We start from the raw sequence: 57,671 nt of genomic DNA, 5'->3' as shown, positions 1-57,671 counted from the left end.
AAGGCAATCGGGCAGTGAACCGGTGAAGCGCCTTGAAACGCATCTGCATGCCGGGCGAAATGTTCCCTCCATGGTAGCGTGCTGCCGCATCGATAAACTCGTAGGTGATGCAGGTACCAGCATCCACCACCAATATGTCCCTGCCGGGATATTGCTCGTTGGCGCCCACCACGGCGGCTATGCGGTCGTAACCCAAGGTGTGGGGCGTATCGTAGAGGTTCTCCACCGGGAGTAAGGTTTTTTCATCAAGCCACAGCACCGGGAAGGACAGTTTGTCCAAGCGTTCGTGCACCTGTCTGTCCACGTCAATGACAGTAGCCACGACAGCCTTCTCAAACGGATATTTACTACAAAAAACGGGCAGGTGCTCCAATGTGCAATTGGAGTCATACACCACCTCGACAATCTCCTTACCGTTGAATGCCGCCATTTTAGCCACCGTATTTCCTATATCGATAATCAGATTCACAGCACAGCTCCTTATCTTCAGTGTACAAAGATATAATCAATATCACTACCCCTCATCATTCTGGAGGCTGTTTTTTTAATTCGAGGTGTATAAACAAGGGAAATCAGAGAACTCTTTGTTTTCTTCGACAATGCAGATATCCGAAAAAAGGTTTGCGATACCGGAATCTTTTGCACGGCAACAGATAGAGTAAGCAGGATGCTTGGCTTCCGGGATGTCTTCTCGCAGAATATCTTTTTGCGCCAGATTCTGAATGTCGTGGTTGGCCGTGCCCTTTAACAATAGAGAGTGTCAGAATTAACCATGACAAGTTAATCTGACACACTATAAGCAAACTACAGATTCTTACCTGAGTCGGGATAAGAAGCTGGTCGATAAACTCACACTGAGACTTGTATTTTAGAGTTAAAGCCCATTGTTTATCAGACGTTTACCCCTACCCTGTCAGACACAAGTGTCTGACGGCTCAAACACCTGTGTCTGTCACGTCAGGAACTTGTGTCTGTCGGCTTGAACATTTGCGTCTGTCATGACAAAGGCTTGCAGCTGTCAAACAGGGGGGAGGGCGCTCGGCGTAAAAGGCTCTCTTCTGCCTAACCACTGCAAACCGGTGCATTCAGGAAATATCCGACCGATAGGATGCAGTCCCTCATCTTTAGAAGAAGGAACTGCCTATCCCGAATTATTTCATATAGAAGGAATTAAACGAATGCGGTTTTAAAGTTACAATTAAAAATTTAGCTCCTAATTGTATTGTCAATTCCCGTGGTTCATCATTAAAGTTACCCGCTACTACCAAATATTTATTATCTGAAGTTAGAAAAACCATGGCGGGTAATTTATCATCACCTTTTTCTTTGTACTGCAACACCTTTGTGCCCGAAACTACTTTATCACTAAAATGCCTCACAGCATAATATTCCGGAGTATAAGTTACAGCACCGGTTTTAGAATTGACATGAATCAGTGCATTTTGTTTCCATCCCCATGCACTTGTACCCTCATCACACAATATCGCATTCCAAAAAGTATACTCTTCACAACCATTTCCCAAATAATGATTTATCAAATCAAACGTATGCTCCGCCGCTTTCCAGTCAAAAGTACCCGAACCGCATTCATTTTCTGTTTGCATATATTTATACTGAGGATATTTTTTACGAATGCCGGGCAAAATCTGTCCACCCCACCATTGAAATCCCAAACCGTCAACCGTTTCATGCATGCGAGGATCGGAGAGAATCTTATCAACAACTTCAAAACGATTGGTGTTAAGTGTTCCCAGGTAAAGAGAGACATCGGGATGCTGTTTTTTTAATTCCGGAGCTAAATATTCAACATTAAAACGAATGATGCCTTCCGGAGTCCATGCACAACCGGGGTATATGGTAAACGCCCATGGCTCATTTTGGAACATCACCCTTGTCACAGGAACATTTTCATCTCGATAAGCAGAAATGAATTTACAAAAATAATCTGCATAGGTTTTCAAGTAACGTGGATCTTGAATAAAGTAGTCATTTACGGCAAGTCTCCTCGGATAATAAGCATCATTCCTCTCTGTATTGTTTTCATGAAGAATAATATTAGATAAAGGAGACATCTTATTCACTTTATCGTTACTAAGAATCGAATAATAATGATTTACTTTCATCCAAGAAGGAGGTGACCATGGAGAAGCCCAGAAAGTCATATTCGGATTATAATGCAGCGCTCTTCTTATGAAAGGTATAATCGTTTTTTTATCACGATCAACATTAAAATATTTCAATTGAAAATCGCCATCGACCTCATCACAGCTATACCAATCACGAGCATAGTCATTAGCATTCATCGGTATACGTCCCATAGTGAAATGCAATTCCCCATCGGGTGAGAACAGCTTATTTAAAACGACATTCTGTTGTTCAAGAGATAACAGATTAAGGGCATCCCATCCCAATTCATTAAAACATGTCCCCCATTTTTTAAATATTTGTATACTTTCTGTTCCGAGAACCTTCAAAACGGGAGTCGTTTCACTCTTCGATTGCAGCTTTATTTTCGTCTCTTTCCATACATCGTTTTCCGTACTGCAAAACCATGTATAAGATTGAGCATACAAATCAGACATACTTATTGCCAAGCCGCTAACCAGCAATATCTTTTTCAAGAATCTTTTCATACTTCTTCTTTCCATTTTAAATTCAACTAAAATTGGATAATCTCTTATTTAATTAATAGTAGGATAGCCGGGATTCTGCTTCAGGTTAGGGTTCGTTTGAAGAACAGTACGTGAAAGAGGAATCCACATGGTGTGTTTATCCGCATCCGGTTTTTTATCCCACCAAGTCCCGGAATTATAAACTCCGAATCGGCATAAGACACGCCTTCGTTGTCCTTCACCAATAAATTCTCGTCCCCATTCATCCAATAACTCTTGTTTGGTAATTTGGCTACCATCTTCGTTATATAAACTGGGAGACCCTTCCGGATAATACCTCTTTCTTACGGTATTAAGCAATTTTGCGGCAGAAGCGCGATCTCCTTTATTAAATTTTATTTCCGCCAAGTAATAATAAATTTCTGCCAGACGAATCACGGTGTAATCAGATTCTATTTTTGCAGGATCATCCGACCTGTAAATAGGATACTTAATCAAACACCATCCCGAATTTTGGTCACCATAAGGCATAGCCGATTCAGGAGTCTCTTTACCGCTGGAAGGCGCAGGTGAGACACTTAGTGTATCCGTATCCTGAAAGATGCCTACTTGGTCTCGAATATACAACTGATAAGCATCATTATCCGAACGCACATATTTTGTTTTTCCATCCGCAGTAGAATAATCCAACGTTCCATACAAAAATAATCCTTCTCGTTTTCCGTTTTCCAAATTTCGATATTTTTTCAAACGCACATCATCCGGATAGTTCATAAATTTACGTACAGGTTTCCCATTATCAAACGTATATTCCTTTCCTTTCAAATCCAGTCCCGGTTGCAATGCATACTTAGGATTACATCTCCCCCAGTCTGTAAAACCAAAATACAGTGCTGACATGAAAGGAGCCACATACCAATGCATATTTCCCGTATATGCCCAATGGGCTCCTCCATAAGAGCTGGCAAATGCATAAATCACCTCATCGCATTTATCATTATCCCAATCAAAAGGAGCATCCCATCTGTCAGCTATTTTATAGTAACCATATTTGCCATTGATGATATCTTCACAAATTTTCTCACATTCAGCGCTTTTATCTTCATCGATCCACCAGCAGGCATTCATATAGAGCCGGGCTAACAATGCTGCCGCTCCGGCCTGATTCCATAATCCTTGATCCGGTCCATTTCCTCCACTTTCCGATTTGACGCTCAAAGTCGGAAGAGCTTCCAAAAGTTCTTTTTCAAGGAAAGCAAAAGTTTCTTCAGGAGTAGATTGAAAAGGCAACTCTTGACTTGGATATTGTGTTACAAGCGGAATATTATGCATTAAATCAAAAAGCGTCATATACATCCATGCCCGCAACACCCTTTGTTGTGATATAAAATCATTGAATTCTTGTTCTGAATACCCTAAACGAGCAGGATTCAATTTCAAGAAATCAGCTATCACCGAATTACACTGAATGATGCCCCGATAAGTATCTTTCCACATATTATTAACAAACCAGTCGTCAATGGTCCAAGTATGATAATGAAGGCGGAAATAAGCCCCTCCATCATACCAATGTTCTTCTCTCTGTACTATCATATATTGATCTGCAGAAAGTTCGCCGAACAAGTAAGAACTTCTGGAGCACAGCCAATACGCATGTCCGAAAGGCCGGACAAAACTTTGAAGCACATTCTCCCGCGTTCGATAAAATTCATCTTGAGGGATAATGCTATAAGTGGTTTCGGACAAATCGGTACAACCGGTTATCACAAAAATGCCTAAGCAAACCAATATTTGTTTTAAACTTTTTCTTTTCATAATGCAATAAATTAAAAGTCGATTTGAACACCCAATAAAAATTGCCGCGAAGAAGGATAGTAACTTATTTTGTTGGCAGACACTCCCGGCTCCATTCCGTTTACGGCAAATGCATCCATGTCCAATCCTTTATATCCGCTAATGGTGAATAAATTACGCGCCGTGAAATAAATACGTACTTTTTCCACCCACTTCGAATTTACGTTATAATTATATCCTAATGTGGCTACATCCAACTTTAAAAAGTTACCATTATGCACAAAATAATCACTATGCACATTTTTTCCTGTAGTAACGGCTATATTTTCTTTATATGCCGATTTTAAAACATTTGTGTTAGGTGCCGCCGATTGCAGACCATAATACAGATTATGGGTATCATAAATCTGAAAACCGAAATTACCACGAAAGAACAAACTCATATCAAAGTTCTTATATTTGAAAGCATGAGTCATCGACATCGTAAATTTGGGTAATCCGTTTCCTGCCACATGCTTATCCTCATCGGTACCTTTATCGATAGGAATGACATCGCCGGTTTTGGAACGAATCAACCATTGACCTTCATCATTGACGCCTGCATATTCAAACGTGTAGAAATTACCGATACGTTCTCCTTCCTCGATACGCTGCACCGGTCCCGGGTCGCCCGGATAAGTGGGAAATGAACTCATCCAATAAAAAGACTGTCCTTTATGCATCTGATTGGAAAAAGAGACAAAACGATTATTGGATGTAGCTCCGACAAATCCGACTGTATAATCAAATTTCCCGGTCTTGACCGCATGCCAATTTAAATCAATCTCCCAACCGGAATTCTTCATCGTACCTACATTCACAAAAGTGGTGGGAGAGCCATTGGGAGGAAGAGATACATTATAGCTGCCCAACAAGTCGGATTGCCTTCTCGAATAATAATTCATGCTTCCCGTCAAACGATGATTAAAAAAGACAAAATCAACGCCTACGTTCCAATTTTTACCTTTCTCCCATTTTATGTCAGGATTAGGATTAGAATTAAACGACCATCCTCGGATATATCGTCCTTTATAAAAATTCAAATCATAACTTCCCATTGTAGCCAAAGACTGGTAACTGTCGAAATCCTGATTACCCGTCACGCCATAATCTCCCCTGATTTTCAATTCATCAATCCATTTAAGATTCTTCATAAATTTTTCCTCACTAATTCTCCACCCCGCCGATGCAGCCGGAAAAGATCCCCACTTATTATTTATACCGAATTTAGAAGAACCTTCACGGCGCAATGAAAAAGTAGCGAAATATTTATCGGACCAATTATAACTGATACGCCCGAAGAATGCTATCAGTTTTGAATCATTCTTATACGACCCCATGCCCAAACGCCCGATTGCCGCACTATTATAAGAGCCTGCGCCAAGGTTGTTATATGACAACAGATCCGAAGCGAAATTCTTGTTTTCCGCATTAAAACCGGAGTTTACGAAATATTGATAAGAATATCCTCCCATCAACTTCAGGTGATGGTTGTTTTTATCGAACATATAGTTCACCAACCACTCTAAAGACTCCTGTTCGTGTTTATCATAACTTTTGCTGGCTTCTCCTTTAAAACCTTTCTGCTCCGCACGAGTAGAAGTCGAAGGACGGAAAAAGAATTTATCATAATCCATAATTTGCTGGGCCAAAGTTATCTGTGTGCTGAGATAATGAGATTTATTCCGACACAACAAAGGGAATAAATTCAATTTAAAGGTCCCGTCCCAGTTTAAGATCTTGCTCTTACCGCCATGATCTTCCAATTTCAGCGTCTCTACAGGATTGTAAGTATCCCACCCCGTCAGTTTATAATACTTATTGGGTTCTTTGGGATCCATCACGGGAATAGTGGGATTTACAGTCAAAGCAGTCCAGAAAACGCTATAATCCGCATGGTCATAATCTATTGTTCGCGGAGCCACATTCAATACTATATTATATAGTTCAGACTTAGCGGTATGGTTCAAACTGAGACGTGCGCCTATTTCTTTTTTAGAAGACCGTAAATCGATTCCTTCAGAGTTTTTTACATCCACCGTACCTTTATAATTATTCTTCGAGTTCCCCCCGGTCACCTGTAAAGTATGACTATGAGATATACCCACTTTTGTAATTTCGTCAAACCAATTGGTATCGGCTCCATAGTCATTTCCGCGACTATATTTTCTAAACTCATCCACATCCAGGACTTCCAGCTCTGTAATCGGAGTTGCAACATTCACAAATCCCGAATAGAACGTATGGATATTGCCATCGACAGAGCCTTTCTTTGTGGTAATGACAATTACACCGTTAGATCCGCGAGTTCCATAGATGGCCGAAGCCGCACCGTCTTTCAACACATCGATGGACTCAATATCGTTTTCATTCACATTGTCAAGACTTCCGCCGGGGATACCGTCGATGACAATTAGAGGGCCTAAACCGGCAGTACGTGAAGACACCCCGCGAATTTGTATGTTCGCTCTGCTATTAGGATCCGCCGAAGCCGTATTATCGATATTCACACCTGCAACCTTTCCTTGAATTTTCATGGCAGGGTTACCGTTAGCAATCTGTAACATATCCTTAGCCGATACGTGAGAGACGGCACTGGTCAGTTCCTTCTTCGAAACGGAACCGTAACCTATCACCACCACTTCATCCAGCAGTTCCACATCTTCCCTCATCGTGACGCGAAGCAATTTCATATCTTTCAGTCTTATCTCCTGCGAGACATATCCTATATAGCTCACCACAATCACGTCTCCCACCCCGGCAGGTAGCGAGAATCTTCCGTCCATATCCGTCACCGCACCTTGCGTGCCCCCTTTCAACCTCACAGTGACACCTATCAGCGGTTCGCCCGAGGCATCGATCACCACTCCCGTCACTCTCTGCTGTTGTGCCGCTAACGCAGCGTTACGAGTAAGGATTATATGATTCCCCTCCATTTTGTAGCCGATGGAAGAGCCGGCCAGCAACAGCGGCAACACCTCCGACACAGGCTTGCCGTTCACCTGTATGCTTTTACGTGTCTTCACGTTTACGTCTTCCTTGTATATGAAAAGATAATCCGTTTGAGTCTCTATCTCATTCAAAATGGATTCCAAACGGGTATTACTACTGTTTATGGTCACCCTTGCGTTTTGTGAACGACTGTTCCCGGCCGTCAGGCTGAACAGACAAAAGAACAATAAGAATATCGATATTCGCATGATTCTAAATAAATGTTTTGATTTCGGATTTTCAAGGCAATAAAAATCCGGCAAAAGAGTATTTTTCATATCTTTGCAAATGAGTTATTGATACGATTGATTAAAAAATTGTATTAGTCCCGGCCGACGGATGGGGCAAACATCCGCCGGCCTTTGTTTTTCAACAGTATTGTTCCATAGGCTATTCTCCGGTTTTAGGTGGTTAATAGATTCTTTACTTTATATAAATGATATCATTTTCTTTACCTCTTCGATAGCTGAAAGACACATCATTTTGCAGCACACGCAACGCATAGTCCGGACCGTCGGATATGCGGAACTTGCCTGTCAGCATCACTCCGGAAACAGCGGAGTTGTCCATCTGTATCCTCAAGTCATAATACCGTTCCAAATCTCTCATAATTTCGGCAAAAGACTTATTCTTGAAGCAATATAATCCTTCCTTCCATCGATACACATTATAGTCTTCTATCCGGCTCACAACCAGCTTGCCATCCTTCAACGTCGTCTTATAATGAGGTGAAAGGACGATGGAGGCTTTCTCGTTCAAAGGAGACTTCACCCTCACCTTCCCCTCCATCAGAGAAGTCTCGAACACCTTGCGTTTTGAATAAGCCTCCACATTGAATTTTGTGCCCAGCACTTCCACATCCATCACAGAGGTATGCACCACAAACGGACTTTTCTCATGGCGCGTTACTTCAAAGTAAGCCTCTCCGTCCAGCACCACTTCACGTTTTCCTTTCATAAAGGCGGTGGGATACTGCATGCGGGTACCGGCATTCAGCCATACGTTGGAACCGTCGGGCAAATCCAGGTTCACACGCTGGCCGGCCGGTACGGTGATGGTCTGCATGTTCATATTTACTTCATCGCTATCTTTTCCTATTGAAAACAAGGCAGCCGTCACACTCACCGTTATCGCAATCACAGAGGCTATTTTCAGAAATTCGCCGATAAAGCGGTGCAGCCTCTTATTCTTCGTTTTCCACACATCGTCCCGTTGCGGCCTGCCTGCCAGAATCATGACGTTAAACAACTTGCGTTCACGCAAGAACTGCTTGCGGTTCTCATCGGAAGCCTCGGCCCATTCCTCCACCTGCTTCATTTCTTCCACAGAGGCATAGCCTTCGAAAAAACGATATAATATATCCTTATCCATAAATACTTCTTATTTTGCGTATCTATGGTAATAGCGGATGGAAAAGAAACTCCCCTAGCGGAAAAACCGTTTTTTTAATGAAGATAGAAAAAAAGCAGCGCGGCGGGCAGATAGTCCTTCAAGGCAAGACGCAACACCTTGGTGGCTTTCGATATGTGAAATTCCACTCCTTTGGTGGTTATTCCCAGTGATTCGGCTATTTCTTTATGAGATTTGTTTTCATAACGGCTCATGACGAAGATACGCCGTGTCTGTTCGGACAGGGCAGACAGTGCCTTGTCCACTATTTCCTGTATCTCATGGGTGAAAATCTCATCGGGTTCCAGATCTTCCAATGACAGGATGCGGTTAGACAGGTCCCAGGCATACAGGCGGGATAACTCGTCCGAAATCTCTTGGTGAAGCCGCCGGCGACGCAGGTGATCGATGCACTTATGTTTAATGGCAGTCAGCACATAGGCCGGAATATTAGTGTCGGCAGCAAGGCGTCCCTTGTTTTCCCAATAATACATCATGGATTCGATGACAATGTCTTCGGCAACAGCTTCATCGTGCACATAAGTAACGACAAAGTGGACAAAGCGTTGTTGATATTCCCTGAAGAATTGATTGAAATCACTCAGATTAAAGGCCATCGTTCAATTAATAATAGTATTAAAACATAAGGAAAAGATGCTACAAATATACACTTTTACTTTAAAAAGAAACAGGATTAGGTGTAATAATTCAATCCTGTTAAAGAATAAAACTACTGTCATACGGTGCGACATGAATTAATAGGTCGGTTCGGGATAAGTTTTTCCGGAACAACTCCAAAAGAGGAGCGGAAGAAGAGGAGGCGATGACGGAAAGTATGAAGGTTGCCGAAGAAACAGGGCCGATGCCCGAAGAGACAGCGCCGGTTGTCGAAGAGGCAGGGTCGGCTGTCGAAGAAGCAAGCCCGCTTGTAGAAGAGGACGGGGATTTTCAGGCGGCAACTTCTCCTGCCGCTGCTGCGGAAGTGTCCGAAGCTTACGCGGCGACTTCGGACGAACTTGTAGCCGACTGCCTGCCGACTGCCTGCCGGCAAGCAGTCCGGAAAGCGGTAAAAAGCAGGATAACATGCAGCTTATTAGCGAGTTATCGCGCGGATCTCCCCTCTCGCGCGCGAGAGAAGAGAAGAATAGAGAAGAAGAGAATAGAAAATACCTCCTCCATATAATTCCTCCTCTTAAGGCGGAGGAGGTGGATTAAGGTGGAGGAGGTGGAGGAACACCACACCGCATGCGTCGTAACGTGAGGGCGCAACGGGTGCGAGGTGTGAGATTGCAGACGATGAAGTGCGGGCTTACGGAAGCTGAAGTGCGGGCTTACGGATGACGAAGTGCGGAGTTGCGGACGATGAAGTGCAGAGTTGCGAGCGATGTATCCGGTTTGTTCTCTAAATTGATTTATAACTATAAGATTACAAAAAATAAGCGAGATTACCATTTTCTTATTCCGAATACGTATTAATAACCAAAAAAAGGAGACTTCCCCACCCGCAAACGCCTAAAAAAGACTATCTTTGCGCCCATATTACCAAAGAATAGTTTTATTGAGATATTACGAGAACAGGTATGAAACATTTTTCCTCCATTCTCCTCCGCTTCGTCTTCGTCGCTCTTCTCCTGCCCGTTGCCACCCTGCAAGCAACAACGACCGAGAACAATGCCCCCGAAGATTCCACTCGCATCAGCCTGCTGACATGTGCCGCTGGCGGAGAGATATATTACCTCTTCGGTCATACTGCTATCCGCTATGAGAACTTCACACGGGGCGTGGACGTCGTGTTCAATTACGGGGTGTTTGATTTCAATACTCCCAATTTCACCTTTCGTTTTGCCTTGGGAGATACGTATTATCAATTAGGAGTGACGGAATATCGGTATTTTGCCAACGAGTACACCGCTTTAGGACGTGACGTATGGCAACAGACGCTGAACCTGACATACGGTGAAAAAGAGCACCTCTTCCGACGGCTTCAGGAGAATTACAAACCGGAAAACCGCATGTATCTCTACAATTTCTTTTACGACAACTGCGCCACCCGTCCACGCGACCAAATAGAGCATGCCATAGACGGCACTTTGCGGTATGCCGAAAACATGACCGACAGCAACACCGGAATCAGCTTCCGCGATTTGCTGCATAAATACAGCGAAGGACATCCGTGGGCACGTTTCGGCATGGACTTGTGCATGGGCAGCAAGGCCGATAAACCTATCAGCAGAAGAGAAATGATGTTCGTCCCTTTCTATCTGCAAGAGCACATCAGCAAAGCGCAGATCACGGACCGGCAAGGACGAGCACGACCGTTGGTGGCATCGGAAAAGAAAATCGTGCTGACAGGAAAAACTCCTGCCGACTTCCGCACCGGGGGCATCACACCCATGCAGGCGGCTCTGCTGTTGCTGACGGTGGTGGCAAGCGTCACCCTATGGGGAGTAAGCAGGCGGAAATCCTTGTGGGGGATAGACCTTATACTCTTCGCGGCAGCAGGTACGGCGGGCTGTATATTGGCTTTTCTGGCTCTCTTCTCGCAACATCCGGCAGTAAGCCCCAACTACCTGCTGTTCGTGTTTCATCCGCTGCACTTGCTCTGTCTTCCCTCTATGCTGATTCGGGTAAAAAGAAAGAAGGCAAGCCGCTATATGCGGGCTAATTTCATTGTTTTAACTCTTTTTATAGCCCTTTGGGTAATAATTCCTCAAGAATTCCCGCTGACAGTATTACCTTTGGCACTGTGTTTGCTAATACGCTCAGGAAGCAACCTCTTTTTGACATATAAAAAGAAATGAAAAAAGGACTGATAACCTCCATACTTGCGCTAACATTCGGTGGCCTGCAAGCCCAACCGCAGCCTGCCACCCCCAAACTGGTGGTGACGCTCACCGTTGACCAACTGCGCACGGACTATATGGAAGCTTTCTCGTCCTTATATGGGGAAAAAGGATTCAAACGCCTGCTACGCGAAGGCAAAGTGTTCCGTCAGGCAGAATTCGCTTTCAACGGAATCGATCGGGCATCGGCCATAGCCGCCATCTATACCGGTACAACGCCTTCCATGAACGGCATCATTGCCGAAAACTGGCTGGATGCCCATACGCTACGCCCCGTGAACTGCGTGGAAGATCCCGACTTCATGGGCAACTACACGGACGAAAGTACCTCCCCATCACGATTGCTGGCATCTACTATTGCCGACGAATTGAGAATAGCCACCCGGAACAAAGGACTGGTCTATGCCATAGCACCCTTCAGCGATGCCGCCATATTGGGAGCAGGCCATGCTGGAAACGGTGCTTTTTGGCTTAACAAAAACACGGGAAAATGGTGCAGTACGACCTATTACAGTGAGTTCCCGTGGTGGCTGAGCCTATACAACGAACGCAAATCGCCCGACTTCCGCATCAAGGACATGGTGTGGACGCCTGCACTTCCTTTTGCTTACTATACTTTCTTACCCGAATGGCGAGACGAGCCTTTTAAATATAAACCGGACAGCGAACGGAGCAATAAGTTCCGACGGCTGCTCACCACTCCCTTCATCAACGAGGAAGTGAACTTGCTGACCGAAGAACTGCTGAACAAAAGCACCGTGGGGCAAGACGAAGTACCCGACCTGCTTTCGCTGACCTACTACGCCGGAAACTACAATCGCCGAAGCGTGCAAGAGTGTGCCACGGAGATGCAGGATACCTACGTCCGGCTGGACAGAAGCATAGCTGCTCTGCTTGAGATCATCGACCGCAAGGTGGGATTGCACAACGTGCTTTTTTGTATCACCTCTACGGGCTATGCCGATGCCGAAGACGCCGACCCGGGCATCTATCGTACACCGGGCGGAGAGTTCCACTTGAACCGATGCGCCACGTTGCTGAACATGTTCCTTATGGCTACCTACGGCGAAGGCCGGTATGTGGAAGCTTATTACGACCGGCAAATCTACCTCAACCATAAACTGATAGAGAGTAAGCAACTGAGCCTGGCAGAGATTCAGGGAAAGGCTGCCGAGTTTTTAGTACAGTTCAGCGGTATAAACGAGGTGTATTCGGCTCACCGCCTGCTGTTAGGCTCTTGGTCGCCACAGATAGAGCGCATCCGCAACGGCTTCCATCGCAAGCGTTCCGGCGACTTGACCATTGATGTACTGCCGGGTTGGACCGTGATGCAGGAAAACAATACCGATAATCGTGTGGTGCGCAAAGCCAATATCCCTGCCCCCCTTATCCTGCTGGGCAGTGGCATAAAAGCGGAAACCATCCGCACACCTGTCAGCATAGAGCGCATTGCCCCCACCCTGGCCGGTGTAATGCGCATTCGCGCTCCGAATGCAAGCACTGCCTCTCCCCTCGATTTCTAAAGCTTGTCTCAATAAAGAATGAAGGTCTCAGAAGGAGAACTTTCCGGATGCAAACGGCACGGATGACACAGATTTTCAAGAAAACGAGACTGTCCATCACTTGTCTCATCAGTACTTGATAAAATCGAAACACAAAGCTTTCAGGACCAAGTGGAATTTCTTTAAGAATGATTTCGGGAGGATTAAAATAATCTGTGCAAATCTGGGTAAATCTGTATAGAAATCAGTAATTTTGCACACCTAATTAACTCAGCAATAATAATAAAAACAGATATATAATGGGATTCAATGAATTTTTAAGCTCGATTTTCGGCAATAAGTCCACACGCGACATGAAAGAAATACAGCCGTGGGTGGAGAAAATTAAAGCCGCTTATCCGGAAGTAGCCAAGCTCGACAACGATGGTTTGCGCGCCAAGACTGAGGAACTGAAGGTCTACATCCTCGAATCGGCTACCGAACAGCGCACCAAAGTAGAAGAATTGAAAGCAAGCGTGGAAGACACCGAACTGGAAAAACGCGAAGACATTTTCAATCAGATTGACAAAATAGAAAAAGAAATATTGGACATTTACGAAAAGGCATTGGACGAAGTGCTTCCCACCGCTTTTGCCATCGTAAAGGAAACTGCCCGGCGCTTCGCCGAGAATGAAGAAGTGACGGTGACGGCCACCGAATTTGACCGCCAACTGGCAGCCACCAAAGACTTCGTCCGCATAGAGGGCGACAAGGCCATCTACCAAAACCACTGGATAGCCGGTGGCAACGACACCGTATGGAACATGGTGCACTATGACGTGCAATTGTTTGGTGGTGTGGTATTGCACAAAGGAAAAATTGCCGAAATGGCAACGGGTGAAGGTAAAACACTGGTGGCCACCCTGCCGGTATTCCTCAATGCCCTGACAGGTAACGGTGTACACGTAGTGACCGTGAACGACTATCTGGCCAAACGTGACTCCGAGTGGATGGGACCGCTCTATATGTTCCACGGCTTGAGCGTGGACTGCATCGACAAGCACCAGCCCAACTCCGACGCCCGCCGAAAAGCTTATATGGCGGACATCACCTTCGGAACAAACAATGAATTCGGCTTCGATTACCTGCGTGACAACATGGCTATCAGCCCGAAAGACCTTGTACAACGTCAGCACAATTATGCCATCGTGGATGAGGTGGACTCGGTATTGATCGACGATGCCCGTACTCCGCTTATCATCTCCGGCCCCGTGCCCAAAGGCGACGACCAGCTCTTCGAGCAGCTCCGCCCGCAAGTGGAACGTCTGGTGGAAGCGCAAAAGAGAATAGCCACCCAATATCTGGCCGATGCCAAACGGCTCATTGCCTCGGACGACAAAAAAGACCAGGAAGAGGGATTCCTCGCCTTATATCGCAGCCACAAGTGCCTGCCCAAGAACAAACCTCTCATCAAGTTCTTGAGCGAACAGGGCATCAAGGCCGGCATGCTGAAGACCGAGGAAATCTACATGGAGCAGAACAACAAACGCATGCACGAGGTGACAGATCCGCTGTACTTCGTAATAGACGAGAAACTGAACAGCGTGGATCTGACGGACAAGGGCGTGGATCTTATCAGCGGAAATGCCGAAGACCCCACTTTCTTTGTACTGCCCGACATCACCGCCCAGCTCTCGGCCTTGGAAAACGAAACAGAACTGACGGACGAACAGCGTCTGGAAAAGAAGGATACCCTGATGACGAACTATGCCGTGAAGAGCGAACGCGTGCACACCATCAACCAGCTACTGAAGGCCTATACCATGTTCGAGAAAGACGACGAATACGTAGTCATCAACGGACAAGTGAAGATCGTGGACGAGCAGACCGGACGTATCATGGAAGGTCGCCGCTATTCCGACGGCTTGCATCAGGCCATCGAAGCCAAAGAGGGCGTGAAGGTGGAAGCAGCCACACAGACTTTCGCCACGATTACGTTGCAGAACTACTTCCGCATGTATCACAAACTATCCGGTATGACAGGTACCGCTGAAACAGAGGCCGGCGAGTTGTGGGACATCTATAAACTGGATGTGGTAGTTATCCCCACCAACCGTGCCATTGCCCGTAATGACATGAACGACCGCGTTTACAAGACGAAACGCGAGAAATACAAAGCCGTCATCGAGGAAATAGAAAAGATGGTAGCAGCCGGACGTCCGGTTCTGGTGGGTACTACATCAGTGGAGATTTCCGAAATGCTGAGCAAGATGCTTGCCATGCGTAAGATAGAACATAGCGTATTGAACGCCAAGTTGCACCAAAAGGAAGCGGACATTGTGGCGAAAGCCGGTTTGAAGTGTGCGGTGACCATCGCCACGAATATGGCCGGCCGTGGTACGGATATCAAGCTGAGTCCCGAGGTGAAAGCTGCCGGTGGTCTTGCCATCATCGGTACGGAACGCCATGAAAGCCGTCGTGTAGACCGCCAGTTGCGCGGTCGTGCAGGTCGTCAGGGTGACCCCGGTTCCTCTGTTTTCTTCGTGTCACTGGAAGACGACCTGATGCGCCTCTTCTCTTCCGACCGTATTGCCGGCGTGATGGATAAGCTTGGTTTCAAAGAGGGCGAAATGATTGAGCACAGCATGATTTCCAAATCCATAGAACGTGCGCAGAAGAAAGTGGAAGAAAACAACTTCGGCATCCGTAAGCGACTGCTGGAATACGATGACGTGATGAACAAACAGCGTACGGTGGTCTACACCAAACGCCGCCACGCGCTGATGGGCGAACGCATCGGCATGGATATCGTAAACATGATTTGGGATCGCTGCGCCAACGCCGTAGAAGCCCCCGATTATGAAAACTGCAAGATGGATGTGCTCCAGACCCTTGCCATGGAGGTGCCTTTCACCGAAGAGGAATTCCGCAACGAGAAGAAAGAAAGTCTTGCAGACAGAACTTTCGAAGCTGCCATGACACTCTTCAAGCGTAAAACCGAACGCATGGCACAGATTGCCCATCCGGTCATCAAGCAGGTGTACGAAGCACAAGGTCACATGTACGAAAACATCTTGATACCTATCACCGACGGCAAACGGATGTACAACATCTCCTGCAACTTGAAGAAAGCTTACGAAACCGAATGCAAGGAGGTAGTGAAGTCGTTCGAGAAATCAATCCTGTTGCACGTTATCGACGAAGCATGGAAAGAAAACCTGCGCGAACTGGATGATTTGAAGCACTCTGTACAGAATGCAAGCTACGAGCAGAAAGATCCGTTGTTGATTTATAAGCTGGAATCCGTAAACTTGTTTGATGCCATGGTTGACAAAATAAACAACCAGACCATTTCTATCCTTATGCGCGGACAGATTCCGATGCAGGAAGCACCTGCCGAAAATCAGGAAGTTCAACGGTCGGCTCGCCATGTAGAGGTACGCCAGGCTGCTCCGGAACAACGTCAGGATATGAGTAAATACCGCGAACAGAAGGTAGACCTGAACGACCCGCATCAGCAGGCCGCCGTAGCGCAAGATACGCGCGAACAACCCAGACGGGAACCGATCCGTACCGAAAAAACAGTAGGACGTAATGATCCTTGTCCTTGTGGCAGCGGTAAGAAATTTAAGAATTGTCACGGAAGAAATGCCTAAAGCCAAACGGTATGAGGCAGCGCAGAGCTTGGTAATTCTTGCTCTGCGTTTTTTTATAGGATTCTTTTTGGGGGAGTGTTTGCCCCAATTCTTAACACAAGAAGAGATTAAGTCTCTTACGCACTGTCCGGAATGGATAGCTGACCTTCAAAAAGAGAGCTTTTCTCAGGCGCAGACGCCCCAAACGCTCTTTTTCTTTATTCAAGAGCTGTGTATCGGGATGCTATCTGCATCCAGCAGTTTAAAGATACATAGATATTTTAGACATTTGCATTTTTTATTTTCGTCTAACCTTTTTATAACTTCTAATCTTTATATATATCAGCTTAAAAGCGTAATTTTGTTTTTAAAACAAGATCTTGAAGAAGATGGCAAAATATCACTATTGTCTGTTACTGACAATTTTACTGCTTTTGGGCAGTTGTCGGAGTGTAGAACAACTGTCCATTGAGTATATGCTTCCGGCAGAAGTCAGCTTTCCTACTACTCTGAAACGGGTAGCTGTTGTCAACAACATGCCTTCTGTTCCCGACAACAAACTGATTATCACAAAAGAAGAGCAGAACAAAGGAGCAAACGAGTGGATGCGGATGACCAACTACTATAATGGAGATGCCGCAACAACCGCCGAATCGCTGGCAAAGACCCTAGCCGATGAAAACTATTTTGAAGAAGTAGTGATCTGCGACTCCGCCTTGCGCAGCAAAGACATCAGTCCACGAGAAAGCACATTGTCGACGGAAGAAGTAAATCATCTTATCCAAAACCTTGATGTAGATTTCCTGATCGCCTTGGAGAATGTACAGATGCGTTCCACCCGCAAGATAAGCTATATACCCGATTGGGGAGTTTTTCATGGCACTGTAGATGTAAAGGTTTATCCCACAGTAAAAGTGTATCTGCCCAACCGTAAAGGTCCCATGGTGACTGTCAGTACCAATGACAGCATTTTCTGGGAGGAAGTAGGAAGCGGAGAAGCTTACGTGCGTAGCCACCTCATCAAAGAAGAAGATATGCTGAAACAAGCATCGGAGTTTGCCGGCACAATACCTACCAAGCACCTACTCCCTTATTGGAAAACCGATAACCGATATCTCTTCAGCAGTGGTTCAGTGAACATGCGCGACGGTGCAATATATGCCAAAGAAGAGAATTGGACAGAAGCCATCGCCCTCTGGAAGCAGACTTACAATAACAAGAAGGGAAAGCAAAAAATACATGCCGCCTGCAACATAGCCTTGGGATATGAGATGCAAGACAGCATAGACACTGCTCTGGAATGGGCATCGAAAGCGCAAGCCCTCACCGATGGAAAAGGAAAGAATACATCGAAGGATAGTGCCGAACTCAGTGACAGCATGACTTCCTATTATCTCTTCACCACCTCATACGTGAACGAATTGCAGAAACGAAAGGAAGGAATGGCACGGCTGAACATGCAAATGATGCGGTTTAAAGAGGAAGAATAGCTATATATCTGTTTTTTTCACCTTTAACCATACATTATAAATAATTTTCCCTACCTTTGAACAACTATTAAGAAAAAGCAATTATGAAGCTCAGTCAATCGTCATTATCACTCTTGGAGGATAGCATCAAAAAAGCAATTGGGAAATATACTTGCGGTTGCGAACAGACCATCGTTACGGATATTCATCTGCAACCGAACCAAAACTCGGGCGAGCTGTCTGTCTTTGATGATGAGGATGAAGAGCTTATCAATACCACTATCGAAGAATGGACTACTTACGAAGGGGATGATTTCTACGAGAATACGGAACGTATCCTCACCACCCTGCTCTGCAACATGAAAAACGCAGGAGTTTTTGACAAACTGACCATTCTAAAACCTTTCTCCTTTGTACTGGTAGATGATGAGAAAGAAACCCTTGCTGAACTCTTGTTGATAGACGATGAAACCTTATTGGTAAATGATGAACTACTGAAAGGACTGGATGAAGAACTGGACGCTTTCTTGAAGAATCTATTGGAGAAATAAAAGCGGTTAGAAGCTTCCCAAAGCTTTCTATTATACAAATAAAAAAGAACTCCGAGATGTTTCCATCTCGGAGTTCTTTTTTTCATACTAATTCTACTCATGCTTTACGCAACGCCGCTATGCTTTCTTTCAAAGAGTTGATAATGCTTTCGGCATCCGCCTGCTTCTTACGTTCCATTTCAATGACGGCAGCCGGAGCGTTGCTCACAAACTTCTCATTGCCCAATTTCTTCAGTACACCTTGAAGGAAGCCTTCCTTATGCTTCAGCTCGGCCTCCATACGGGCTATTTCAGCTTCCACATCAATCATATTGCCGATAGGCACTGCATATTCAGTCGTGCCTACCATAAATGCGGCAGCTCCTTCAGTCTTGGTCTCCACCACATTGATTGTCGAAAGGTTGCACATCTTTTCAATAACAGCGTTGAATTCAACCGCCGGATTTTCACCGATGACCTGCAATTCCAACGCTTCTTTCTGGGCAATATTCTTTTGCAAACGGATAGAGCGGATGCTACTGATTACTTCTTTTACGGTTTCAAAGCGGGCAAGCACATCTTTATATACCACGCTATCTATGGTTATCGTGTCTATCATCAGGCTGATGTGTTCCTCCTCTATCTCCTCTTCTGTACGATTGTAGAGATGCTGCCAGATTTCCTCGGTGATGAACGGCATAAAAGGATGCAACAAATGCAGCAAATTATCAAAAAAACGCAGGGTGCAGTCGTGGATACTGCTTGGAATTCCTTCGCCGTAAGCCGGTTTGATAATTTCCAGATACCAAGAAGAGAATTCATCCCAGAATAATTTGTATACAGCCATCAAGGCTTCGCTCAGGCGATATTTGCCAAAAAGGTCGGCCACTTCGGCAGCCACTTCGTTTTGTTTGGACTCAAACCACTCGGCAGCCAGACGCGAGGCTTCGGAAACCTGCTTTTCCTCGTCTACCTTCCAGCCATTCACCAAGCGAAAAGCATTCCATATCTTGTTACAGAAGTTGCGCCCCTGTTCGCACAGCGCATCGTCGAAAAGAATATCATTGCCGGCAGGAGCCGAAAGCATCATACCCATACGCACACCATCGGCGCCATACTTCTCTATCAACTCCAACGGATCGGGAGAGTTGCCCAACGATTTCGACATCTTACGTCCCAGCTTGTCGCGAACAATACCCGTAAAATAAACATTTCTAAACGGCATCTCGCCTTCATATTCGTAGCCGGCCATAATCATACGTGCCACCCAAAAGAAGATGATATCCGGCCCGGTCACCAAATCGCTTGTAGGATAATAATATTTGATTTCCTCGTTACCGGGGTTGTTGATGCCATCAAACAAAGATATAGGCCACAACCATGAAGAGAACCAAGTGTCCAAGCAGTCTTCGTCCTGACGGAGATCTTCCATTTTCAAGCCGGAATTACCGGTCTTTTCTTTAGCCAACTTCAACGCCTCTTCGGCAGTGGCAGCTACCACATAGCCGCCTTCCGGCAAGAAATAAGCCGGGATGCGATGTCCCCACCACAACTGACGGCTGATGCACCAGTCCTTGACGTTCTCCAGCCAATTCTTATACGTATTCTTATATTTGGCAGGATAAAACTTCAATTCATCATTCATCACCGGCGGTAATGCCATATCCGCAAAATGCTGCATTTTCAAGAACCATTGCATGGAAAGCTTCGGTTCGATGGGTACATTGGTTCGCTCAGAGAAGCCTACCTTATTGGTATATGCCTCTACCTTTTCAAGCAATCCGGCGGCAGCAAGATCTTTCTCTATCTGCTCGCGCACGTCGAAACGATCCATGCCGACATACAGCCCCGCTGCTTCGCTAAGTGTTCCGTTATCATTGAAGATGTCGATACTCGGCAAATTATACTTCTCGCCCAGCATATAGTCGTTCACATCATGCGCAGGAGTAACCTTCAAACAGCCGGTACCGAATTCGATATCCACATAATCGTCTTCAATCACCGGAATGGCACGGCCTACCAATGGAACAATCACTTTTTTCCCCTTCAACCAAGTATTCTTGGGGTCTTCGGGATTGATACACATTGCAGTATCACCCATAATGGTTTCGGGACGGGTAGTGGCAACCACCGCATAACGCCCTTCGGGATCACCTTCTACCATATATTTCAGATAATATAGTTTGCTATGCTCTTCCTTATAGATAACTTCCTCATCGCTGAGAGCAGTCAATGCCTTCGGATCCCAGTTCACCATGCGGACACCCCGGTATATCAAACCTTTATTATACAAATCTACAAAAACCTTCAGCACACTCTCGCTACGAGTTTCGTCCATGGTGAAAGCCGTGCGCTCCCAATCGCAAGAAGCACCCAACTTGCGAAGTTGCTTCAGGATGATTCCGCCATGCTCGTCAGTCCATTCCCAAGCGTGCTTCAGAAATTCTTCACGAGTGAGGTCGGTCTTCTTGATTCCTTGTTCGGCGAGTTTGTTCACCACTTTGGCCTCGGTAGCGATGGAAGCATGATCGGTACCCGGCACCCAGCAGGCGTTTTTACCTTCCATGCGAGCACGACGCACCAGAATATCTTGAATGGTATTATTAAGCATGTGTCCCATGTGCAACACACCGGTGACGTTAGGAGGCGGAATGACGACAGTGTAAGGCTCGCGACTATCGGGTTTCGAACTGAATAATTTGTGGCCCAACCAATACCGGTACCACTTTTCCTCCACGTCAGCAGGATTGTACTTACTTGCTAATTCCATGTTTTTTTTAAATATCTACGATTAATTTATTTCGAATAACGCGTGCAAAATTAATGAATTAAAAATTAAATATATATTTTTGCCCCTATAAAACAATGGATAAAATGAGGTACAAGCTGAAATTCAGACATGTTATACTAATCGTGCTGCTGTCTGCCACATGGGCAACTCAACTTATTCCATCATTGAGCGACATGTATGCGCGCATCGTTTATCCGATAATCGCTTTCTGCCTATCGTCTTTTTCCGGGCTTATCCCTTTTGCCATAGGCGACTTATTCATCTTTCTGAGCATCATCGGCCTTTTTCTTTATCCCGTCAAAGCATACTACGTACAGAAAAAGAAATGGAAGCAGATTCTGTTGAACGAAGCGGAATATCTGGCGTGGATATATGCTTGGTTTTATCTGGCATGGGGGCTGAACTATTTTCAAAAAGACATATATGAACGGACGGATATGTCGCGGCGGGAATACAGCAAGACCGCTTTTCAGGCATTCGCAAACGATTATATCGACAAGCTGAACGGTTCTTACGTTCGTATCACTTCTATCAATGAGCCGTTGGTGCGCCGAGAAAGCGTCAACGCTTACCGCCAAATCAGCGATAGTCTGGGCGTGCACTACCCGCTCCAAGATTCTCCGCGTGCGAAAACCATGCTTTTCACTCCTCTCATCTCGATGGTTGGGGTCACCGGAAGCATGGGACCTTTCTTTTGCGAGTTCACGCTGAACGGCGATCTGCTCCCATCGCAATATCCTGCCACTTATGCCCACGAACTGGCACATCTGTTAGGCATTGCCGGCGAAGCGGAAGCCAACTTCTATGCCTATCAGGTATGCATCCGTTCCAAAGCACGCGGCATTCGCTTCAGCGGCTACTTGTCGGTACTCCCACATGTGCTCGGCAATGCTGCCCTACTGATGACCGAAGAAGAATATGCACTGCTTGTCCACCGCATAAGGCCGGAAATCATCGAACAAGTGCAGAGCAACCGGAAGTATTGGATGGAGAAATACAGTCCGCTCCTTGGAAAGATACAGGATAGGATTTACGATTGGTATCTGAAAGGGAACAACATTTCGAGCGGTCGTAAGAATTACTCGGAGGTTGTGGGATTGCTGGTCTCCTATTATGAATATGAACAAATAATACAAGCAACGAACCGCTTGAATGCCGAAGAGAAAGAAGGAGTGAGGCAACTGTCATTCCCAAGTGCAGATGATCTAAGAGAGGAAATGAGGCTATTTGTCCCACGATAAACAGAAATTACTTAAAAAGATACAGATAATGATACATAACAGAAAAGAACAGATGGAAGCTTTCGGACGCTTCCTCGATATACTCGACGAACTCCGCGAGAAATGTCCGTGGGATCGCAAACAAACCAATGAAAGCCTGCGCCCCAACACCATCGAAGAAACTTACGAGCTTTGCGACGCCCTGATGCGCGATGACAAGGATGACATCTGCAAAGAGTTGGGCGATGTATTGCTGCACGTGGCTTTCTATGCAAAGATAGGCAGTGAAACCGGTGATTTCGACATGAAAGACGTCTGCGACCGTCTTTGCGAAAAACTGATTTTCCGTCATCCTCACGTGTTCGGCGATGTAAAAGCAGAGACAGCCGGACAGGTTTCTGAAAACTGGGAACAACTGAAGTTGAAAGAGAAAAACGGCAATAAAACCGTGCTAAGCGGTGTCCCGGCTGCTCTTCCCTCACTGATTAAAGCCTACCGCATTCAAGATAAGGCTCGCAACGTAGGGTTCGATTGGGAAGAACGTGAACAGGTTTGGGAGAAAGTGAAAGAGGAAATCAAAGAATTTCAAGCGGAAGTGGGGCAGATGGAAAAAGACAAAGCGGAAGCGGAATTCGGTGACGTCATGTTCAGCCTCATCAATGCCGCCCGCCTATACAAAATCAATCCGGACAATGCACTAGAACGAACCAATCAGAAATTCATCAACCGCTTCAACTATCTGGAGGCACATACCATCAAAGAAGGAAAGAGCCTGCACGACATGACGCTGGAAGAAATGGATGTGCTATGGAACGAAGCCAAAGCATTGGAAAAGGGACACAAAGCATAACCCCTTTTCCAATGCAAAACAGGTTAGATGCAAAGCTGCTTCTTACTTGCTACGTCCTTGCATCCTTCTTTGAGGCCTTTCACCTTTCTTGTGCATGCCCCTCAGCAGTTCGCGATGGAAACGCATTTCAGCTCTCTGTACCAGATATATTTTCTTGTAGGATAATATTTTCTTAAATTTATCGAAGTAGGTCTTATCCAAACGGTCGGAAGCGATACGGGCGTCGTATACTCCCTCCAAAATTTCCTGATACTGGGCTTCGGTAGTTTCTTTATCCTTACCCTTCCGGAGCAATGTCCATGCTTCATCGTTCAACTGCTTTTTCCGATCCTGCAACTCGAAATACAAGGGGAAGAATATAGCAGCTTCCTCATTTGTCAATCCGGCCTTTTCAATGATAAAGGCCTTCTGTTTGGTACGAAACTCATCGGGTGACAAGTATTGATTGATTCCATTACCAGCCCGAAGCAAAGGCATTACACCACATGCCATTACCAATAAAACGATTAGTCTTTTCATTTTTTCAATCAGCTAAGTAGTTGTTTTTTCATTCGGCATCAGAATCTGCCAAGAAGACGTACAATGAATAGTCGTCCATCATGGAGTTTTCCACAGCCATATTAATATATTCCATCTGGGCTTCCGTCTCATCGGCAACCACGCTATCCGCGGCAGGCGTACGGTCTGAAGAAGCCACCCTGATAATCAATGCTGCACCAATGAACATGGCAGCCATATACAGCCACGGCCTCACCATTTCCCATCTTGTAGGCTCTCTTTGAGTGATAGCATTTTTCTCTTTCTCGGGAAGTCGGCTCATCACCTCCGAGGTAAGATTGTCAAAGTAACCGTCGGGAACGCGGAAAGGATTCTCCGCTCCTATCTTTTTCCGTATTTTATCTTCTTCCTTCATAAAGTTTCTTTCTCCTTCCTGTTCAATTAGACATTGTTTCACGGCAAAGGTTTAATCCGCTTCGCTTATAAAACTTTCGATTTTCTTCACGGCATGATGATAGGACGCTTTCAAAGCCCCCACCGATGTGCCAAAGATTTCGGACATCTCTTCATATTTCATCTCTTGATAATATTTCAGATTGAACACCATGCGTTGCTTTTCCGGCAAGGTGAGCAAAGCCTTTTGAAGAGTCATTTCCGCCTTGTCGCCGGAGAAGTACGGGTCGCTCTCCAGCTTTCGGAGCACATCAGCCTCCGCATCGTCCAAAGAGACGGTAGATAAAGCCTGCCGCTTGTTCAGGAAGGTAAGGCACTCGTTCAAAGCAATGCGATAAAGCCAAGTGGAGAGCTTGGCCTCCGCCCGGAAATAGTCGATATTTATCCATGCTTTAATAAAAGTGTTCTGAAGCAAATCGTTGGCATCTTCATGAGAAAGAACCATGCGGCGAATCTGCCAGTACAGTTGTTCGCTATACTGGGCAACAATCATCTCGAACCCTTGTTTTTGCGTACTTTCGTCCAGCAAAAGGGCCAACACTTCGCGTTCATTATAAGAAGAGGTCATAAACTTCCGTTCGCATTTGTTGTTTTAGACTGCCAAAGATACAAAAAGTTTAATTCACACCGACACGCAAAGTGTCTCTTTAGCAAGCAGCGTATCGGGGAATATGGTTGAAGCCTCTTGTAGCAGTACAGTTTCTTCCTCATACCGGGCGGAGAAGTGGCCTATAAGCAACCGCTTCACTCCGGCGGCTTTGGCTATCCCGGCAGCTTGTGCCGCAGTTGTATGGAATGTTTCTCCGGCACGCGGCGCATCTTCTTCGGCAAAGGTGGCCTCATGGAAAAGCAGGTCTACGCCTTGTATCTGTCCGACGATAGAAGGCAGACAGATTGTATCCGAGCAATAGGCATAACGGCGGGGAGGGTCGGCAGGATGCGTCAGCAGATGGTTGGGAATGGTTTCTCCTGCCAGCGTCACATAGTCTTCTCCGTTCTTTATACGGTTCAGTTCGTACACCGGCACTTGGTAGAAGTCTACCATATCACGGATGATGTGGTTGGGGCGAGGTTTCTCCGCAAACAGGAAACCGCAACAGGGCATGCGATGACGCAACGGAATGGTTGTCACCGTCAGCGAGCGGTCTTCATAAATCAGCATGGGTTCCTTTGTCTCGAACACATGGAAGAGCACCTTGTACGACATCTGCCGATTGAAAAAGTCGAGCATCGGCGTCAAGAGTTCTTCCAGGCCTTTGGGAGAATGTATGTGCAGCTCGGCAGTACGTCCCAAAAGATTCAGCGTAGAGATTAGGCCCAACAGGCCGTAACAATGATCTCCATGCAAATGGGAAATAAAGACATGGTTCAGCCGGGAGAATTTCAATCGAGATTTACGAAACTGCAGTTGGGCGCCTTCCCCACAGTCTATCATAAACAACTTATCACGCACGTTCACTATCTGCGAAGTGGGGAAATGGCGTGTGGTAGGCAATGCGGAACCGCAGCCGAGGATATGTATGTCAAATTTTTCCATAACGGGGCAAAGATAATCAAAGCACCGCAAATACGAAAACAAAAAGGGAACTACGGAAACAATCCGCAATTCCCTTTTTATATCAAATATATGACCTGCATCAATACCGAAGAGGACGGAACAAATCCCAACATGTCAGAATCAGCAGGAACAGGAGAATATTGACACAACTCACAGCCAATTCTCCATAAAACTCCACGCCTATGTATTTCAGCAGAAAACCGATGACCAACTCCGCCATGTAGCTGCATACACAAATCCAGATACGAAGCCGGAACTCCTGCCGCGCTTCAAGCGTATAATCTCCCATCCGTATCGCCTCCCGCTTGTCGGCATAGGCAGACAACGGAAAAAACAATACGGGAAGAAAGAGGAGCAACAATAAGGAAACCCACGAGAGCCACTGCTTTTTGTCTTTCGGGAAACGCTGTACCAATAGTACAAAAGCCAATGTCCATAAGGGTAAACAAGTACATAAAAGGATGAAAGGTATCATTATTTTAAGTTTTCTCGTCAAACAAAGAAAAGAGTCCTACCATGCTCAATGAGAGCATGATACGACTCTTTCAATTATCTATTACATTTTATTACGTTTCCGAATGGAGGATGCCATTCTTTTTCGTACTTAAATGGAAGTTCAATTACTTCTTACCGGCTTCCAATTGCTCTTTCAAAGCAGCCAAGGCGTCGATGTCGCCCAGAGTGGTAGATGCAGCCTGATTCTGGATAACAGGAGTTGCTTCTTCTCTCTTGCTGTTTGCTTTCTTGGCAGCCTTCTTCTCGGCTCTCTCTTCTGCCTTTGCAGCATCCTCAAAGATACGGCTGTGAGAGAGGATGATGCGCTTGGCATCTTTGTTGAACTCGATAACCTTGAATTCGAGTTTCTCGTCCAACTGTGCCTGAGAACCATCTTCCTTAACAAGGTGTTTCGGAGTAGCGAAACCTTCTACACCATAAGGCAGAGCAACAACAGCACCCTTATCCAGCATTTCGATGATAGTGCCTTCGTGTACCGAACCTACGGTGAATACTGTTTCGAATACATCCCAAGGATTCTCTTCGAGTTGCTTGTGGCCGAGGCTCAAACGACGGTTTTCCTTATCGATTTCCAGAACCTGTACGTCGATGTCGGCACCAATCTGAGTAAATTCTGACGGATGTTTTACTTTCTTCGTCCAAGACAGATCAGAGATGTGAATCAAGCCGTCAACGCCCTCTTCGATTTCAACAAATACACCGAAATTAGTGAAGTTGCGTACTTTAGCGGTGTGCTTGCTGCCGATGGGATATTTCTCTTCGATGGTTTCCCAAGGATCGGCCTTCAACTGCTTGATGCCGAGAGACATCTTACGTTCTTCACGATCCAAAGTCAGTACAACGGCTTCTACTTCGTCGCCTACCTTCATGAAGTCCTGTGCAGAGCGCAGGTGTTGAGACCAAGACATCTCGGAAACGTGAATCAAACCTTCTACGCCCGGAGCGATTTCGATGAATGCACCGTAATCGGCCATAACAACAACTTTACCCTTCACGTGATCGCCCACCTTCAATTCGGCGCTCAGTGCATCCCAAGGATGCGGAGTGAGTTGCTTCAAGCCGAGAGCGATACGCTTCTTCTCGTCGTCGAAGTCAAGGATAACCACATTGAGTTTCTGGTCGAGTTCAACCACTTCTTTCGGATCGCTGACACGGCCCCAAGACAGGTCAGTGATGTGAATCAAACCGTCTACGCCGCCCAAGTCGATAAATACGCCATAGGAAGTGATATTTTTAACGGTACCCTCAAGCACTTGGCCTTTTTCGAGTTTACCGATGATTTCTTTCTTCTGTTGTTCCAGTTCGGCCTCGATAAGCGCCTTGTGAGAAACAACCACATTCTTGAATTCCTGATTGATTTTGACAACCTTGAATTCCATCGTTTTGCCAACGAATACATCGTAGTCGCGGATAGGCTTCACGTCGATTTGAGAACCCGGCAAGAAAGCCTCGATACCGAATACGTCTACGATCATACCACCCTTTGTGCGGCACTTGATGTACCCCTTGATAATTTCTTCGTTTTCCAAAGCTGCGTTCACGCGGTCCCAAGAACGGGTAGCACGAGCCTTGCGGTGAGAGAGGACAAGCTGTCCTTTTTTGTCTTCCTGATTTTCGATGTACACCTCTACGGTATCACCCACTTTCAGGTCGGGATTGTAACGGAACTCACTCATCGGAATGATGCCGTCTGATTTGTAACCGATGTTCACAACTACTTCACGCTTGTTCATTGCGATTACGGTTCCGTCAACCACCTCGCGGTCGTTAACTCTGTTCAGCGTGTTGTCATACGCCTTTTCCAGTTCTTCGTGACTTGCACCGGCCACTGCTTCGCCATTTTCGTAAGCATCCCAATTGAAGTCTTCAACGGGAGATACATTCTTTAAATTTTCCATTAATAAATAAATTGTTTAACTCGTTTAATTAAGTGAGACATTATATCGACTCATTATAAATCGGGCGCAAAGATAGAAGTATTTTCTTGAATCACAAAACAAAAAGCTATCTTTGCGAAGTATCATTTTAGTGTTTTGTATATTTGCCATGAAAAAGATAATCGCGTGTGTTTTAGTTGCGTGCTGCGCACTGTTATGTTACGGTCAAAATCGGGGTGCCACCGAGAGCTACCGTACGCAAAAAGAGATATTCTATCTTCATCCGGGCGAGACGGATAGTTACAAACTGGAACGTTGCAAACTCGACATCCACTACCCCACGGACAAAAAAGGCTTTGCCACCCTTGTCTGGTTCCACGGTGGAGGCCTTGAAGCCGGTGAGAAGCATTTTCCCAAAGAGCTGATGGATAGAGGCTACGCAGTAGTAGCCGTGAACTATCGGTTGAGTCCGCGCGCCCAAAATCCGGCCTACACGGAAGATGCCGCCGAAGCGGTAGCATGGACGTTCGAGCACATAGAAGAATACGGCGGAGACAGGAATAAGATATACATTGCCGGCCATTCTGCCGGAGGGTATCTATGCCTCATGCTGAGCCTCGACAAGAACTACCTTGCCAAATGGAACATTGATGCGGACAAGCTGGCAGGTGTCTTTCCTATCAGCGGACAGACCACGACGCACTACACCATACGCAAAGAGCGTGGCCTCCCTTCCGACGTCCCCATCATAGACCGTTACGCACCTTCCAACAACATCCGAAAAGGCGCTTCCCCCATGGTGCTTATCACCGGAGACAAAGATTTGGAGATGCTGGCCCGCTATGAGGAGAACGCCCACCTATATGCGCTATTGAAAGCAATGGGGCAAAAGGTCACGCTCTATCAGCTGGAAGGTTTCGACCACGTAACCGTACTACCCCCTGCCTGCACGCTGATCGACCAGAAGATGAAGGAGTGACACGGATCGCTCCACGCAATCCGCACCCGCACACCTACCGTTCCTCTCCCCCTCTTGGGAAGCAGTTGCCGGATGTATAGATAAATGGAAATAAAAAGAGGGCTTCGCATGAGCTTTCACCGACATCCGTTTTCTTCCTCACCGAGAAACGAGGCCTCCGACACCGAGGAAGAGCTCGTTCCTCGGTGAGGAAGACATCGTTCCTCGGTGTCGAAAGAATAGCCCGCTCAGAAAGCTTTCTGAAGAGGGTGGCAGGCTGAAAGAGAGGCGGCTTGATTAATGTAAAGAATTATCACTAAATTATTCCACCGAAAGACGCTTCCGATGCCAAAATCTGCGCCGTGAGCATTTATACCTATGGAGCAAAGTCTCACGCCTTATCTTTGAGGTGAAACTTATAAAGCCAACTTTATTCCAACGCATGGGCAAAGATGTAAAATGCGGCAAAGAAGAATATGAGAGCTAATTTATTTGATTTTAATACACATCCTGACAATTTATGGCAGGATATGCCTCTAATTTTGTCCTCACAATTATACGACAGACAAAGTTGTATCATTGATGTAGACAGTGTTCTTTGTACATGGTTATAAGGACTAAAGAAAAAGCAAGCAGTATTCTGATATTTTCTTCTCTTTCATAACGTCTTTTACGAAAAGTTTGTTACCTTTGCATGTAACAAACCGAAGAGCGTGAGAGCACGTTACCGAAGGTGTTAAAAAAATATTGAACGTTGTGGGCATATTACTCTGAAAGTCGAAGTCTGGTAAACATCGTTTTTTAGTCAAGAGTAAATAAGTCCAAGCACCGTTCACCCCTGATGGGCGTGAATCTGCTTGCTTATTTCTTTGACAAAGGTTTACCAGAGCCTGACTTACGAGGAATAATGCGAAAGCGTGATTCACGCTTTTCTTATTGCCCCATACCATATATCAATTATCAAATGCTGAAAGAGATAGGACTTTGATAGGAAAAACATAGAATTTTAATTTATGAATATAATTTGTTAACGCACTATTATTATGGCACTTTATCGCATTACAGTAAAAACACCTGCCCGGTCAGCCGGAATGGTCATCGACCCGGGCATGAGCGTTGAGATGGCTACAATGGTTCCCAATCCAGTAACCAACCAACAAGCATCAGAACAATTGAATAGCATCTTCAAAGCTACTTTCGGAGTAGACTTAAAGAAGATGGGATGCATGAATTCCGGATATTTAAAAGTGGATAGAATTAAATAGGCATATTCCACAACATAAGTAAATAGAATAACCCAAATATTATTACAAATAAATCAACTCCCATGAAATATTTTGAAACCCTATCCAGCATTGCTCAATATTTAGAGCTCACTGATATAGAAGCTAAATTAAACGCTATAAAATATCGTGCACAGCAAGAAAACGCCAATATAGTATTACCACTGATTGGGGAATTTAGTTCCGGAAAAACAACTTTAATTAATGCACTCACTGATTGCAAAAAGTTAGAAACCGCCACAAAGCCTACAACCGCTACCATTTATGAAGTTCATTTTGGTTGTGATGTGTGCCATGCAACAATTCTCAATGAGGAATCAGACCATATTGAAGTGTCGAATATTGAAGACTTAAAAAATGAAACATTGGCTGACGCGAAAGTCGTGACTGTTTTCGACACTTCAACCAAGATTCCTTCAACTACTATTTTAGTAGATACTCCGGGGCTGTCTTCACCTGACCCAAAACATAGACAAACTCTGGTTGATTTTCTACCGAAAGCCGATGGAATATTATTAGTTATAGACATAAATCAGCAAATCACGCGTTCTTTGACAGATTTCATCGAAACAATGAAACTATCTCAAAAAACGATCTTTTTGATTCTCACCAAAAGCGATACAAAATCGGAGCAGGATATTGAAGCGGCAAAAGCATATATAAGAAAAGAAAGTCAGATACCTTTTGAACAAATGGCAGCAGTCTCTGCACATAGCAATAAGATGGAGGAATTATATTCCTTACTTGACAATATCCAAAAGAACAAAAAAGAAATAATCAAGCAGGTAGATTCACTAAAGCTGAAGAATATTGCTAAATATCTTATTAATTACATTGACGAACTTATAAAATCATCCTCCTCTGATGATGATTTGGAGAAAGCCATTAGAGAATGTAAATATGAATTGGAAAAAATAAATAGGAATATCGTTAGTTTGGTCGAATCAATGTCGGACGACATTAAAGAACAAGAAAAATCGATTTCCAGAAAATTCGAGGATGATATAACTTTAAAACTAGACAACCTAGTAACAGGCAAGAGCAAGAACCTTGATGCAGAAGCTGTCTCTATCATAAATAATACCGCGACCCTTCTTTTGAATAAATATAAAACCGGGATCCAAACCATTCTCAGTGAGAAGGCATTAAGCCAACGAGGAACAGACAATGAGTTAAAACTCAACTCCTTAAACAATTTAAACCTATCAGAGATGCAGATATCGGGACTGAGCTACAACCTTGACTTGGCCTCCATGGGACACAAATATGATAAAATGATTAAAAACGGACTCATTGCGGCAACTACAGTTGCCACTGTAGCCCTCACCGCTGGAGCTACTGGAGTTGCAGTTGCAAGAAGCGCTGCCTCTACTGTTGCGAGTAAAGCCATTGATATAATTGACACCGCATCTGATGTAGGAAGTATCATTTCAAACAGAAGAACTGTAGATAGAATTAGAAAAACTGTCAGTTTAGCTTCTAAAACCGCTGATCAGTATAACATCATCGACCGTAACCTAACAGCGAACACAAATATGATAGACTCTTTTATTGGTTCTATTACCGAGAAAATGTTATCAAAACCTCAACGTAAGCGCGCCATCCGAGATTATATTGAGAATTCACTTGCGCCTGACTTCAAGGAAAAACTCAATAATATTTCCGACGATTTGGTCTCCAGTATTCGCTTCAATTTGCAAGAAGAAGCTTCGCAAATGATAGAGCAAAAAACAAAAACTCTTAATCAACTAAAATCTGAATATAAAGAAAAGAAAGATAAGTTTGATGAGAGAATTCTTCAACTAAGAAAATATAAATCCTTATTAATGACCCTTTAATCATAATGAAAATGTTAGCTATAATCAGTTCCTTTATTATTGGTGGTGCTATCGGCATTGCAATGAAAGACAAATTGTTCGGATCAGAATCACAAAAAGAAGATAAACAGAGAGAAGTAGACTCTCTCTACGCAGAGAATGAAAAGTTCAGTAAGCGTAACAAAGAGATGAAACGCCAAATCGAAGATTTACTATCCGAGCTCAACAAAGTTCGTAAACAAGCGAAAATCCATGATGATGAAAATGAAAATCTTGAAGATGATTTAGATAAGGCAAAGAAAGAACTTAAAGATCTTCGGCTACAGAACGAGGAGTTGGTGTGCAAGTTAAAAGAATATAGAACAGCTTGTGAGATGCAAGAAATAGAGATTACAAAACTTAAAGAGGGAATGAACATATGATGATAGATGTGCCTACAACAATCATGTTGCTTTTGGCTTTTACAGCAGGTACAATCATCGCACTCATAATAAAAAAAGGCAAAAAAAAGCCTGAAATATCTCAGCAAATAGAAATATTGATGGCTGAGAAAGAATCTTTATTGTCCAAGCTGTCCAGTATAGACAATGAAAGTAACATAAAGGTGAGCGAGATAAAAAAGCAATATGAACTCCTCCTTCAAGAAGCTAATCTGCAATACGAAAAATTAGATAAGCAACTCAAAAATGCTTTAGATGGGATAATTGATGATTCTATCAAAAAACAATTGGCTGAAGTTGAAGAACTAAAGAAGAAAATAAAAGGATTGGAAGAAGAACTTGAAGAGAATGAAGAAGACTTGTCTGAACTTAAAAAGAGAGTAAAAAATAAAGATAATAATATTGCTGATTTACAAAACAGCCTTCATAAAGAGCAAAAAGAATCAAAGTTACTGAACGAGGAGCTTTCATCTGTCAGGCTGGAGCTTGAAGAGAAAGCAGAAGAACTTCATCTCAGAACAAATTCTCTGGTTTTTCTCCAAGAAATTTTATCGGCTAAAGAGAACACTGTTGAAGACATAAAAACCTTATATCTTCAGATTGATACTTTTGAGGCTTTTATCAAAGGACACTTCACTGAGCTGAATGCATTTTTGTATGAGGAAGATAAATCACTCGAATGGAACGGCATTAAGGGCAGAAAGGGTTTCGAAGAGAAAAGAAAATTTTTCATTGATACATTTGACCAATGGGCTTCTACGAAGAGGAAGAGTTGGCTCGATGGTAAAACTACCATCGCCTTTGTCGGTGAATTTTCCGCAGGTAAGACATCCATCATAAATAGGATTCTGTCTCAGGATAATCCAAACATTCCTCAACTTCCGGTTAGCACCAAAGCCACAACCGCTATTCCAACTTACATAGCAGGTGGTCCAACCATATCTTATAGTTTCATCTCAGGCGATGGAAAGCGAAAAACTATTGCAGAGGAAACTTTCAAGAAAGTTTCCAAGGATATCTTAGATCAGGTCAAAGGAGTCTCAGCCCTTATAAAATACTTCGTAATGACCTATAAAAATGCTAATTTGGACGGCTTAAGTATTCTCGATACTCCCGGATTTAATTCTAATGATAGAGAAGATAAGGAACGTACCATTGATGTAATCAATGAATGTGATGCTTTATTTTGGGTATTTGATGTAAATGCAGGTACCGTCAATAGAAGTTCCATCTCCATTATTAAAGAGAAACTAAACAAGCCATTGTATATCGTCATCAACAAAGTAGACACCAAATCGGAATCCGAGGTTCAGAAAGTGGAAGAACTGATAAAAAACACTTTGACCGATGAAGGATTAAGCATCCAACAAGTGATTAAATTTTCTTCGAAAGCACCTCTTGACAAAATAATGCAACCTATTAAGGCTGTGAATAAACTTAAAGTCCGTGATACATTTGTCACAGACGTAGCAGATGACTTGCAGAAACAACTAAACAGCTTTGATGAGAAATTGAAAACCGTCAATAATTCCTACCATCAGGATAAGAAGGAAAGGGAGGAGCTGCTGGATAAACTTCTAGATAATATAAATAAGTTAAAAGATAATTGTGAAGAGATAAAAGAAATGCCTCGGTTGAAAAAACATTTTTGGAGTAGTAATCGCTATGAAATGTCAGAGGAAGAAGGATTTTTTTTAAAGAGCTATTAGAAAAAATAACCGAAGAAGATATTAAAGCATTGGTGAATCATATAGGGCTATGCCTCGAGAAGGTTCAAGATACCCAAAGTGAATACCAAAGTTTATGCAATCTAAAAGCTATTTGGCAAAGGATAAATAGTTGTCATGAATATTACAAACAAGTATCAAAATATTTTTCAAAATTATGACTCAAAATATATTTGAAGAGCCGCAAGGCAAAAAACAAAACTTAATCAACCTTGCAAATAAGGCAGCAGAGTATGGATGGATTCCAAAAGACAAGCAATCTATCTCCTTTGAAAAGAATGGAATTCTTTCTGTGGAAGAGATAAAAGAAAAACTTGAAAAAGACACTCTTACAATTGGCGTAATCGGACAAATGAAGTGCGGGAAGTCCACATTTCTAAATGCTTTTGTTTTTGAAGATGATGTTTTACCTGCAGCAACAACTCCAATGACAGCTGCTCTTTCCGTAATCACTTATGGAGAGAAAGAACATATTATTGCCGAGTTCTATACTAAAGATGAATGGGAAGAACAAAAAATGCAGGCATCCAAAGATGAAAATGATGCAGCAAATAGCCTTGACGAATCTAAAATTAAAGCGGCAAAAGAGTTAGTATCAAAAGCTATAAAATTAGGTTCCTTCTTAGATGGATACTTAGGAAAAACTCAGGAGGATAATTTTAGCAATCTAATTGACTACGTTGGTGCAGACGGTAAGTTTGTGTCAATAACAAAATCAGTTACCATATATTATCCGCACGAATATCTGAAAGGAGTTGAAGTTGTAGATACTCCGGGCTTTAATGATCCTATTGCTTCTCGCGAAGAAAGAACAAAGGCATTTCTGAAAAAAGCTGATGTGGTTATCATGATGCTCTATGCAGGTAGACCTTTTGATGCAACAGACCGTGATATCATCTTCAAAAATGTCCGTCAATGTGGAATAGGAAAAGTATTGGTTGGCATCAACAAATATGATATTCCTTATTGCAATGAAACGAATCCAGAGGATGAAAATCAAATAAAGGAGTATGTAAAGACAGAAATCAAAAAAGCATGTCGTGACTGTAATGACAATACATTGGTCGAAATTCTTAATGATGTTGAGCCAATACCATTGTCTGCCGAAATGGCATTATTGTCTAAGCTCCCAATGAGTAAGATCACTTCAGCAGAAGCACTGGATTTTGCTTTTAGACGCCATTGCTCAAATTTTGGCATTAGCACACAGAGCGATCTGTATCAGTGGAGCCATCTTAAGGATTTTATCACAGCCGTCAAGAATCTTATTGAAAACGAAAAAAACAAGATTCTGTTTGCAAAGCCACTAAATGCAATTATGGCTGCTGGAGGCAAGATGAAGTCTGACAATGATAGCGAATTGAGATTATTAAACAGCAAGATAGAACTTCTCATGATGCCGGATTCAGAAATTAATGATAAGGAAGAAAAGCTTGCGAAAGCAAACAAGCGTATTTCTAAAAAAATAGATTTATTGGGTGAAGATTTGGATGCAGATATTCAAGAACTTGTTCGTAAAGGCAAAAACGAACTTGAAGATATCGTAGATAAATCATGTGAACAATTGAGAGGAATCGTTCGCAATAAGTGGGACCTAACGAAGAGTTTTGAAAGCATACGACCTAGTATGGATGCCGAATTACAGAAGTTATTTACTCGAGATCTCAAAAGAGCCACAGAAAAATTAGCTAACGAAGGAAAGAAGAAAATCATACGTAACATTAACGATTTCTTTGCTGACACAGAAGATTTGTTGATGCGCTATTTGCCCGATTTTGAATCAAAAGATTTTGTCAAGTCCACTCAAAGTAAGATTAAAATGGATATAGAAGAAACAGATTTATTCTCGTTTGACTCTGAGTCAGATGAATCCAACTACGGATTTGGAGACTTCGTTCGGAGATTCCTAAATAGGGTATCTTTGGGCCTTTCCTCTACGTTGAACAATATATTTAAGCATGAAGAGAATGTGAAGGAAATTAAAAAGGAAATCAATGGTATAAGTCGTGATTTTGATCCAAAGCCGTATCTTGAAACAGCTTTTGCTAGCAAAAAAACTATTATTAAGTTTGTTAAGAGTAGATTCATTACAGAACTGATCGAACCTCTTCAGCTGCAAATTGAAGAAATACGCTCTAAGAAATACGATAAAGAAAAAGAGCTTGAAGAAGCCCGAAAGAAACAGGAAGAAATGAAGATATTAAAAGAGAAAATCATGGAGCAACTTGAAGTAATCACGCAAATGAAGCAAGATATTGCTTAAATATCTACATCGAATAACCAAGTAAAAAAGGCTCAGAAAACTCTTTCTCAGAAATGTATCAGAGTAAAAAAGAGTTTGACTACAAAAAGTTTTTTAGCAACAATGAATATACCATCTTCTTGAGGGTGTGTCAAAATAGACACATCCTCTTTTTTTGCACAAAGCCCCGACTTTCTCAAGCCAGGGCTTTGCTATTTCCTAAAGTTTTTGTAACTTTAGGCATACAAAATTACGTTATGTCAAAGTTACACTTTCGCCCTTACACTTGCAACCAAACGGTGCTTTTTCCACAACGGCTTGATGAAAATATTGCGGAGAACGACCCTGTCCGCATGGTCAACGCCATTGTTGACGGTCTTAATTTGGATAATTTCCGCAAGCTCTACAAGGAAAGCGGTCGTAGTCCATACCACCCGAAGATGATGCTCAAGGTTATCCTCTATGCCTATATGAATAATATCTATTCTTGCCGCAAGATAGAGCAATTGCTCCTGCGTGACATACACTTCATTTGGCTTGCAGGATATGAGAAACCTGATTTTATTACTATCAACCGATTCCGTAATCGTGTCAAGGACGAACTCAACAATGTATTTACCCGGTTGGTTCTTCTGCTCGCGGAGCGTGGCTTTGTAACGCTCGATGTGGAATATATCGATGGTACGAAGATAGAGTCAAAAGCCAACAAATACACTTTTGTATGGCGCAGGACAATAGAAAAGAATCGCACTAAACTGATAGAGAAGATACGCATCCTCCTGCAGCAGGTCGATGATACCATTGCGCAAGAGAAATCCTCGGAGAAAGAGCATGTGGAGTTCACGCCCGCAACATTGAGCGAACTGTCTGCCGAACTTAGAGAAGCCCTTGCCACGCCCCCTGCCGCTACCACCAAAGAAGAGAAAGCACAGTGCAAGAAAAAGGAGAAACAGATAAAGGAACTGGATAAGTACCGTGAGAAACTGCAGGAGTATGACAGCCGTCTTGAACAGATTGGCAGTCGCAATTCCATGTCCAAGACAGACCCTGACGCCACGTTCATGCACATGAAAGAGGATGCCATGAACAACGGGCAGACCAAGCCCGGCTATAATCTCCAGATAGCGACGGAGAACCAGTTCATCACCGACTTTGCCCTGTTTCCCAATCCCACCGACACGCTCACGTTTATCCCCTTTATGGATTCTTTCTTCCGGCGCTATCACCGTCATCCTTCCACCGCCGTTGCCGACTCGGGGTACGGCTCGGAGGAGAACTACCGTTTCATGGAGGATGCCGGCGTGGAGGCATACGTCAAGTACAACCGTTTCCACATGGAACAGCGTCCACATTATACACCGGCCCCGTTCCATCAGGACAGCCTGTACTATAATAAGGAGGAGGATTATTACGTCTGTCCCATGGGGCAGCACATGGAGCGCGTCGGGACAACCCGTGGAAAGACCGCAGGCGGATACCTCACCGAAAGCGCACGCTACCGGGCGCAGAACTGCAAAGGATGCCCGCTCAGATGCAGATGCTACGGGGCAAGGACGGACAGACGCATCATGGAGGTCAACCACAGGCTGAACGAATACAAGGGAAAGGCACGGGAAAGGCTCACTTCCCGGGAAGGCATCAGGCACAGGGGACGGCGGTGCATTGAACCTGAAGCCGTCTTCGGACAGATGAAGTTCGATATGGCATACCGACGCTTCCGGCACTTTGGAAAAGACAAGGTTTTGATGGACTTTGCCTTCTTCGCCATGGCCTTCAACATCAAGAAAATGTGCGCAAAGATGCTCAAGGGGGGGATATCGGGGCTGTCAGACGCATTTACAGCCTTGATTTGTGTCCTGATACGCCTTTTCCGGCCCAATGGAGGCCGTCATGGAAGAAAAACAGAGTTGATTGCGGCATAAGGGAAATCGAGCAGGGAAGACGCGAAAAAACAAAAAAAGAGGATGTGTCTATTTTGACACACCCTCAATTTCCGACACCAACATTCCTTCCGGCAACGGCGGCATTAATAAGGAAGGATATACTTATGGGGAACTGCGCCATCAGCCTATTATTCCGGAACTAATGGCGCAGATTACTCACCCTAAAATACGGCAAATGGCGGAAGAGTGCAACAGCCGTAATCGCAAAGAGGGTTTCGCTATGTATAAAGTAGACGGTGAATACTGTTTTTGGGAACTCCGTGTGGGGCCGGTAGTGAAAACGCCAAGTAAAGAGGAGTTACTGAAAATATTCCCGGAGCGCCCTGTGACGGCAAGTGCCATCCGTGCCGTTACCTACGAGATACTTCGCAAAGAAATAGCCCTACAATGCAACATGTCTTTGAAAGAAGCTGCTGAAGCTATCGGTAATCAATTGGATTGTGCGCCCCACGAGGATATTTCCGGGCACATCTTCATGGTGCCCAACTGGGCACACAAATGGTTCCGACATCGCGGATACGTGGCTAAAATATTAAATGGGAAAGAGTAACTGACAAAAAGAAAGGGCAATGGAGCAATACATAATAGATAGGATCACTAGTGGGCACTTTAAATTAAACATCGTTCTTTGAAATCTTTGATAATCGCATAGTTATGTATCTTTTTGTAGCGTGACGATTTGAATTGAAAAGTTGTTTTAGCTTTGTCCAAAAGCTCAAAACAATGAATCAAGGCAAATATATCTTCGCTCAACTTACAGATTTTCTTCCCCGTCGTGTCTTTGACCGTTTGGTAGAGAAGTATTCCGGGAATAAGAAAATCAGAACATTCACCTGTTGGAATCAGATGCTGTGCATGATCTTCGGACAACTGACCGCCCGAGACAGTATGCGTGACCTTATGCTCAGCCTTGAGGCACACAAGAACAAGTATTATCACTTGGGATTCGGTCCAACAGTTAGCCGTACCAATCTGGGGAAAGCAAACCGGAATAGAGATTATCGTATCTACGAAGAATTTGCTTATACCCTGATTGCGGAAGCCCGTAATAGCTACAACAAAAATGACTTCGAGGTGAAAGTTGACGGTAATGTTTATGCCTTTGATTCCTCCACCATAGACCTTTGTCTGAATGTTTTTTGGTGGGCGGAATTTAAGAAACACAAAGGAGGCATCAAACTTCATACCTTGTATGATGTAAAGACTTCCATACCGACAATCGTACTGGTAACCAATGCTAAAGTACATGACGTAAACATGCTGGATGAGTTGAGTTATGAAAAGGGAAGTTTCTATATCATGGATAAAGGATATGTTGACTTCACCCGTTTGCATAAGCTTCACACCAGTGGTGCTTACTTCGTTACACGTGCAAAAGATAATATGAGATTCCGTAGAATGTATTCCCGTGAAGTCGATAAAACAACCGGAATAAAATGTGATCAGATTGGAATGCTTGAAACGTATAAATCGCTCAAAGCATATCCGGACAAACTCCGGCGGGTTAAATACTACGATGAAGAACTGGACAGAGAATTTGTGTTCATCACCAACAACATGGAACTATCAGCAGAGGAAATTGCTTTGCTATACAAGAACCGTTGGCAGGTGGAACTATTTTTCAAATGGATAAAGCAACACCTGAAAGTAAAATCTTTTTGGGGCACCACGATGAATGCAGTCAAGATACAAGTGTACTGTGCCATCATAACATACTGTCTGGTTGCCATTGTCGCTTACAGATTGAAAGTTAACCGTCCAATCTACGAAATTCTACAAATTTTGAGCTTTTCTCTACTGGATAAAACGTCTGTAAGAGAGATACTTACCGATTGCGATTACAAAAATGTCAAAGAACTAAATTATAAACAATTGAAAATCAGATGGGATTAAGTGCCCAGCAGTGAGATAGGATAATAGATTATATTAAAAGCGAGTTAGAACCGGCAACTGATGCCGAACACCATTTAGTAGAGGAGCTGCCTACAGAGAACGTGCGCGAAGTTGAAAAACGGATAGCATTAATCAATGAAAAATACATGTCTGGCAAAACTAAAGAGCATGCCATAGAATGTATCGTTGGGCTAAAATTCCAACGATGGCGCCTAATGAGAGACCAATTTGAGTGGACTGACGAGAATATTGCTCGCATTGCGGCTATGAATGAAAAACTGAAGAAGGCTCTACTCGATATGCGCAGGCAGACTATCGAGGTATATGAATTACTGAAACATTGGCATCGTCGCGATAAGGAATTATCCGTAACAGGAACTCTTTGGGTGGACAAAATGTCATTTGATGGATGGGAACAGGATGAAGAAGTCAGGGATAATCTAGAGGATATACTCAAGAGCGATATCGGCTTAAGCATCTATAAGAATGGTGTGCAGGAGATGCATCTATCAAGTAAGCCTTACCATATGGATACACCGGAAACATACCCAAGTGAACATCAGTTCCTTTATCTGTCTGACGAACTCGACAACTGGGATTTGAACATGGATCGCGAGAAGTCTGCCCACTTAAACTTGGTATATGCTGTTCACAATCTATATGACCACTGTGATTGGGCATTACAAGACCTGCTGAATATCGAGTCGTATGACACGGAGATCAAGATTGAATATCTCAACAAATATGAACCTGATACTAATTAGAGTAGTAAGAACTGTACTTCACTCCAGTATGTGCGATAGTGTTTTTTATCAGTCTAAAGAAAATTTTATAGATACCGACAGACTTTGGCCGAACCAGCTCCTACTTTTGCTTCCATAATCATAAACTTATTAATCTAAAAGAACAATGGAAACAAAAGAAACAATGGAAACCACAGTAAGAGTGGAAAAAGTAGAAGGGAACGAAAATCAGCAGGTCTTGATTATTCCAACCACATGGAAATCAATAAGGATAATACTTTATATCCTATCCGGATTATCTATGGCTTTGCTTTTTGGGGCAAAAATAGATAAAGACGCAGATTTGCTATCTGATGTAGTAGACTTATTGCAAACAGCAGTATCGTTGGCTCTTCCTTTGACTTTATGGGCTTTTATCGACTTTCTTCAAAAGAATTCGATATCAGTCGAAGGCATTAAAATATTCCTATATTCAGCAACCATTATTGGCATAATGATTTTTCTGGAGTATTTTATCATACCGACAGATACGTGGGATATAATCGCTATAGTTATAAATATCATATTGATTTTATCCGGCATAAGTGCGGGATGGAAACTTTATGCCACAAAGAACTATCCCATTAAAGGCATGAAGACAGTGGGAATAACTTTTATGGCGTATGGGTTCCTATCATTTATCTTCATATTCATGATAGATGATGACTTATATTTCAATTTAATAGACGCAAGTATACAGTACTGCGTTATATACTATATGTATGCGGTATTGGAACGTGCAAAAGTATATAACAACAGCAAGGAGGGCACTGTATGAAAAAAGTTCCTATGTTTAAAATCGGAAGTGACGGATAACATAATATAGCCCTAAAAAAGCTATACCATTATAGTTAACTTTGTAAGTGATAACAACAATATTAACTCATAACGATATAGCTTATGAAACGTGTACAAAGTAACACATTAGATTTCAGTGGTCAAAATATTTATGTAGGAATTGATGTCCACCTGAAGAGTTGGTCGGTTGCAATTTTATCAGAGCATAGTGTTCTGAAGCGATTCAGCCAAATTCCGGAACCGGAAGCATTGCACAAGTATCTTGTCAGCAATTATCCGGGCGCCAATTACTTCTCTGTGTATGAAGCCGGATTCTGCGGCTTTTGGATACACGAGAAACTGATGGATTTAGGAATAACCAACATCGTGGTCAATCCAGCCGACGTTCCGACCATGAGTAAGGAAAAACTTCGTAAGACGGATGCCGTGGATTGTAACAAGCTGGCTCGTGAATTACGTTCCGGTTCGCTGGTAGGAATATACGTTCCCAAGGCGGATGTCCTGGAAATGCGCTCTTTGATAAGGATGAGAAACCTGATTGTAAAAGACAGCACCCGTGCGAAGAACCGCATCAAGTCATTGCTTCGTTTTCATGGAGTGGATATACCCGAAGAGTTTACCCGATGCTCGATAGGATGTTGGTCAAAACGTTTCCTGACTTGGCTTCATTCTCTCGAACTCTCAACAGAGTATGGCAAGAAGACTTTGGAACTGCACTTGGAGCAGTTCGTGCGTTTGCGTAAGATGCTTCTTCAGGAAACACGTGCCATCCGTGAGATATCACGTAACGCACCTTTTGAGAGGCCGATACGTCTTCTGACTTCTGTTCCCGGAATAGGCGTTACTACAGCTGCTACCCTGATGGTTGAACTTGACGGTATAGTCCGTTTCAGGAATGAGGACCATCTGGCTTCTTTCATCGGTCTGGTACCCATGTGCCATTCGAGCGGTGAGAGTAACGGCACAGGGGATATAACGGTACGTCGCCATTTCATGCTCCGCTGCCTGTTGGTGGAAGCTGCATGGATTGCAATCCGTAAGGATCCTGCAATGACTGTAGCCTATACGGAATACCGTAAACGTATGAATCCCCAGAAGTCAATCATAAAGATTGCCAGACGGCTTGTAAACAGAATATATTATGTACTCAAACATGAAAAGGAATATATACCGTGTGTTGTCAAATGATACAGAATCCTATAAGGTAAAACAACTTTCTTTTGAGGAAAATACTATCATTACTTTGCGGCTTTGAAGTCCGCTTAAAAAAGTTTGTAATCCTCATTAATGGTTTGACTGATAAAGGAACTTGCAGCCCCTTGTGTGGTGTCTGCTGTGGAAAGTTTGTTTTACCATAGGATTATGGTTAGGTTTTCTTAGCCATATCAGACGATATCAGTAATACAAAAAGAGAGGCGTGTAACCGCCTCCCAAAGTAGCATTACTGCGTACCGTTAGGATGCTTATTGCTGGTAGGTTGCTCCTCAGCAGAGCCTACTTCCTCTTAACATCCTGACAAAAAGATATGAAACTAAAGTTAATTATTAATGAATTATCCAACTTTGTTTGGATTTTAAATGGAAAATATTAATGAAATATGGAATAATGGTATTCATACTATCATTAACCTCTTGTATCTCTCGTCTATCACCGGAGGAAGAAGTGCGAAATACATTCGAAGCATACATGAAAGAGATGCAGACCGGAAATTCACAAGAAGCAGTTCGCAACTTTTGCAGAGGAAAATATAAAGAAACAACAACAAACCTTTTAGGAATGATGGAACTTATGGGGGAAAAGACATCACTGTACAAGGACTATACAGCGATACAAGAGATTGCTTTTCTTCCAGATTATAGCGATGTAGCTATTGTTTTAGCAAATATGAGCAATAATGAACCAATATCCTTTATTTTGCATTTTGATAATTCAGAATCTTGGAAGATATATTATGCCGAAGCAAGTAATCTAATCCTACTTAAGAATTTTATAAATGGCGATCATCTATCAGAATGGGGAATATTCACCATTAGCGATAGTGATATGGAAGATTTAGAAACTATATTTTAAATACGATACTGCATGATTTATAAATACAAATTTTGTTTATGGCTGATTGACACGCTCAGTATACAGCCATTGACCTTACCCGAGATAAAGAAAAAATGGCTATACTCCTCAGCCAATGAAGAGGGAGAGCCATTGTCGGAACGCTCATTCAACCGCTATCGGCGTGAAGCAGAGTCGTTGATGTCGGTCGACATAGAGTGCGACAAACATACGAACCTATACCGCATAGTATATCCCGAGAGCTTTAAAAATCGTGATTTGCAAGAGTGGATATTGAGTGCGTTTAGGCTATCATCTCTGGCAAAAAGGGTGAATCAGCACAAAGAAATCATCATAGAACCTGCACCTCCCTCGGCTTGCCTGCTGCAACACATCATGGATGCCATAGACAAAAAATATGCCATCCGTTTTGTATATAAATCGCATTATCGGGAAGAAAAAAACATTGAGATGATTCCGGCCTTTGTACGTCTCGTCAAACAGCGTTGGTACGTCATAGGAGAGGTGAATGAAAAGAAAATTATTATGACCTGCGCATTAGAGCGGATGAAACAATTGGAAATACTAGAGGATAAAACAGTGAAGATTTCACCGCAAAACCGTCAGGTGCTGAAGCCGCAAACGTATTTTAAACATTGTTTTGGCATTATCCGCCAGTTTGAACCAACAACAATTCGTTTTCGGGCGTTTTGGCCGCAAGACGCTTATATAAAAGACGTGCCGCTTCATCCGTCACAAACAGAAGTAGCACAGACGGAAGAATATACTGATTTTGAAATATATGTGCGCCCCACTTACGACTTGAAGCAAGAGTTTCTTTGGCATCGGGATAAGCTCGCCGTACTTTCTCCGGAATCATTCAAGCAGGATATGATAACCATATTGCAAGCCACGTTGAAAGGATATGAAACAGGGATGAACCATGCAATAGATGAATAAAAAAGCCTATTAACACGGCAGTAGGAAAATAACCCCGAAATGATATAAATAAGCGGATGCCCGTCTCTTGGAGGGCACATGATACGGGATTCATGGATTAGCATCATTTTACGCACTCAAACCATGAATCCTGTTACTCATATTTAAAAAGGCAGCAACCGTTTGGCGCGCTTGTCTATCTGTTGAACAGCTCGAACGTAAACTTACAACCAATCTCCCGATACTTCCAGTTGGCAAATGAGGCAAACACACCAAAGTCGAAGATATGGGTACCAATGCCATAGCCTGCCTCTACATACGGCTTCAGGTGAGGAACAACCAGCGAATTGAGGTAGAGGCGCTCGTTCAGCACATGCTGGGTGTACTTCTTCAAGTGACGAAGCAGAAGAAAGGGAGCTTCGTAAACAAAATGCCCGCGAAGATACTTGCGCGAAGAGTTATACCAACGGCCGTCCAACAACTGGAACACTCCTCCTATGTCATCGCTCCACCCCATCGGAAGATTGGAACGCCGCAGATTGGCAAAGTCGACAAAATAAAGTTCCTCCTGATTGGTAAACTCACCCCAGCCCAACCGCCAATAGATACCGCGCATCAGCCCTAAAGGTATCTGATGCTGCATATCCACCTCGACACGCTCATACGAACTACTGCCTCGCAGCACACTTTTAAGCCCCCGCTCCCAGTCTACGGACAGAGTGGGATATTTGGAATGAAGATTTATCTTGCGGTTACCATTCATATAATAGTATTGTCCCGGAGTCCACGACAGGCGTACATGCGGGGCAAAGCTGTTGTAAGTATGACGAAACTTGGTCAGGATTTCGGGGTCGACGCCCGGCAGGGACGGTGAGCCTCCGGCACCGGTTTGGGCTTGCGAAAGCATCTTCTCATTAAGAACAAATCTGGAACGGTTCACTTCGGTGCGCCGGTGCATGGATACCCCTACTTCCAATGACAGGCCGTTCACTATTTCCCAGCTATGCCGAAAATTGAGATACAAGTCATTGAAATAGTCCAAGTGTATTTGCCTGAAGTCGAAAAGGCTGTCGGGGATGGCTTTCAGTTCATCCAACACGTCGCTGCTGTATATGCGGTTACCGTTGCCCGCTTCCAGATGAAACGCCGCCCGTTTGCGGGGCCAGTAGTCAAAATCAGACCTTACGCGCCAATAAAATAACTTCTCCTTGAAGTTATAGCCGATCCGGGGAACAATACGTAGAAGCCTGTCGCCCTTAAACAGACGATTATACTTGAATTCCTGCCGATATGAAAAGCCATTCTTGCCGTTATAGCTCATCAGGAAAGGATTAATCAACGGCGAACAACGTATGCTTCCCAACTTGTCGAGCTTCACCGTATATCGACTGATCAACGCATCACCTATCTGCCCCCAAAACACCAGCGCTTTATTCTTCGGCTGCTTCTTCCCGACAATCGTATCCCGATGAAGGAAGAAATTTTCGTATAAAGTTCTTTCATGCGAAGTCAGCGGAATGGGGCGCAAGGCGTTGAAGTAGGCTGTATCGCATTGATAAGCGTTGGTGTCGGTAGACAAGGTATAGCAGTCGGACAAATCATACCTGCTTTTCCGAGACGGTTTCCGCACATCCCCCGGTATCTTCTGAATGATGTTTTTATAATCGAGCACCGCTTCGTATGTGCCTTCTATCACATTGCCGAGAAGACGAAAACTTACGTCGATGCCATACTGCAACGGAAGAAATTCATCCGAAGCTCCCACACTCCCCATCTTCACCAAATTATTGAACTTAACCATCTCATTACGCCCGGAAAAACGCATTTCGCGCACACTCCACACGTTGTCGCTCACAATCAGATAGCCGCCTACCAACTGAAAGCTCTTGTATTTCGGTATGAAACGAATTTTATATTGCAGGTTGTGCCTCTCTCCCATCACCGTATCAAGCCGATAGGTATAATACTTCTTCGCATTCGACGCTAAGGGAGAGAGCAACTTGTCATGCAACAAGGTAGAAGCGTAGACATTGATATGGAAGTATTCGGGCAGACGCCCGTCCAGCTCCCAAAACTCGGAAGCAGTGCCCATGCCGGCCTTGACTTTCTGGTCATAGATATTGGGAGCAGTGAAATGCAGGTCGTTATAAGTTTCCATCATATACTCTCTCACCCCACGCTTAGGGCGAAACATGGAAGGAATATAGCGGAGAAAATGATTCTTCTTGCAGATATTCACCCAACCTTTTATATAGAGTTCGGCTCTGTAACTCTCTACAATCCGTTCATATAAAGGGGCAAAGAATATCACTTTACTCATGATGGAATCGGCCGAACGCATCTGCTCATCCGCCGGATAGGGCACACGCTGAGCCTTGACCTCTTGTACAAAAGAAAGCAAGAAGCAAAATCCAATCCATATAAGCAATAAACGTTTCAAATGTAATGTCTTTACATAGATTGCGACAAATATAAAAAGAATTTACATAGCAGCCACAAGTTTTCGGGAAATTAAGCAAGTGCTTGATGTAAAAAAAGAAGATTATATCCTACCTGCATCCTGCATTACAACCTCACCCCTCCTCCATCCCCAAGAAATTTCTTTCTCTACCAACACCCCTCATTTTAAAGGGGTAAAAATCAGAAAACATCATCTTTCACACAAAATACCCCTATTTTTTAGGGGTATATTCAGAAAAAACATCTATTTTTGCGCCAACAACCCATAAAAAAGACCTATATGTCAAAAATGCGATTCTTTGCTTTGCAAGAGCTTGCCAATAGGCAGCCTCTTGAAGTATCTACCCCTTCAAACAAATTGTCCGACTACTACGGCAGTCACGTCTTCGATAGTAAGAAGATGCAAGAATATCTGCCCAAAGAGGCTTATAAGGCTGTGACAGACGCCATAGAAAAAGGCACGCCCATCAGCCGCGAGATGGCCGACCTGATTGCCAATGGCATGAAAAGTTGGGCTAAATCTCTCAACGTGACGCACTACACGCACTGGTTCCAACCACTGACCGACGGAACGGCCGAAAAGCACGACGGATTCATCGAATTTGGTGAAGACGCGGAAATCATCGAACGCTTCTCCGGCAAATTGCTCGTCCAGCAAGAACCGGATGCCTCGTCTTTTCCTAACGGAGGTATCAGAAACACTTTCGAAGCGCGCGGCTATACGGCTTGGGACGTCTCTTCACCGGCTTTCGTGGTAGACACCACACTCTGTATACCCACCATCTTCATCTCGTACACCGGCGAAGCGCTTGACTATAAAACCCCGCTGCTCAAGGCACTGGCAGCCGTAGACAAAGCCGCCACGGAAGTCTGTCAGCTGTTCGACAAGAACGTGACACGCGTATATACCAATTTAGGATGGGAGCAAGAGTATTTTCTCGTAGACCTTGCGTTATACAATGCCCGCCCCGACCTCTGCCTCACCGGACGCACGCTGATGGGGCACTCATCGGCCAAAGACCAGCAACTGGAAGACCACTATTTTGGCTCCATCCCTCCACGGGTGACAGCCTTCATGAAGGAACTTGAAATAGAATGCCATAAACTGGGCATTCCGGTCAAGACCCGACATAATGAAGTAGCTCCCAACCAATTTGAATTGGCTCCCATCTTCGAGAATGCCAACCTTGCCAACGACCACAACCAGCTTGTCATGGACCTGATGAAACGCATCGCACGCAAACATAAATTTGCCGTACTGTTTCACGAAAAGCCCTACAGCGGCGTAAATGGTTCGGGCAAACACAACAATTGGTCTCTTTGTACCGATACGGGCGTCAACCTCTTTGCTCCGGGCAAAAATCCCAAAGGGAACATGCTGTTCCTTACTTTCTTGGTGAACGTACTGATGATGGTGTACAAGAATCAAGACCTGCTGCGCGCCTCCATCGTGAGTGCCGGAAACAGTCACCGGTTGGGAGCCAACGAAGCTCCTCCCGCCATACTCTCCATTTTTTTGGGCAAACAGCTTTCTTCCATCCTCGACGAAATAGCCCGACAGATAAGCGACAGCAAAATGACTTCGGAAGAGAAGACAACACTGAAATTAGGCATCGGACGCATCCCCGAAATCTTACTGGACACAACCGACCGCAACCGTACCTCACCGTTCGCCTTTACCGGCAACCGTTTTGAGTTCCGTGCCGCCGGCTCATCGGCCAACTGCGCCGCCGCCATGATTGCCATCAATGCTGCCATGGCCAACCAACTGAACGAATTCAAAGTTTCCATCGACAAACTGATGGAAGAAGGCGTAGGCAAGGATGAAGCCATCTTCCGCATTCTCAAAGAAACCATCATTGCCTCCGAGCCTATCCGCTTCGAAGGCGACGGTTACTCCGAACAATGGAGAAAGGAGGCTGCCCGCCGTGGCCTGACCAACATCTGCCATGTACCCGAGGCACTGATGCACTATATGGACGACCAGTCCCGCTCCGTCCTCATCGGCGAACGCATCTTTAATGAAACCGAGCTGGCTTGCCGTCTGGAGGTAGAGTTGGAGAAATATACCATGAAAGTACAGATAGAAAGCCGTGTGTTGGGCGATCTTGCCATCAACCACATCGTGCCCACAGCCGTCATCTATCAAAACCGACTGCTGGAGAATCTCCGCGGCCTGCGCGAAACTTTCTCTCCCGAAGAGTATGAAGAACTCAGTGCCGACCGGAAAGAACTTGTACGCGAAATCTCCAAACGTGTGACAGCCATCAAAACACAAGTACGCGACATGACCGAAGCCCGAAAAGTGGCTAACCACATGGAAAACCACAAAGATAAAGCCTTTGCGTACGAAAAGAATGTAAGCCCTTATCTGGAAAGCATACGCGACCACATCGACCACCTCGAAATGGAAATCGACGACGAAATCTGGCCGTTGCCCAAATATAGGGAATTGCTGTTCACAAAATAATGCGTCAAGAAGAAGGAAAGTGCAGAGGTATTTTGACACAGCCTCTGCATCTTTTTGCCATACTTGTGCAATATTTAATTTTTTATTTTTACATTTGTGCTGTATAACACAGTTTTGCAGCAGTTATGGTAAAAGTAAACTTATCCGAAATCAATGTTCCGGAGTTGATTGCCGACATGTGGCAACCTTTGAATGAAGAACAGCGGGAATTCCTCGCAAGCCATTTTACGCTCCAGAATTATAAGAAAAACGAAATCATTCATTGCGAGGGTGAGACTCCCGCCTACTTGATGTGCCTACTAAGCGGTAAGGTGAAAATCTACAAAGAAGGTGTGGGAGGCAGAAGCCAAATCATCCGCATGATCAAGCCCGTTGAATACTTCGGTTATCGAGCCTACTTTGCCAAAGAAGATTATGTAACAGCCGCCGCTGCTTTTGAGCCTTCCATCATCTGCCTTATTCCGATGAGTGCCATCACAACGCTGGTCAGCCAGAACAACGACCTCGCCATGTTCTTCATCAAGCAACTGTCCGTCGATTTGGGCATAGCCGACGAGCGAACCGTAAACCTGACACAAAAACACATTCGCGGGAGACTGGCAGAATCTTTGTTGTTCCTCAAAGAAAGCTACGGACTGGAAGAAGACAGTTCCACTTTAAGCATCTACCTCTCGCGTGAGGATTTGGCCAACTTGTCGAATATGACAACCTCCAACGCCATCCGCACCTTATCGCAATTTGCCACTGAACGGTTAATTACCATCGACGGTCGCAAAATCAAAATCATTGATGAAGAAAAACTTAAGAAAATAAGCAAGATAGGATAGAAAAAGAACCGTTGAACCGGTTATCATTTTTATCATCAATCGCCCCGACAAATTCAAGCAGTCATCTTTCTATTTTGAAAAATATCACCATTTTCTTCTCTTTAAAGAGAGGAGGAAAAAGGCGGGTCATATTCAGTCCTATACCGAGGGGGCATCAGTCGTATACTGATGTATGATGAGTCGTATACTGAAGGTACATCAGTCGTATACTGATCCTACCCCTTCTCAGAAGTACTTCCTGCCGGGGTATATCTACATTCTAATTCGTTATCGGAAATATTCCTTAAAGAGTAAATGATTATTACATCAACAAAACTTTTGCAATCGATTCATATAATTTCCTCTTTTAAGGCAGATAGAAAAAGATGTATGATTCCACCCCATATGATTGCCCTTTTATCAGGCAAGAGGCAGAACCTGCATTATCCGTTTTGAAGAAGTATGTTTATAGAAGCAACAGCAGCAGACTTTCTCTGCCACTGTTTGCTTTCATTCTTTTGTCCATATTGGCTCCGTCTTGGGATAGGTACCAATTTCAAGGCTCTACCCCTCCCTAACGAACTATAATCAGAGAAGCCCTTTGGCAGAAAGGTATCTTTCCGCTTCAATTGCGGCCTGACAACCGGTACCGGCTGCCGTAATAGCCTGACGATAATGAGGATCGGCCACGTCTCCGGCAGCAAATACGCCCGGTATTTTGGTGCGGGGCGTTCCCGGCTCGGTAACGATATAACCTACTTCATCCGTATCCAAATAGGGCTTGAATATATCCGAGTTCGGCTTATGACCTATGGCAAGGAAGAAACCGTCGATGGCCAAATCGTAACGTTTTTCATCCGACTCGCCCATGCGCTGTACCAAGTGCACACCTTCCACTCCGCTTTCGCCATACAAACCCACTGCATTATGTTCGAACAAAACCTCTATTTTTTCATGCTGCATCACACGCTCTTGCATAATTTTAGAGGCACGAAGATAAGGCTTACGCACTATCAGATAGACTTTGGCGGCCAGTCCGGCAAGGTAAACTGCTTCTTCGCAAGCCGTATCTCCTCCTCCTACAACAGCCACAGTCTTCTTACGATAGAAGAAACCATCACAAGTGGCACATGCGCTGACCCCCATACCGGCATATTTCTTCTCGTCTTCCAGTCCCAGATACCTTGCAGCAGCACCCGTAGAAATAATCAGCGTCTCAGCTTCTATGGTCTTTTCCCCGTCTATCGTAATCTTATAGGGAGCCTTGCTCAGGTCGGCAGCCGTAGCCACCCCATATCTCAAATCAGCACCAAAACGTTCGGCCTGCTTCCGCAGATCTTCCATCAGTTCAGGCCCTCCTATCCCTTCGGGATAACCCGGAAAGTTTTCCACATCCGTGGTTGTAGTCAGCTGACCGCCGGGTTGCAATCCGGCATAAAGCACCGGAGAGAGATTGGCACGGCCTGCATAAATAGCAGCCGTATAGCCGGCCGGACCGGAACCGATAATCAAACATTTTACTTTTTCTATTTCCATAATTATTATCTTTTTTTTGTTATTTCCTCTTTCAACATCCGGAACAACGAGCATGAAGCTTCATCGCAAATCAATCAGTTCGGCTGTAGGATATGCCTTTTTATCAAAAACAAAAAGACTATCGGGATACGTTTCTCCGGTCTGATAAGAATTGATGATGATGACTGCCGCATCTCCTCCGCGCTGCGCCATACTGACATGTGTAGGACGATACGTATCTTTTGTCACATAGAGAATGATACACTGCAGATTCGTCTTCCGCTCCGTGGCAGTCAGCACTACTTTATAAAGCGACTTGAGCCGCGGATTATCCACCTCGCCCATTTTCAGTCGATATCCTTGCTCATAAAGTGATAAGAGCGCATATGGATTGATGTTTTGCAACTCTTCGGGTGTGGGTTCAGATATATTTACTTCATCAGAAGAAGAAAGGTAACTCCATTGCGTATGTCCGTCGAACCAAGTCGTTGCTCCATCTGCCTCTAAGAGGAATTTGTCTTCCTTCAGACGAATGGTGCCGGCAGAGGAGCCTTCGGGGGCCCTCACCGTAAAAGAGATTTTAACTCCCCCTGATTTTCTGAATGTCTCGGCGACACGGTCGAGCACTTCTTTGGCATCCGGCTGCTGCGCCACGATGGGCAAAGCGACGGCGGACATCCATATACAGAACAAAAGGCGATTGATTTTCAACATTTCCATTCATTTTGCCGAACAAGGATGTATTCCCTATCCGCGTTCTAATTAAAACACGATTTATTGCAAATTGTTCAGGCGCATTTCCAAGTCATTCTCGTCTATACAGAGTACGTCGCGAGGCTTGCTGCCTTGTGCTGCCCCTACTATCCCCGCCTTCTCCAGCTGGTCCATGATGCGTCCGGCACGGTTGTAACCAATGGCGAATTTCCGCTGGATGAGCGAAGTAGAACCTTGTTGATGTATTACCACCAGACGGGCAGCGTCTTCAAACAACGGATCCAGACGCCCCATATCGACATCTCCCAGATCACTACCGACACTCTCGTCAACATATTCCGGCAAGTAAAAGGCAGTAGGGTATCCTTGCTGATGAGCGATGAACTTGGTTATCTCCGCTACTTCGGGCGTATCGATAAAAGCACACTGCACACGCACCGGATCGGCTCCTTGCAAGAACAACATATCGCCGCGCCCTATCAACTGATTAGCTCCCGGACGGTCGAGAATGGTACGAGAATCGACCATTGCCGACACACGGAACGCTATACGAGCCGGGAAATTGGCTTTAATCGTACCCGTAATGATATTGGTAGTGGGTCTTTGCGTGGCAATTATCATGTGGATACCCACGGCACGCGCCAATTGGGCAATACGGGCAATGGGCAACTCTACATCCTTACCGGCCGTCATAATCAAATCGCCGAACTCATCGATAACCACCACGATGTAAGGCATAAACTTATGTCCCTTTTCAGGATTCAGACGACGGTTTATGAACTTCTCATTATACTCCTTGATGTTACGCACATGGGCGGCTTTCAGCAAATCGTAACGGGTATCCATCTCCACACAAATGGAGTTCAGGGTTTGCACCACTTTCGTCACATCCGTGATGATGGCATCTTCTCCATCAGGCAGTTTAGCAAGGAAATGGTGTTCGATGACGGAATAGATGCTGAACTCAACTTTCTTAGGGTCTACCAACACAAATTTAAGTTCCGCCGGATGCTTCTTATATAATAAGGAAGTGATGATGGCATTCAAGCCCACAGATTTACCCTGACCGGTGGCACCGGCCACAAGCACGTGCGGCATCTTACACAAATCCACCATAAAGACCTCGTTCGTAATTGTCTTACCAAGCGCAATGGGCAAATCATAAGCAGCTTCCTGAAACTTCTTACTGCCAATGATACTTTGACCGGAAACTATCTTGGGATTTGAATTAGGAACCTCGATGCCAATCGTCCCTTTGCCCGGTATAGGCGCTATGATACGGATGCCCAATGCGGAAAGGCTAAGGGCAATATCATCTTCCAATCCCCGGATTTTGGAGATACGCACGCCTTGTTCGGGGGTAATTTCATAAAGAGTTACCGTAGGTCCCACCGTAGCCTTGATGGTGCTGATTTCTATACCGAAGCTACGCAAGGTATTGATAATTTTATCTTTATTGGCGTTTTGTTCCACCATATCGATTGTAGGCCCGTTATCATCGTAATGTTTCATCAGGTCTATCGTCGGATAATGATAATTCTCCAAGTCCAGACGAGGATTGTATGGCTCCGTCTCTTTTCCTACGTACTCTTCCTCCTCGGCCGTTTCAACTTGGAATGCCGGTTCTTTCTCTACCGGCTGTTCCTGGAAAGGGGACCCTGAATCGGGCATAGGCGTCTCAATGGTCATGGAGATATCCTCATCCCTTGTTTGAGTCGGTTTTTCTTTCGTATCATTCCCTCCTAAATCAAGAGTAATTTCATTCAAGGAAGTATTTTCTTTTTCTTCAGGCACAATCGTCTTTTCCTGCTCTTTCTCTGCACCTTCAGATTCCTGAAGCGTAACTTTTTCTTTTGCTCCCCAAGAGGTTATAAACTCTTCCGGCGTTTCACCCGGAAGGACCTCCGTTTTCTCCTCCCGCTTTAAGAAGCTAAGGGATAGCAGTTTTCGCAGCCATATAATGGTTCTGGCGCTTAGATAGATAAGAAAACAGATGGCTGTCACCAATAATATCATCCACACACCCGGTACTCCCACTTGCGACGTCAGCCAGTTGCTGACATTGTATCCGTGCATGCCACCCAAATAGAGGAAAGAGTCTTTGTATTGATCTACAAAGACGAAACCGAAAAAGACAGAGAACCAAATCAACAATAGCGAACAACCGATGAACCACTTCCACAGACGTACCACACGTACTTTCATAAGTTTCAGCCCCGTTACTGCCAAAAAGACGAGGATGAAGAACGATGAAATGCCGAAGCAATCGTTAATCAGATAGCTTGCCAACTGTGCTCCGCGCGAGCCTGCATAGTTTTTCACCCCATTGTTGGTGGAAGCCAGTTCTTGCGCATTAGCTCCATCAAGAATACTTTGATCGGCTGCTCCCGTAAAGAAGAATGAGGAAAAAGCAAGCAATAAATAAACAGAGAAGATTACAAGCACCAAACCTATTACGAAATGCATTGTTTCATTTTTGAATATGGCTGCCACTTTCCCGAAAAAGGAAGGCGACAGTTCTGTATCTTTGGCTGTTGAGTTTTTCCTTGCCATATTTTTTATATTAAATGTTTATCAGAATTGATTGCAAATGTAATAAAAACTGTCTTTCCAACCTGCTGTTTCATTCTTTAATTCTTGCTTATCCGTTATGATTCACAGTACTGAAGCCATATTAACAAAATCCCCGCTTCGCGATATCACATCGAGAAGCGGGGATCCTTTTATCTTCATAAAAGTGGTTACGTAATTATGACTAACTAATTCATTCAAATCTGATGTTGCAAAGATACGGCGCCGGCCGATAACACACAATCCCTCAAAATAGGTATAATAAAACAGAATGGTCATTACAAATAGGTAGAAGTGCTCTTTGCAACAGATTTCCGAACTGAAAGAATTGCAACAGAACGAAAATTATCGGTATCTATAGGCCAACACATAATATGCAATAAACGTGGCGGCCATCAGAACTCCGAAAACGGGCATCGCCAATGTCATCACTCGGAAATTCGCCACCGCCCACAGACAAGCCAAAAGCAACGCATTCAGAAGAATGTTCAACATGCGTACAACGCGTACCGCCAGCATGCACTGCATACCCGCATTGCCATCGGTCAGGCGAAACGGAAGGCCATAAAAACGCATGGGCAGATAGGCCGACGCACCCAACAGCAAAAATGTGAAAAGAGAACAGCCTGCCATCATCCACCCGTATGAGGCTTCTACTCCCACCGCCTGCGGGTTAGCATGAAAATAAAAGGCCGACAGCCAGACAGCAATCAACAACAATGCAGCCACCCCCTCTAAGATATGGTCGAACACCGAAGGGTAGAACCGCAAATCGGGATAGGCCGCTCCCGAATGAGAACCAAGGTTTATAATTTTCATAAAATAAAAGTCTCAAATGAATTACCGGGACAAAATTATCAATTATTCCGATACAGTTTCGTCTTCCGCAGGCGGCATTTCTTTCTTTTTCTTCAGCCGCCCGCTTTTCCGCAATGCTTCAGCGATAATCCACTGAAGCTGTCCGTTCGTGCTACGAAACTCATCGGCTGCCCATTTTTCAATGGCCTCCATCGTTGCAGCATCCACGCGCAGGACAAAGTTTTTGGTCGAAGTTTCTTTCTTAGCCACTTTCCTTGATGATTTTAATTGATACTCTCCAATTTAGATGTCATTGCGCTTTCCATGTACAAAGAAAGCCACGTCATCCATCACATACCCCGCCACAGGCGAAACCTGATTATACTCGAAAGGTGTAGCCTTGCCAGTACCTTCCTGCAACAAATGGTTCAACTTCGGATATGACTTGAAGAATGCGTTTTTGCTATGCAACAAGCCGAAACGCCACAAGCCGAAATCTTCCATTGTCACTTGATAATCCCGTTCGCCTTGAAGAACAAAAACAGGAAGTGTTAGTCCGACTGCCACCTCCACCGGCTTGTAAGCATCGGCAAAGTCCCAATAAGAACGCGGTTGACTTGCTTTCAAGGCGTCCATTTGTGCCTGAATATCGACTTTGGCACCCGTCAGTGAAGCGATGTAAGTCAACTGCTCTTTCAGGACGGCATCGAACGGGCGGGCCGGAGCGGCAAGGAGGATGATACCTGCCGCAGATTCCCACTTCTGTGCAATGCGCGGAGCCAGCATTCCTCCCAGGCTGTGACCTAATACATAAATGCTGTCTGCCGCAACCTCCGGCAAAGTCTCCGCAAAGCGCAAAGCAGACAACGCATCGTCTACCGTTTCCGTGTCGTAGTCAGGCTCACGTCCGGCGGGTACAC

45 protein-coding genes (2 of these 45 cut by a window edge) are annotated in these 57,671 nt (G+C 44.4%); 25 read left to right on the top strand and 20 right to left on the bottom strand.

All coding sequences use genetic code 11. From position 1 onward, the window contains the following. The 6 genes from C3V43_RS00920 to C3V43_RS00890 all read right to left on the bottom strand — a co-directional run. Positions 1 to 469, bottom strand: the 5' portion of a protein-coding gene (locus tag C3V43_RS00920) for a type III pantothenate kinase (RefSeq protein ID WP_106068210.1). The gene continues 263 nt to the left of window position 1, outside the view; only the first 469 of its 732 coding nucleotides appear in the window; its start codon is at positions 467 to 469; its stop codon lies off the left edge, out of view. A 682-nt stretch (positions 470 to 1,151) separates the two neighbouring features. Beyond that, on the bottom strand, positions 1,152 to 2,633 hold the full coding sequence (locus C3V43_RS00910) for a glycoside hydrolase family 30 protein (protein ID WP_174704378.1): 1,482 nt from the start codon (positions 2,631 to 2,633) through the stop codon (positions 1,152 to 1,154). Between the two features lie 48 nt (positions 2,634 to 2,681). After that, positions 2,682 to 4,427, bottom strand: a complete 1,746-nt coding sequence (locus tag C3V43_RS00905; protein ID WP_106068207.1) for a RagB/SusD family nutrient uptake outer membrane protein — start codon at positions 4,425 to 4,427, stop codon at positions 2,682 to 2,684. 11 nt (positions 4,428 to 4,438) lie between these two features. Further along, entirely contained in the window at positions 4,439 to 7,645 is a 3,207-nt protein-coding gene (locus C3V43_RS00900; protein WP_235655870.1) for a SusC/RagA family TonB-linked outer membrane protein, read from the bottom strand. Between the two features lie 214 nt (positions 7,646 to 7,859). Then, complete coding sequence (locus tag C3V43_RS00895; RefSeq protein WP_106068205.1) at positions 7,860 to 8,807, bottom strand: FecR family protein; 948 nt, start codon at positions 8,805 to 8,807, stop codon at positions 7,860 to 7,862. A gap of 74 nt (positions 8,808 to 8,881) precedes the next feature. Then, on the bottom strand, positions 8,882 to 9,442 hold the full coding sequence (locus C3V43_RS00890) for an RNA polymerase sigma-70 factor (protein WP_106068204.1): 561 nt from the start codon (positions 9,440 to 9,442) through the stop codon (positions 8,882 to 8,884). A gap of 206 nt (positions 9,443 to 9,648) precedes the next feature. Between C3V43_RS00890 and C3V43_RS00885 the strand changes: the two genes are divergently transcribed. From C3V43_RS00885 to C3V43_RS00860, 7 genes are all read left to right on the top strand, one after another. After that, entirely contained in the window at positions 9,649 to 10,008 is a 360-nt protein-coding gene (locus C3V43_RS00885) for a hypothetical protein (protein WP_106068203.1), read from the top strand. A gap of 397 nt (positions 10,009 to 10,405) precedes the next feature. After that, positions 10,406 to 11,626 (top strand): lipoprotein N-acyltransferase Lnb, encoded by a 1,221-nt coding sequence (lnb, locus tag C3V43_RS00880; protein WP_106068202.1) that lies wholly within the window; start codon positions 10,406 to 10,408, stop codon positions 11,624 to 11,626. After that, positions 11,623 to 13,191 carry an alkaline phosphatase family protein gene (locus C3V43_RS00875; RefSeq protein ID WP_106068201.1) on the top strand — a complete coding sequence of 523 codons (1,569 nt, stop codon included), beginning with the start codon at positions 11,623 to 11,625 and terminating at the stop codon, positions 13,189 to 13,191. Before lnb ends, C3V43_RS00875 begins: the two co-directional genes overlap by 4 nt. A gap of 278 nt (positions 13,192 to 13,469) precedes the next feature. After that, positions 13,470 to 16,805: a preprotein translocase subunit SecA gene (gene secA / locus C3V43_RS00870; protein ID WP_106068200.1), complete on the top strand. Its 3,336-nt coding sequence runs from the start codon at positions 13,470 to 13,472 to the stop codon at positions 16,803 to 16,805. Continuing rightward, positions 16,759 to 17,256 carry a hypothetical protein gene (locus tag C3V43_RS14730; protein ID WP_164996203.1) on the top strand — a complete coding sequence of 166 codons (498 nt, stop codon included), beginning with the start codon at positions 16,759 to 16,761 and terminating at the stop codon, positions 17,254 to 17,256. The genes secA and C3V43_RS14730 overlap by 47 nt, the downstream gene beginning before the upstream one ends. Further along, positions 17,174 to 18,274: a DUF6340 family protein gene (locus C3V43_RS00865; RefSeq protein ID WP_106068199.1), complete on the top strand. Its 1,101-nt coding sequence runs from the start codon at positions 17,174 to 17,176 to the stop codon at positions 18,272 to 18,274. Before C3V43_RS14730 ends, C3V43_RS00865 begins: the two co-directional genes overlap by 83 nt. An 83-nt stretch (positions 18,275 to 18,357) precedes the next feature. Further along, positions 18,358 to 18,804 (top strand): hypothetical protein, encoded by a 447-nt coding sequence (locus C3V43_RS00860; RefSeq protein ID WP_106068198.1) that lies wholly within the window; start codon positions 18,358 to 18,360, stop codon positions 18,802 to 18,804. A gap of 97 nt (positions 18,805 to 18,901) precedes the next feature. On the opposite strand, the gene C3V43_RS00855 is transcribed toward C3V43_RS00860, so the two are convergent. Further along, the gene (locus tag C3V43_RS00855) at positions 18,902 to 21,553 is read right to left on the bottom strand and encodes a valine--tRNA ligase (RefSeq protein ID WP_106068197.1); all 2,652 of its coding nucleotides are present in this window, start codon (positions 21,551 to 21,553) and stop codon (positions 18,902 to 18,904) included. A 104-nt stretch (positions 21,554 to 21,657) separates the two neighbouring features. Here C3V43_RS00855 and C3V43_RS00850 point away from each other — a divergent pair, with 104 nt between their 5' ends. Further along, complete coding sequence (locus C3V43_RS00850; protein WP_106070388.1) at positions 21,658 to 22,815, top strand: DUF3810 domain-containing protein; 1,158 nt, start codon at positions 21,658 to 21,660, stop codon at positions 22,813 to 22,815. A gap of 28 nt (positions 22,816 to 22,843) precedes the next feature. Beyond that, the gene (gene mazG / locus C3V43_RS00845) at positions 22,844 to 23,644 is read left to right on the top strand and encodes a nucleoside triphosphate pyrophosphohydrolase (RefSeq protein ID WP_106068196.1); all 801 of its coding nucleotides are present in this window, start codon (positions 22,844 to 22,846) and stop codon (positions 23,642 to 23,644) included. Between the two features lie 42 nt (positions 23,645 to 23,686). Here mazG and C3V43_RS00840 read toward each other — a convergent pair whose 3' ends face one another. The 6 genes from C3V43_RS00840 to rpsA form a co-directional block, all read right to left on the bottom strand. Further along, a complete protein-coding gene (locus tag C3V43_RS00840) occupies positions 23,687 to 24,163 on the bottom strand; it encodes a hypothetical protein (protein ID WP_106068195.1) in 477 nt (158 codons plus the stop codon). A 28-nt stretch (positions 24,164 to 24,191) separates the two neighbouring features. Next, positions 24,192 to 24,557 carry a hypothetical protein gene (locus tag C3V43_RS00835; protein ID WP_106070387.1) on the bottom strand — a complete coding sequence of 122 codons (366 nt, stop codon included), beginning with the start codon at positions 24,555 to 24,557 and terminating at the stop codon, positions 24,192 to 24,194. A gap of 51 nt (positions 24,558 to 24,608) precedes the next feature. Beyond that, entirely contained in the window at positions 24,609 to 25,163 is a 555-nt protein-coding gene (locus tag C3V43_RS00830) for an RNA polymerase sigma factor (protein WP_106068194.1), read from the bottom strand. Between the two features lie 54 nt (positions 25,164 to 25,217). Beyond that, on the bottom strand, positions 25,218 to 26,132 hold the full coding sequence (locus C3V43_RS00825) for a ribonuclease Z (RefSeq protein ID WP_106068193.1): 915 nt from the start codon (positions 26,130 to 26,132) through the stop codon (positions 25,218 to 25,220). A 100-nt stretch (positions 26,133 to 26,232) separates the two neighbouring features. Further along, complete coding sequence (locus C3V43_RS00820) at positions 26,233 to 26,628, bottom strand: hypothetical protein (RefSeq protein WP_129588719.1); 396 nt, start codon at positions 26,626 to 26,628, stop codon at positions 26,233 to 26,235. Positions 26,629 to 26,773: 145 nt separating this feature from the next. After that, entirely contained in the window at positions 26,774 to 28,567 is a 1,794-nt protein-coding gene (rpsA, locus tag C3V43_RS00815; protein ID WP_106068191.1) for a 30S ribosomal protein S1, read from the bottom strand. Between the two features lie 148 nt (positions 28,568 to 28,715). On the opposite strand from rpsA, the gene C3V43_RS00810 reads away from it, so the two are divergent. The 14 genes from C3V43_RS00810 (at position 28,716) to C3V43_RS00740 (ending at position 45,438) form a co-directional block, all read left to right on the top strand. Then, positions 28,716 to 29,525 (top strand): alpha/beta hydrolase, encoded by an 810-nt coding sequence (locus tag C3V43_RS00810; RefSeq protein WP_106068190.1) that lies wholly within the window; start codon positions 28,716 to 28,718, stop codon positions 29,523 to 29,525. Positions 29,526 to 30,547: 1,022 nt separating this feature from the next. Then, complete coding sequence (locus C3V43_RS00800; protein WP_106068188.1) at positions 30,548 to 30,769, top strand: DUF6140 family protein; 222 nt, start codon at positions 30,548 to 30,550, stop codon at positions 30,767 to 30,769. Positions 30,770 to 30,831: 62 nt separating this feature from the next. Further along, positions 30,832 to 32,625 carry a dynamin family protein gene (locus tag C3V43_RS00795; RefSeq protein ID WP_106068187.1) on the top strand — a complete coding sequence of 598 codons (1,794 nt, stop codon included), beginning with the start codon at positions 30,832 to 30,834 and terminating at the stop codon, positions 32,623 to 32,625. A gap of 11 nt (positions 32,626 to 32,636) precedes the next feature. Next, positions 32,637 to 33,026: a hypothetical protein gene (locus tag C3V43_RS00790; protein ID WP_129588718.1), complete on the top strand. Its 390-nt coding sequence runs from the start codon at positions 32,637 to 32,639 to the stop codon at positions 33,024 to 33,026. After that, complete coding sequence (locus tag C3V43_RS00785) at positions 33,023 to 34,753, top strand: dynamin family protein (protein ID WP_106068185.1); 1,731 nt, start codon at positions 33,023 to 33,025, stop codon at positions 34,751 to 34,753. Before C3V43_RS00790 ends, C3V43_RS00785 begins: the two co-directional genes overlap by 4 nt. A gap of 175 nt (positions 34,754 to 34,928) precedes the next feature. Continuing rightward, a complete protein-coding gene (locus C3V43_RS00780; protein ID WP_106068184.1) occupies positions 34,929 to 37,034 on the top strand; it encodes a dynamin family protein in 2,106 nt (701 codons plus the stop codon). Positions 37,035 to 37,270: 236 nt separating this feature from the next. After that, positions 37,271 to 38,935, top strand: coding sequence for an IS1182 family transposase (locus C3V43_RS00775; protein ID WP_106068183.1), 1,665 nt, complete (start codon positions 37,271 to 37,273; stop codon positions 38,933 to 38,935). Then, entirely contained in the window at positions 38,925 to 39,506 is a 582-nt protein-coding gene (locus tag C3V43_RS00770) for a hypothetical protein (protein WP_235655869.1), read from the top strand. Before C3V43_RS00775 ends, C3V43_RS00770 begins: the two co-directional genes overlap by 11 nt. Positions 39,507 to 39,679: 173 nt before the next feature. After that, positions 39,680 to 40,849, top strand: a complete 1,170-nt coding sequence (locus C3V43_RS00765) for an IS4 family transposase (protein ID WP_106068085.1) — start codon at positions 39,680 to 39,682, stop codon at positions 40,847 to 40,849. Between the two features lie 101 nt (positions 40,850 to 40,950). After that, a complete protein-coding gene (locus tag C3V43_RS00760) occupies positions 40,951 to 41,613 on the top strand; it encodes a hypothetical protein (protein WP_106068182.1) in 663 nt (220 codons plus the stop codon). Positions 41,614 to 41,758: 145 nt separating this feature from the next. Then, entirely contained in the window at positions 41,759 to 42,409 is a 651-nt protein-coding gene (locus tag C3V43_RS00755) for a hypothetical protein (RefSeq protein ID WP_106068181.1), read from the top strand. Between the two features lie 122 nt (positions 42,410 to 42,531). Next, positions 42,532 to 43,617, top strand: a complete 1,086-nt coding sequence (locus C3V43_RS00750; protein ID WP_106040569.1) for an IS110 family RNA-guided transposase — start codon at positions 42,532 to 42,534, stop codon at positions 43,615 to 43,617. A gap of 498 nt (positions 43,618 to 44,115) precedes the next feature. After that, entirely contained in the window at positions 44,116 to 44,499 is a 384-nt protein-coding gene (locus tag C3V43_RS00745) for a hypothetical protein (RefSeq protein ID WP_129588717.1), read from the top strand. A 12-nt stretch (positions 44,500 to 44,511) separates the two neighbouring features. Beyond that, a complete protein-coding gene (locus tag C3V43_RS00740) occupies positions 44,512 to 45,438 on the top strand; it encodes a WYL domain-containing protein (protein ID WP_106068179.1) in 927 nt (308 codons plus the stop codon). Positions 45,439 to 45,613: 175 nt separating this feature from the next. Here C3V43_RS00740 and C3V43_RS00735 read toward each other — a convergent pair whose 3' ends face one another. Beyond that, complete coding sequence (locus C3V43_RS00735; protein WP_235655892.1) at positions 45,614 to 47,758, bottom strand: DUF5686 family protein; 2,145 nt, start codon at positions 47,756 to 47,758, stop codon at positions 45,614 to 45,616. 399 nt (positions 47,759 to 48,157) lie between these two features. Between C3V43_RS00735 and C3V43_RS00730 the strand changes: the two genes are divergently transcribed. Together C3V43_RS00730 and C3V43_RS00725 are read left to right on the top strand one after the other, a co-directional pair. Further along, the gene (locus C3V43_RS00730; protein ID WP_106068177.1) at positions 48,158 to 50,347 is read left to right on the top strand and encodes a glutamine synthetase III family protein; all 2,190 of its coding nucleotides are present in this window, start codon (positions 48,158 to 48,160) and stop codon (positions 50,345 to 50,347) included. A gap of 125 nt (positions 50,348 to 50,472) precedes the next feature. Next, positions 50,473 to 51,174, top strand: coding sequence for a Crp/Fnr family transcriptional regulator (locus tag C3V43_RS00725; RefSeq protein WP_106068176.1), 702 nt, complete (start codon positions 50,473 to 50,475; stop codon positions 51,172 to 51,174). 567 nt (positions 51,175 to 51,741) lie between these two features. Here the strand turns inward: C3V43_RS00725 and trxB are convergent. The 6 genes from trxB to C3V43_RS00695 all read right to left on the bottom strand — a co-directional run. Then, entirely contained in the window at positions 51,742 to 52,689 is a 948-nt protein-coding gene (gene trxB, locus C3V43_RS00720; protein ID WP_106070385.1) for a thioredoxin-disulfide reductase, read from the bottom strand. A 60-nt stretch (positions 52,690 to 52,749) separates the two neighbouring features. Next, a complete protein-coding gene (locus C3V43_RS00715) occupies positions 52,750 to 53,382 on the bottom strand; it encodes an outer membrane lipoprotein periplasmic chaperone LolA1 (RefSeq protein ID WP_106070384.1) in 633 nt (210 codons plus the stop codon). Between the two features lie 60 nt (positions 53,383 to 53,442). Beyond that, positions 53,443 to 55,935 carry an FtsK/SpoIIIE family DNA translocase gene (locus C3V43_RS00710; protein WP_106068175.1) on the bottom strand — a complete coding sequence of 831 codons (2,493 nt, stop codon included), beginning with the start codon at positions 55,933 to 55,935 and terminating at the stop codon, positions 53,443 to 53,445. Positions 55,936 to 56,298: 363 nt separating this feature from the next. Continuing rightward, complete coding sequence (locus C3V43_RS00705) at positions 56,299 to 56,772, bottom strand: hypothetical protein (RefSeq protein ID WP_106068174.1); 474 nt, start codon at positions 56,770 to 56,772, stop codon at positions 56,299 to 56,301. A 42-nt stretch (positions 56,773 to 56,814) separates the two neighbouring features. Then, positions 56,815 to 57,021: a type II toxin-antitoxin system antitoxin gene (locus C3V43_RS00700; RefSeq protein ID WP_106068173.1), complete on the bottom strand. Its 207-nt coding sequence runs from the start codon at positions 57,019 to 57,021 to the stop codon at positions 56,815 to 56,817. A 33-nt stretch (positions 57,022 to 57,054) separates the two neighbouring features. After that, on the bottom strand, positions 57,055 to 57,671 hold the end of the coding sequence (locus C3V43_RS00695; RefSeq protein WP_106068172.1) for an alpha/beta hydrolase. The gene runs 676 nt beyond the window's last position; the window shows 617 of its 1,293 coding nt (coding positions 677–1,293); its start codon lies beyond the right edge, outside the window; it ends in the stop codon at positions 57,055 to 57,057.

It is taken from the genome of Prevotella heparinolytica (genome assembly GCF_002998535.1).
In the GTDB taxonomy this organism is placed as follows: Bacteria; Bacteroidota; Bacteroidia; order Bacteroidales; family Bacteroidaceae; genus Bacteroides; species Bacteroides heparinolyticus.
This window is presented reverse-complemented; position numbering and strand designations above follow the sequence as displayed.

What these genes read in the sequence shown, in the direction of transcription:
- C3V43_RS00910 (WP_174704378.1), bottom strand. Translation starts at nt 2,633, where the DNA reads ATGAAAAGATTCTTGAAAAAGATATTGCTGGTTAGCGGCTTGGCAATA.
- C3V43_RS00905 (WP_106068207.1), bottom strand. Translation starts at nt 4,427, where the DNA reads ATGAAAAGAAAAAGTTTAAAACAAATATTGGTTTGCTTAGGCATTTTT.
- C3V43_RS00900 (WP_235655870.1), bottom strand. Translation starts at nt 7,645, where the DNA reads ATGCGAATATCGATATTCTTATTGTTCTTTTGTCTGTTCAGCCTGACG.
- C3V43_RS00895 (WP_106068205.1), bottom strand. Translation starts at nt 8,807, where the DNA reads ATGGATAAGGATATATTATATCGTTTTTTCGAAGGCTATGCCTCTGTG.
- C3V43_RS00890 (WP_106068204.1), bottom strand. Translation starts at nt 9,442, where the DNA reads ATGGCCTTTAATCTGAGTGATTTCAATCAATTCTTCAGGGAATATCAA.
- C3V43_RS00885 (WP_106068203.1), top strand. Translation starts at nt 9,649, where the DNA reads ATGACGGAAAGTATGAAGGTTGCCGAAGAAACAGGGCCGATGCCCGAA.
- lnb (WP_106068202.1), top strand. Translation starts at nt 10,406, where the DNA reads ATGAAACATTTTTCCTCCATTCTCCTCCGCTTCGTCTTCGTCGCTCTT.
- C3V43_RS00875 (WP_106068201.1), top strand. Translation starts at nt 11,623, where the DNA reads ATGAAAAAAGGACTGATAACCTCCATACTTGCGCTAACATTCGGTGGC.
- secA (WP_106068200.1), top strand. Translation starts at nt 13,470, where the DNA reads ATGGGATTCAATGAATTTTTAAGCTCGATTTTCGGCAATAAGTCCACA.
- C3V43_RS00865 (WP_106068199.1), top strand. Translation starts at nt 17,174, where the DNA reads ATGGCAAAATATCACTATTGTCTGTTACTGACAATTTTACTGCTTTTG.
- C3V43_RS00860 (WP_106068198.1), top strand. Translation starts at nt 18,358, where the DNA reads ATGAAGCTCAGTCAATCGTCATTATCACTCTTGGAGGATAGCATCAAA.
- C3V43_RS00855 (WP_106068197.1), bottom strand. Translation starts at nt 21,553, where the DNA reads ATGGAATTAGCAAGTAAGTACAATCCTGCTGACGTGGAGGAAAAGTGG.
- C3V43_RS00850 (WP_106070388.1), top strand. Translation starts at nt 21,658, where the DNA reads ATGAGGTACAAGCTGAAATTCAGACATGTTATACTAATCGTGCTGCTG.
- mazG (WP_106068196.1), top strand. Translation starts at nt 22,844, where the DNA reads ATGATACATAACAGAAAAGAACAGATGGAAGCTTTCGGACGCTTCCTC.
- C3V43_RS00840 (WP_106068195.1), bottom strand. Translation starts at nt 24,163, where the DNA reads ATGAAAAGACTAATCGTTTTATTGGTAATGGCATGTGGTGTAATGCCT.
- C3V43_RS00835 (WP_106070387.1), bottom strand. Translation starts at nt 24,557, where the DNA reads ATGAAGGAAGAAGATAAAATACGGAAAAAGATAGGAGCGGAGAATCCT.
- C3V43_RS00830 (WP_106068194.1), bottom strand. Translation starts at nt 25,163, where the DNA reads ATGACCTCTTCTTATAATGAACGCGAAGTGTTGGCCCTTTTGCTGGAC.
- C3V43_RS00825 (WP_106068193.1), bottom strand. Translation starts at nt 26,132, where the DNA reads ATGGAAAAATTTGACATACATATCCTCGGCTGCGGTTCCGCATTGCCT.
- C3V43_RS00820 (WP_129588719.1), bottom strand. Translation starts at nt 26,628, where the DNA reads ATGATACCTTTCATCCTTTTATGTACTTGTTTACCCTTATGGACATTG.
- rpsA (WP_106068191.1), bottom strand. Translation starts at nt 28,567, where the DNA reads ATGGAAAATTTAAAGAATGTATCTCCCGTTGAAGACTTCAATTGGGAT.
- C3V43_RS00810 (WP_106068190.1), top strand. Translation starts at nt 28,716, where the DNA reads ATGAAAAAGATAATCGCGTGTGTTTTAGTTGCGTGCTGCGCACTGTTA.
- C3V43_RS00800 (WP_106068188.1), top strand. Translation starts at nt 30,548, where the DNA reads ATGGCACTTTATCGCATTACAGTAAAAACACCTGCCCGGTCAGCCGGA.
- C3V43_RS00795 (WP_106068187.1), top strand. Translation starts at nt 30,832, where the DNA reads ATGAAATATTTTGAAACCCTATCCAGCATTGCTCAATATTTAGAGCTC.
- C3V43_RS00790 (WP_129588718.1), top strand. Translation starts at nt 32,637, where the DNA reads ATGTTAGCTATAATCAGTTCCTTTATTATTGGTGGTGCTATCGGCATT.
- C3V43_RS00785 (WP_106068185.1), top strand. Translation starts at nt 33,023, where the DNA reads ATGATGATAGATGTGCCTACAACAATCATGTTGCTTTTGGCTTTTACA.
- C3V43_RS00780 (WP_106068184.1), top strand. Translation starts at nt 34,929, where the DNA reads ATGACTCAAAATATATTTGAAGAGCCGCAAGGCAAAAAACAAAACTTA.
- C3V43_RS00775 (WP_106068183.1), top strand. Translation starts at nt 37,271, where the DNA reads ATGTCAAAGTTACACTTTCGCCCTTACACTTGCAACCAAACGGTGCTT.
- C3V43_RS00765 (WP_106068085.1), top strand. Translation starts at nt 39,680, where the DNA reads ATGAATCAAGGCAAATATATCTTCGCTCAACTTACAGATTTTCTTCCC.
- C3V43_RS00755 (WP_106068181.1), top strand. Translation starts at nt 41,759, where the DNA reads ATGGAAACAAAAGAAACAATGGAAACCACAGTAAGAGTGGAAAAAGTA.
- C3V43_RS00750 (WP_106040569.1), top strand. Translation starts at nt 42,532, where the DNA reads ATGAAACGTGTACAAAGTAACACATTAGATTTCAGTGGTCAAAATATT.
- C3V43_RS00745 (WP_129588717.1), top strand. Translation starts at nt 44,116, where the DNA reads ATGAAAGAGATGCAGACCGGAAATTCACAAGAAGCAGTTCGCAACTTT.
- C3V43_RS00740 (WP_106068179.1), top strand. Translation starts at nt 44,512, where the DNA reads ATGATTTATAAATACAAATTTTGTTTATGGCTGATTGACACGCTCAGT.
- C3V43_RS00735 (WP_235655892.1), bottom strand. Translation starts at nt 47,758, where the DNA reads ATGCGTTCGGCCGATTCCATCATGAGTAAAGTGATATTCTTTGCCCCT.
- C3V43_RS00730 (WP_106068177.1), top strand. Translation starts at nt 48,158, where the DNA reads ATGTCAAAAATGCGATTCTTTGCTTTGCAAGAGCTTGCCAATAGGCAG.
- C3V43_RS00725 (WP_106068176.1), top strand. Translation starts at nt 50,473, where the DNA reads ATGGTAAAAGTAAACTTATCCGAAATCAATGTTCCGGAGTTGATTGCC.
- trxB (WP_106070385.1), bottom strand. Translation starts at nt 52,689, where the DNA reads ATGGAAATAGAAAAAGTAAAATGTTTGATTATCGGTTCCGGTCCGGCC.
- C3V43_RS00715 (WP_106070384.1), bottom strand. Translation starts at nt 53,382, where the DNA reads ATGTTGAAAATCAATCGCCTTTTGTTCTGTATATGGATGTCCGCCGTC.
- C3V43_RS00710 (WP_106068175.1), bottom strand. Translation starts at nt 55,935, where the DNA reads ATGGCAAGGAAAAACTCAACAGCCAAAGATACAGAACTGTCGCCTTCC.
- C3V43_RS00705 (WP_106068174.1), bottom strand. Translation starts at nt 56,772, where the DNA reads ATGAAAATTATAAACCTTGGTTCTCATTCGGGAGCGGCCTATCCCGAT.